Source organism: Mesorhizobium sp. WSM3626, from assembly GCF_000513935.1.
GTDB classification, from domain to species: domain Bacteria; phylum Pseudomonadota; class Alphaproteobacteria; order Rhizobiales; family Rhizobiaceae; genus Mesorhizobium; species Mesorhizobium salmacidum.
Map to the genome: position 1 here is coordinate 1 of NZ_AZUY01000031.1, position 57,292 is coordinate 57,292.

50 protein-coding genes, 1 pseudogene and 1 riboswitch (1 of these 52 cut by a window edge) are annotated in these 57,292 nt (G+C 62.9%); of the genes and pseudogenes, 19 read left to right on the plus strand and 32 right to left on the minus strand.

The window, feature by feature from the left end; all coding sequences use genetic code 11:
* The 10 genes and pseudogenes from M653_RS01000000133120 to M653_RS0120320 form a co-directional block, all read right to left on the minus strand.
* Positions 1-208: pseudogene (locus M653_RS01000000133120) on the minus strand (IS5/IS1182 family transposase); the annotation flags it as partial.
* A gap of 133 nt (positions 209-341) precedes the next feature.
* Positions 342-1,409 (minus strand): sn-glycerol-3-phosphate ABC transporter ATP-binding protein UgpC, encoded by a 1,068-nt coding sequence (gene ugpC, locus M653_RS0120280; RefSeq protein ID WP_027144975.1) that lies wholly within the window; start codon positions 1,407-1,409, stop codon positions 342-344.
* A gap of 4 nt (positions 1,410-1,413) precedes the next feature.
* Positions 1,414-2,262 (minus strand): carbohydrate ABC transporter permease, encoded by an 849-nt coding sequence (locus M653_RS0120285; RefSeq protein ID WP_027144976.1) that lies wholly within the window; start codon positions 2,260-2,262, stop codon positions 1,414-1,416.
* Positions 2,262-3,185: a sugar ABC transporter permease gene (locus tag M653_RS0120290; RefSeq protein ID WP_027144977.1), complete on the minus strand. Its 924-nt coding sequence runs from the start codon at positions 3,183-3,185 to the stop codon at positions 2,262-2,264. Before M653_RS0120290 ends, M653_RS0120285 begins: the two co-directional genes overlap by 1 nt.
* Before the next feature lie 226 nt (positions 3,186-3,411).
* A complete protein-coding gene (locus tag M653_RS0120295; RefSeq protein WP_027144978.1) occupies positions 3,412-4,689 on the minus strand; it encodes a sugar ABC transporter substrate-binding protein in 1,278 nt (425 codons plus the stop codon).
* Between the two features lie 29 nt (positions 4,690-4,718).
* The gene (locus tag M653_RS0120300) at positions 4,719-5,906 is read right to left on the minus strand and encodes a PLP-dependent transferase (protein WP_027144979.1); all 1,188 of its coding nucleotides are present in this window, start codon (positions 5,904-5,906) and stop codon (positions 4,719-4,721) included.
* Between the two features lies 1 nt (position 5,907).
* Positions 5,908-6,636, minus strand: a complete 729-nt coding sequence (locus tag M653_RS0120305) for a FadR/GntR family transcriptional regulator (protein ID WP_027144980.1) — start codon at positions 6,634-6,636, stop codon at positions 5,908-5,910.
* Between the two features lie 100 nt (positions 6,637-6,736).
* Positions 6,737-8,260: an FAD-dependent monooxygenase gene (locus M653_RS0120310; protein ID WP_032935689.1), complete on the minus strand. Its 1,524-nt coding sequence runs from the start codon at positions 8,258-8,260 to the stop codon at positions 6,737-6,739.
* A gap of 553 nt (positions 8,261-8,813) precedes the next feature.
* A complete protein-coding gene (locus M653_RS0120315) occupies positions 8,814-10,187 on the minus strand; it encodes a PleD family two-component system response regulator (protein WP_027144982.1) in 1,374 nt (457 codons plus the stop codon).
* Positions 10,188-10,220: 33 nt separating this feature from the next.
* Positions 10,221-10,592 (minus strand): response regulator, encoded by a 372-nt coding sequence (locus M653_RS0120320; RefSeq protein WP_006334976.1) that lies wholly within the window; start codon positions 10,590-10,592, stop codon positions 10,221-10,223.
* A gap of 246 nt (positions 10,593-10,838) precedes the next feature.
* On the opposite strand from M653_RS0120320, the gene M653_RS0120325 reads away from it, so the two are divergent.
* Complete coding sequence (locus tag M653_RS0120325; protein WP_027144983.1) at positions 10,839-11,138, plus strand: DUF3572 domain-containing protein; 300 nt, start codon at positions 10,839-10,841, stop codon at positions 11,136-11,138.
* Positions 11,135-11,797: a hypothetical protein gene (locus M653_RS0120330; protein WP_027144984.1), complete on the plus strand. Its 663-nt coding sequence runs from the start codon at positions 11,135-11,137 to the stop codon at positions 11,795-11,797. Before M653_RS0120325 ends, M653_RS0120330 begins: the two co-directional genes overlap by 4 nt.
* Before the next feature lie 60 nt (positions 11,798-11,857).
* Here M653_RS0120330 and M653_RS0120335 read toward each other — a convergent pair whose 3' ends face one another.
* A complete protein-coding gene (locus tag M653_RS0120335; protein WP_245262243.1) occupies positions 11,858-13,420 on the minus strand; it encodes a hypothetical protein in 1,563 nt (520 codons plus the stop codon).
* Positions 13,421-13,686: 266 nt separating this feature from the next.
* Positions 13,687-14,262, minus strand: coding sequence for a GNAT family N-acetyltransferase (locus M653_RS0120340; protein ID WP_027144986.1), 576 nt, complete (start codon positions 14,260-14,262; stop codon positions 13,687-13,689).
* Between the two features lie 65 nt (positions 14,263-14,327).
* On the opposite strand from M653_RS0120340, the gene M653_RS0120345 reads away from it, so the two are divergent.
* Complete coding sequence (locus tag M653_RS0120345) at positions 14,328-15,656, plus strand: DNA polymerase IV (RefSeq protein ID WP_027144987.1); 1,329 nt, start codon at positions 14,328-14,330, stop codon at positions 15,654-15,656.
* A 6-nt stretch (positions 15,657-15,662) separates the two neighbouring features.
* Here the strand turns inward: M653_RS0120345 and M653_RS0120350 are convergent, their stop codons facing one another.
* A complete protein-coding gene (locus M653_RS0120350; protein WP_027144988.1) occupies positions 15,663-16,169 on the minus strand; it encodes a hypothetical protein in 507 nt (168 codons plus the stop codon).
* A gap of 185 nt (positions 16,170-16,354) precedes the next feature.
* Here M653_RS0120350 and M653_RS0120355 point away from each other — a divergent pair, with 185 nt between their 5' ends.
* Entirely contained in the window at positions 16,355-17,236 is an 882-nt protein-coding gene (locus M653_RS0120355; RefSeq protein WP_027144989.1) for a DMT family transporter, read from the plus strand.
* Between the two features lie 9 nt (positions 17,237-17,245).
* Here the strand turns inward: M653_RS0120355 and M653_RS0120360 are convergent, their stop codons facing one another.
* The 3 genes from M653_RS0120360 to M653_RS0120370 form a co-directional block, all read right to left on the minus strand.
* On the minus strand, positions 17,246-18,049 hold the full coding sequence (locus tag M653_RS0120360) for a potassium channel family protein (protein WP_027144990.1): 804 nt from the start codon (positions 18,047-18,049) through the stop codon (positions 17,246-17,248).
* A gap of 55 nt (positions 18,050-18,104) precedes the next feature.
* Positions 18,105-21,632 (minus strand): DNA polymerase III subunit alpha, encoded by a 3,528-nt coding sequence (gene dnaE / locus M653_RS0120365; RefSeq protein ID WP_027144991.1) that lies wholly within the window; start codon positions 21,630-21,632, stop codon positions 18,105-18,107.
* A gap of 106 nt (positions 21,633-21,738) precedes the next feature.
* Positions 21,739-23,751, minus strand: coding sequence for an acetyl/propionyl/methylcrotonyl-CoA carboxylase subunit alpha (locus M653_RS0120370; RefSeq protein ID WP_027144992.1), 2,013 nt, complete (start codon positions 23,749-23,751; stop codon positions 21,739-21,741).
* Between the two features lie 247 nt (positions 23,752-23,998).
* On the opposite strand from M653_RS0120370, the gene M653_RS0120375 reads away from it, so the two are divergent.
* From M653_RS0120375 to M653_RS0120405, 7 genes are all read left to right on the plus strand, one after another.
* Positions 23,999-25,126, plus strand: coding sequence for an S-(hydroxymethyl)glutathione dehydrogenase/class III alcohol dehydrogenase (locus tag M653_RS0120375; protein ID WP_027144993.1), 1,128 nt, complete (start codon positions 23,999-24,001; stop codon positions 25,124-25,126).
* A gap of 83 nt (positions 25,127-25,209) precedes the next feature.
* The gene (gene gfa, locus M653_RS0120380; RefSeq protein ID WP_027144994.1) at positions 25,210-25,779 is read left to right on the plus strand and encodes an S-(hydroxymethyl)glutathione synthase; all 570 of its coding nucleotides are present in this window, start codon (positions 25,210-25,212) and stop codon (positions 25,777-25,779) included.
* A gap of 65 nt (positions 25,780-25,844) precedes the next feature.
* Entirely contained in the window at positions 25,845-26,312 is a 468-nt protein-coding gene (locus M653_RS0120385; protein WP_027144995.1) for a YaiI/YqxD family protein, read from the plus strand.
* Between the two features lie 30 nt (positions 26,313-26,342).
* A complete protein-coding gene (locus M653_RS0120390; RefSeq protein WP_027144996.1) occupies positions 26,343-27,035 on the plus strand; it encodes a DUF1345 domain-containing protein in 693 nt (230 codons plus the stop codon).
* Between the two features lie 86 nt (positions 27,036-27,121).
* Positions 27,122-28,003 carry a cytochrome b/b6 domain-containing protein gene (locus tag M653_RS0120395; protein ID WP_032935692.1) on the plus strand — a complete coding sequence of 294 codons (882 nt, stop codon included), beginning with the start codon at positions 27,122-27,124 and terminating at the stop codon, positions 28,001-28,003.
* A gap of 1 nt (position 28,004) precedes the next feature.
* A complete protein-coding gene (locus M653_RS0120400; RefSeq protein ID WP_027144998.1) occupies positions 28,005-28,796 on the plus strand; it encodes a molybdopterin-binding protein in 792 nt (263 codons plus the stop codon).
* On the plus strand, positions 28,768-29,232 hold the full coding sequence (locus tag M653_RS0120405) for a GNAT family N-acetyltransferase (protein WP_245262240.1): 465 nt from the start codon (positions 28,768-28,770) through the stop codon (positions 29,230-29,232). Before M653_RS0120400 ends, M653_RS0120405 begins: the two co-directional genes overlap by 29 nt.
* On the opposite strand, the gene M653_RS0120410 is transcribed toward M653_RS0120405, so the two are convergent.
* Complete coding sequence (locus M653_RS0120410; protein WP_027145000.1) at positions 29,229-30,230, minus strand: hypothetical protein; 1,002 nt, start codon at positions 30,228-30,230, stop codon at positions 29,229-29,231. The two genes, M653_RS0120405 and M653_RS0120410, sit on opposite strands and share 4 nt — an antisense overlap.
* 172 nt (positions 30,231-30,402) lie before the next feature.
* A riboswitch (glycine riboswitch) is annotated at positions 30,403-30,489 on the plus strand.
* 149 nt (positions 30,490-30,638) lie between these two features.
* On the opposite strand from M653_RS0120410, the gene gcvT reads away from it, so the two are divergent.
* Genes gcvT through gcvP form a run of 3 tightly spaced genes read left to right on the plus strand, consistent with a single transcriptional unit; the run spans position 30,639 to position 34,938 of the window.
* The gene (gene gcvT, locus M653_RS0120415) at positions 30,639-31,736 is read left to right on the plus strand and encodes a glycine cleavage system aminomethyltransferase GcvT (protein WP_027145001.1); all 1,098 of its coding nucleotides are present in this window, start codon (positions 30,639-30,641) and stop codon (positions 31,734-31,736) included.
* A gap of 4 nt (positions 31,737-31,740) precedes the next feature.
* Positions 31,741-32,109 (plus strand): glycine cleavage system protein GcvH, encoded by a 369-nt coding sequence (gene gcvH / locus M653_RS0120420; protein ID WP_027145002.1) that lies wholly within the window; start codon positions 31,741-31,743, stop codon positions 32,107-32,109.
* Between the two features lie 18 nt (positions 32,110-32,127).
* On the plus strand, positions 32,128-34,938 hold the full coding sequence (gene gcvP, locus M653_RS0120425) for an aminomethyl-transferring glycine dehydrogenase (RefSeq protein WP_027145003.1): 2,811 nt from the start codon (positions 32,128-32,130) through the stop codon (positions 34,936-34,938).
* Here the strand turns inward: gcvP and M653_RS0120430 are convergent, their stop codons facing one another.
* From M653_RS0120430 to cpaB, 10 genes are all read right to left on the minus strand, one after another.
* Positions 34,939-36,138: a diguanylate cyclase gene (locus tag M653_RS0120430; protein WP_245262241.1), complete on the minus strand. Its 1,200-nt coding sequence runs from the start codon at positions 36,136-36,138 to the stop codon at positions 34,939-34,941.
* Between the two features lie 149 nt (positions 36,139-36,287).
* The gene (locus M653_RS0120435; RefSeq protein WP_032935695.1) at positions 36,288-36,761 is read right to left on the minus strand and encodes a tetratricopeptide repeat protein; all 474 of its coding nucleotides are present in this window, start codon (positions 36,759-36,761) and stop codon (positions 36,288-36,290) included.
* Positions 36,762-36,898: 137 nt separating this feature from the next.
* Positions 36,899-37,729 carry a hypothetical protein gene (locus tag M653_RS0120440; protein ID WP_027145006.1) on the minus strand — a complete coding sequence of 277 codons (831 nt, stop codon included), beginning with the start codon at positions 37,727-37,729 and terminating at the stop codon, positions 36,899-36,901.
* An 88-nt stretch (positions 37,730-37,817) separates the two neighbouring features.
* The gene (locus M653_RS0120445) at positions 37,818-38,780 is read right to left on the minus strand and encodes a type II secretion system F family protein (RefSeq protein WP_027145007.1); all 963 of its coding nucleotides are present in this window, start codon (positions 38,778-38,780) and stop codon (positions 37,818-37,820) included.
* A gap of 1 nt (position 38,781) precedes the next feature.
* Positions 38,782-39,747, minus strand: a complete 966-nt coding sequence (locus tag M653_RS0120450) for a type II secretion system F family protein (protein ID WP_027145008.1) — start codon at positions 39,745-39,747, stop codon at positions 38,782-38,784.
* Between the two features lie 5 nt (positions 39,748-39,752).
* Positions 39,753-41,174 (minus strand): CpaF family protein, encoded by a 1,422-nt coding sequence (locus M653_RS0120455; RefSeq protein WP_027145009.1) that lies wholly within the window; start codon positions 41,172-41,174, stop codon positions 39,753-39,755.
* The gene (locus M653_RS0120460) at positions 41,171-42,379 is read right to left on the minus strand and encodes a response regulator (protein ID WP_027145010.1); all 1,209 of its coding nucleotides are present in this window, start codon (positions 42,377-42,379) and stop codon (positions 41,171-41,173) included. Before M653_RS0120460 ends, M653_RS0120455 begins: the two co-directional genes overlap by 4 nt.
* Before the next feature lie 33 nt (positions 42,380-42,412).
* Entirely contained in the window at positions 42,413-42,682 is a 270-nt protein-coding gene (locus M653_RS0120465) for a hypothetical protein (RefSeq protein WP_027145011.1), read from the minus strand.
* Positions 42,683-42,686: 4 nt separating this feature from the next.
* Positions 42,687-44,072 carry a type II and III secretion system protein family protein gene (locus tag M653_RS0120470; RefSeq protein WP_245262244.1) on the minus strand — a complete coding sequence of 462 codons (1,386 nt, stop codon included), beginning with the start codon at positions 44,070-44,072 and terminating at the stop codon, positions 42,687-42,689.
* Positions 44,073-44,162: 90 nt separating this feature from the next.
* Entirely contained in the window at positions 44,163-45,086 is a 924-nt protein-coding gene (gene cpaB / locus M653_RS0120475) for a Flp pilus assembly protein CpaB (protein ID WP_245262242.1), read from the minus strand.
* Positions 45,087-45,323: 237 nt separating this feature from the next.
* Here cpaB and parE point away from each other — a divergent pair, with 237 nt between their 5' ends.
* The gene (gene parE, locus M653_RS0120480) at positions 45,324-47,381 is read left to right on the plus strand and encodes a DNA topoisomerase IV subunit B (RefSeq protein ID WP_027145014.1); all 2,058 of its coding nucleotides are present in this window, start codon (positions 45,324-45,326) and stop codon (positions 47,379-47,381) included.
* Between the two features lie 44 nt (positions 47,382-47,425).
* Positions 47,426-49,495: an FUSC family protein gene (locus M653_RS0120485; RefSeq protein WP_027145015.1), complete on the plus strand. Its 2,070-nt coding sequence runs from the start codon at positions 47,426-47,428 to the stop codon at positions 49,493-49,495.
* On the opposite strand, the gene M653_RS0120490 is transcribed toward M653_RS0120485, so the two are convergent.
* On the minus strand, positions 49,492-50,613 hold the full coding sequence (locus M653_RS0120490; protein ID WP_027145016.1) for a DUF2336 domain-containing protein: 1,122 nt from the start codon (positions 50,611-50,613) through the stop codon (positions 49,492-49,494). The genes M653_RS0120485 and M653_RS0120490 overlap by 4 nt on opposite strands.
* Before the next feature lie 149 nt (positions 50,614-50,762).
* Here M653_RS0120490 and M653_RS0120495 point away from each other — a divergent pair, with 149 nt between their 5' ends.
* Complete coding sequence (locus tag M653_RS0120495; RefSeq protein WP_027145017.1) at positions 50,763-51,215, plus strand: MaoC family dehydratase; 453 nt, start codon at positions 50,763-50,765, stop codon at positions 51,213-51,215.
* Complete coding sequence (locus tag M653_RS0120500) at positions 51,215-52,096, plus strand: CoA ester lyase (RefSeq protein WP_027145018.1); 882 nt, start codon at positions 51,215-51,217, stop codon at positions 52,094-52,096. Before M653_RS0120495 ends, M653_RS0120500 begins: the two co-directional genes overlap by 1 nt.
* Positions 52,097-52,099: 3 nt before the next feature.
* Here M653_RS0120500 and M653_RS0120505 read toward each other — a convergent pair whose 3' ends face one another.
* Together M653_RS0120505 and M653_RS0120510 are read right to left on the minus strand one after the other, a co-directional pair.
* Entirely contained in the window at positions 52,100-52,708 is a 609-nt protein-coding gene (locus tag M653_RS0120505; protein ID WP_027145019.1) for a flavin reductase family protein, read from the minus strand.
* On the minus strand, positions 52,709-53,293 hold the full coding sequence (locus tag M653_RS0120510; protein WP_027145020.1) for a nitroreductase: 585 nt from the start codon (positions 53,291-53,293) through the stop codon (positions 52,709-52,711).
* A 153-nt stretch (positions 53,294-53,446) separates the two neighbouring features.
* On the opposite strand from M653_RS0120510, the gene M653_RS0120520 reads away from it, so the two are divergent.
* Positions 53,447-54,409, plus strand: a complete 963-nt coding sequence (locus tag M653_RS0120520) for a hypothetical protein (RefSeq protein WP_027145021.1) — start codon at positions 53,447-53,449, stop codon at positions 54,407-54,409.
* 102 nt (positions 54,410-54,511) lie between these two features.
* Here the strand turns inward: M653_RS0120520 and M653_RS0120525 are convergent, their stop codons facing one another.
* Both M653_RS0120525 and thrS read right to left on the minus strand, forming a co-directional pair.
* Positions 54,512-55,450: a GNAT family N-acetyltransferase gene (locus M653_RS0120525; protein ID WP_027145022.1), complete on the minus strand. Its 939-nt coding sequence runs from the start codon at positions 55,448-55,450 to the stop codon at positions 54,512-54,514.
* 85 nt (positions 55,451-55,535) lie between these two features.
* Positions 55,536-57,292, minus strand: the 3' portion of a protein-coding gene (thrS, locus tag M653_RS0120530) for a threonine--tRNA ligase (protein WP_027145023.1). Its footprint extends 220 nt past the window's final position; 1,757 of the gene's 1,977 nt are visible here — the last part of the coding sequence; its start codon lies beyond the right edge, outside the window; its stop codon occupies positions 55,536-55,538.

Below are 57,292 nucleotides of genomic sequence, written 5' to 3' on the forward strand. Positions count from 1 at the left end.
GGTAGCCGATGAACAGCGCCTTGAACATCAAGGTCGGATCGAGCGGCGGCCGGCCATTGTCGGCGCAGTACAGCGGCGCCGTCAGCTCGTGGATAAAGGAAAAGTCGATCACGCGGTCGATCTTGCGCAACAGATGATCAGCCGGAACAAGCTGATCCAACGTCACCATCTCGAGCGCGGTCTGTTCAGGGGCGGGTCGCTTCAACATGACCCAGTGAATCAAAAACCCTAGGCAAAAGCCAGGGGTTTGTCAGCAGTCTGAACGCCGCCCATCGGGCGGCGTTTTTCGTTTACAAGGCGGAAGGCTCCGGGCTGAGTTCCCTCAGCCTGGATGAATTCATTCAGCCGATGCGATCGCCACTTTTCGGATCAAACAGATGCAGCGACGCGGGATCGGCCGCCAGCCGCACCATGTCGTTGGGCTTCACGCCGCTGCGGCCCATGGCAAAGACGCAAAGCTGCTGGCCGGCCAGTTTGACATAGAACTGCGTCGACAGGCCGAGCGGCTCCACCACGCCCACTTCGCCTTGCAGGGGGCCGTCATCGGCCAGCCGGATATGCTCGGGGCGCAGGCCGACGGTGATGACGTCGCCATCCCTGAGCGGCAGGCCGTCCGGCAGCCGAAGCTTCTGGCCATCGGACAACACGGCGTCCACCTTGCCGCCCTTCTTCACCGCCGCCGGCAGGAAATTCATCCCAGGCGAGCCGATGAAGCCGGCGACGAATATATTGGCCGGCCTGTCATAGAGATCGAGCGGCGCGCCGACCTGCTGGATCAGCCCGTCATGCATGACGACGATGCGATCGGCCATGGTCATCGCCTCGATCTGGTCGTGGGTGACGTAGACAGAAGTGGTCTTCAACTGCTGGTGCAGTGCCTTGATCTCGGCGCGCATATGGACGCGCAATTTGGCGTCGAGGTTCGACAGTGGCTCGTCGAAGAGAAAAACCTTGGGATCGCGCACGATGGCACGGCCCATGGCGACGCGCTGGCGCTGGCCGCCGGACAATTGCCTGGGCAAGCGTTGCAGGAACGGGTCGAGCCCCAGCCGCTTGGCCGCACCATCGACGCGAGCATCGATCGCCGGCTTATCGGCCTTTCGCAGCATCAGGCTGAAGCCCATGTTCTTCGATACGTCCATATGCGGATAGAGCGCGTAGGACTGGAACACCATGGCGATGTCGCGGTCCTTGGGCGCCACGTCGTTGACCAGCCGCTCGCCGATGCGGATTTCGCCGCCGGAGGCTTCCTCGAGCCCTGCGATCATGCGCAAAAGCGTGGACTTGCCGCAGCCGGACGGTCCGACCAGCACGACGAACTCGCCATCGGCAATCTCAAGATCGACCGCGTGCAGGACGCGCACGGCGCCGTAGTCCTTACGAACCTTTTCGAGTGTAACAGAGGCCATCGATCTATCCTTTGACGGCGCCGGCGGTCAGGCCGGTGACGAGATAGCGTTGCAGGAAGGCGAAGAAGATGCAGACCGGGATCAGCGCCAGGATCGACGCCGCCATCATCTGCCCCCAATCGACGGCGAACTTGCCGATGAAGGTGAGCAGGCCGACGGCGAAGGTCTTCTGGTCGTCGCTGGAAATCAACATCAGCGCGAACAACAGTTCGCTCCATGCGGCGGTGAAGACGAAGCCCAGCGTCGCGCCCATGCCGGGCAGCGTCAGCGGCACGATCACCCGGCGCATTGCCTGCGCGCGGGTGCAGCCGTCGATCATCGCCGCCTCCTCCAGATCCTTCGGGATGCCATCGAAGAAGGACTGCATCAGGAAGGTGGCGAAGGCGGTGTTGAAGGCGGTGTAGATGATGATCAGCCCGGTCAGGCTGTTGATCAGGCCGATCTGACCCATCACGCGGTAGATCGGCGGAATGACCATCACCAGCGGAAAGGTCTGGGTCAAAAGGAGCAACAGCGCCAGTGCAGCCTTGCCGCGAAAGGTGAAGCGCGACATGGCGTAGCCGGCGAGCGTGGCGATGACCGTGACCAGGGCCGCCGTCGACACCGAGACGATGACGCTGTTGAGGAAATAGCGTGGGAAATCGGTGGCTTCGAGCACGGTGACGAAGTTCTGTAGTGTCATGTGCGACGGCCAGAAGGTGATGCCTTCGGAATAGAGCAGCCGCTCAGGCGTAACCGAAATCTTCAGCGTCCAGTAGATCGGGAACAGAGCGAAGACCACATAGGCGGCGATCGCGGCGTACAGGCCGATGCCGCCGAAGAAGCGCTGCGGGGCTGAGCGTCCAGCGATCATCAGGCGTGTCTCACAAGCGAGCGGCGGATGGCGATCAGCACGATCGCGTAGGCGATGAGCAGGACGAGCAGCAGCACGGCCACAGCCGAGGCATAGCCCTTGTCCAGCGACTTGAAGGCGCTGACATAGATGTAGACCGGAACCGTGTTGGTCGAGCCGGCCGGTCCGCCCTCGGTCATGACGAAGATCAGGTCGGCGAAGGTGGCGATCCAGATCGTGCGCAGCATCACCGTGATGGCGATGGTCGGCGCCAGGAACGGCAGTGTCACCTTGGTGAAGCGTTGCAACGGAGAAGCGCCGTCGATCGCCGCCGCCTCATGCAGTTCCGAGGGGATAGACTTCAGCGCCGCCAGCAGCGTGATGGCGAAGAACGGAATGCCGAACCAGACATTGGCGATGATCGGCCCCCACATGGCGGTGGCCGGATCGGAGAGAACGTTGGTCGGTTCGGCTTTCAGCCCCAGCGCGAAAAGCCAGTGTGGCAGCGGACCGACGATCGGGTTGAACAGCCAGGCCCAGGTCAGGCCCGACAGGAAGGACGGCACCGCCCAGGGCAGGAAGACCAGCGCCTGCACCACCTTGCGGCCCCAGAACGGCTTGTCGAGCAGCAACGCCAGGCCAAGACCGAGGAAGAACTGGAAGAACAGGCTGGTCACCGTCCACCACAACGTGTTGATCAGCGCCTGGCCCAGCACCTGATCCGACAGCATCGCCTGATACTGCCCGAGCCCGACATATTCGGATTTGAAGGCCGAGAATTTGCGGAAGGAGTAGCTGATCCCGATGACCAGCGGCACGAGCAGCACCACGACCAGCAGGATGATCGCCGGGCTGAGATAGAGCCAGGGCTCGATCGTCGCGTGGGAGAGCCGCTTCTTTCGCGGCCTCCCTGCGGATCGAATTTCGGATACGGCATAAGTCATTGGCTGTGGGCGTCCTCTGGGAGCGCGGCGTTGGCGACAAGCGTCCTTCTCCCCGTTTTACGGGGAGAAGATGCCGGTCCACCCTCCGCAGCTGCAGCGCAGCTGCTGCGGGGGACGGGCAGGCGGATGAGGGGCGGCGCCAGCTTCCCAGAACACAGCGCTGCCCCTCATCCGGCCCTATCGGGCCACCTTCTCCCCGTGAACGGAGAGAAGGCAAAAGAGGCGCTTACTTCTTGTTCTTCGCCAACCAGTCCTGCTGTTCCTTGGTCAGGAAGGCAGCCCATTGGTCGGCGACGTCCTTGGCCGTCTTCTGGCCAAGCAGCACTTCCTGGAAGTTCTTGATCGCCACCTGGTCGACGAAATTGCCGAGGTTTTCCAGATGCGTCGGCGGCGTCACCATTTCATATTTGGAACTGTCGCTCAGCTCCGTGAACCAGCCCTTGAACTGCTCGGTCTTGAAATGGGGATCCTGCTCGGCGCCCTTGTGGATCGGCACGACGCCGACTTCCTTAGCCCATTCCAGATTGTCCTTCGGCGAGAGCAGCGTTGCCATCAGCTTCCAGGCGTCGTCCTTGTGCTGCGAATTGGCGAACATCGCCCAACCAGCATAGCCCAGCGTTGGGTAGGATTTGCCGCTCGGTCCGACCGGCAGCGGCGCCACGGCGAAGTCGTCGGCATTCATCTTGTCGGCGATGCCGAGCAACGCGTCCGGATCCTGGTTGAGCATGGCGCAGGTGCCGGAATAGAAACCGGTGACGGTCTCATTGAAGCCCCAGCTCACGGAATCCTTCGGCGCAAGACCGTTCTTGTACATGTCGGCCAGCATCTGCAGGCCCTTGACCGAGCCCTCTTCATTGATGGTCGAAGTGCCGTCCTCGTTGAAATAGCCGCCCTTGCCGGCAGCGATGTTCATGAACATGTGCATACCGTTGAAGGCGCCCGGCCCGCCGCGCAGGCAATAGCCATACTTTCCAGGGATGGCGGAGATCTTCTTGGAATCGGCGACGAAATCGTCGAGCGTTGCCGGCGGGCCGTCGAGACCGGCCTCCTTGAACAGCTTCTTGTTCCAGAACAGCGCGTTCACATAGTAGCCATAGGGGATCATGAACTGGGTGTTGTTCACGGTCGAGCCGAACTGCTTGGCGCGGTCGCCGAGCGTCTTGGCGTCGTCCCATTTGGCCATATAGGGGCCGAGATCCTCGAGTTGGGCGTTGTTGGCATAAAGCCCCATCCAGCGTTCCGGCATCTCGACCACATCGGGCGTATCGCCGGCCTGCACCATGGTGAGGAATTTTTCGAAGGCCTGGCCCCAGGGCAGCGAGACGAGCTCGACCTTGACGCCGGGATTGGCCGTCTCGAACTCGGCGATCTGCTTTTTCAGGAATTCGGTGCGTGGCGGACTGGTGATCACCTCGACCATTTTCAGGGTCGAATCGGCCAGCGCGCCTCCGGCGGAAATCGCCAGCCCCGCGACGGTGGCAAGCATGACGGTCAGTTTTTTCATGTTCAAGACTCCCATTTTGAACCCGCTTGTTATTTTCTGGCTTTTTCGAAGGCCTGGGCGACATCCGCCCAGAGATCCTCGACACTTTCCAATCCGACATTGAAGCGGATGGTTCGGGGGCTGACGCCGAAGCGCGCCATCGAATTCAGTCCCGGCGTCTGTTCCAGCGACGCCTTGGCCGGCACGACCAGACTCTCATGCCCGCCCCAGCTGACGCCGATGCGGAAATATTTCAACGCGTCGACGAAGACGGGAATGTCGATATCCTCGGTAACCTCGAACGAGAACAACCCGCCATAGCCGGCAAGCGTCGCCTTGCCCGGATGGTTCGAATAGACAGGGTGGTTGACCCGCTCGACATTGCCATGCGCCTTCAGCCGCTCGGCGATGGCAAGCCCGCTCTTCATGTGGTGCGGCAGGCGCAGCGGCAGCGTGCGCAGGCCGCGCAGCAGCAGCCAGGCCTCGAACGGCGACAGCTTGCCACCGAGATAGGAATAGGTCTGCTCGTTGATATGCTTGATGTGCGCGGCCGAGCCAGCCACCACGCCGGCAACGGTGTCGCTATGGCCGCCGAGATATTTCGAGGCCGAGTGCAGCACGAGGTCGACGCCGTGCGAGATCGGCTTCTGGAACACCGGCGTCGCCCAGGAATTGTCGATGGTGGTGACGATGCCCTGTTCCTTGGCCAACCGGGTCAGATGCGGCAGGTCCTGGAGTTCGAACACCATCGAGGTTGGGCTTTCCAGGTAAAGCAGCTTGGCGCCGGGCAATGCCCCCGCGACCGCATCCGGGTCGGAGCCGTCGACATAGTCGACCTTGATGTTGAGCCGCGGTAGGAGGCGTTCGAACAGCCGGTAGGCATCGCCGTAACAATTGCGCACCGCAACGATGCGCTCGCCCGCTCCGACGAAGGCAAGCACGGTTGCGCTGATCGCCGCCATGCCGCTGGAGAATCCGCGCGCGGCCTCGGCGCCTTCGAGCGCCGCGACCCGCGACTCGAACTCCATCACCGTCGGATTGTCGCCGCGCGAATAGATCGGCTGCTTTCGTTTGCCGGCAAACGTATCAGCCATTTCGGCATAATTGGCGAAGGTGAACAGTGAGGTCTGGTAGATCGGCGGCACGACGGCGCCGCCTGGGAACGGCTCGTCATGCGCCAAAAGCGTCGCCGCCTCGGCGAGATAGTCTTGATCGAAACCGGCTGGCTGCTCGTTCATCTCAGGTCCGAAGTTTGAGTTTGGCCGCACCGCGCTTCAGGTCGTCCTCGACGGTGGCGATGAGCTTCAGCGCCTCGGCGCGGGCGCCCCGTGGATCGCGTGCCGCGATGCATTCGTAGATGGTGCGGTGATAGGGAAAGCTGGCATGGCCGAAATCGCGCACGCCGAGCGGATGCTCCCAGAAGCGATGGAACAGTTCGTGCATGGCGGCGATGATCTGTTCGAACAGCGGATTGCCGGAGACCCGGTAGATCGCCTGGTGGAATTCCCAGTCCTCTTCCGATGACATGCCGTCAAGGGTGCGAAACGCCTGCTCCATGATATCGAGCTTGCGTTCGATCTCGGCAATGTTGGCCGGGCTTGCCCGCTCGGCGCACAGCGCCGCCGCTTCCGCTTCCAGCGCGCGGCGGATTTCCAGCGTCTGCATCAAGCTGGTGAAGTCATTGCCGCCCGCCAGCGTCAGCGGCAGATGCAGCATGTCGGGCGAGACGGCCGCCTTGAGATAGGTGCCGCTGCCTTGCCGTCGTTCGACCAGGCCCAATCCTTCCCACCGCGTCAGCGCCTCGCGCACCGTGTTGCGGCTGACCTTGAGCCGTTCTGCCAGGATGCGCTCGGTCGGCAGTCGCCCACCAGGCTGCAGGGCCTCGGCGCGGACGAAGCCCACCAATGCCTTCAGCACGGCGTCGTCACGCGCCGTCGTCTGAATGGGTGGCAGGCTGTTCTGGTCCACACTTCCTCCAAATGGTCCAATGGTCCAACCAATTTCTGCACAGATGGGCCCTCCTGTCAATCGCTTGTCAGGAGGCAACCAGTCTTCAGCCTGTGGAAGGTTATGACGCGCTGCGTTCAAAAGGATACCCGGGCGCGGCAGCCGGTCCGAACCATCTTGTCAGCGCATCGGCCAATCCCTGTTGCGTCCCAATTCCGACCCAAGCCACGTATCCATCGGGCCGGATCAAAACCGCGTCGGGTGCAGCGACCGTTCCCAGTACAGGAAGCTCCCAGGCACCGGCATACCCGGCATCGATATGCCGGATCCGGTCGATCCAAGGCGCGGTGTCCAGCCTGCCTGGTTCACCGAAATTGAGGAGCAGCGGCCGCGCGTCGTGAAGCAAGGTAAACAGCCGTAGCGGCCCGTTGGCGGTGGTGAGGTCGAGATCGGGCATGCGCCGCCCAAGCAGCGCGTGCCCTTCCCCGAGGTCGTAGTGGACACCCAGGCCGGACATCTCCGCGGCGATCCGTTTGCGTGGCCCGTCCATGGCGAGCAGCTCGGCAAAGGTATCGCTCAATGCCTTGGTGCGTGCATCCATACGACGAAGCGCGACCTGCGCGAGCGCGTTGCGCAGCACGCGGGCGGCGACCGGATGGCGTTCGGCATGGTAGCTGTCGAGCAGGCTGTCCGGTGATACCAGCTTGATCACCTGTGCCAGTTTCCATCCGAGGTTGACCGCGTCCTGCACGCCGATGTTGAGGCCCTGTCCGCCCATTGGGGGATGGACGTGCGCGGCATCGCCGGCCAGCAGAACACGTCTGTCGCGGTAGGCGGCAGCCTGGCGCGTCATGTCGGTGAACCGCGAAATCCAGGTCGGACTGTGGACCCCGTAATCGGTGCCATACACTGCGACGAGTGCCTCGCTGAGATCGCGCAGTGTCGGTTCGCCACCAATGGTCAGTTGCCTCTCGGTCAGCACGACACCCACCCGGCCACTTTCCTCGATCTTGCCGATCGCATGAATACCGTAGGCGTCGCTGCGAAAGCCCAATGCAGGTTCCTCCGCCATCTCGACCTCGGCGATCATCCAGCTCATCGTTGGATCCCATCCGTCGAACGCGATGCCCGCCGCCTTGCGGATCATGCTGCGTCCGCCGTCGCAGCCGACGAGATACTGCGCCCTCAGGCACTGGCCACCGGACAGATCGACGTCGACGCCACCATCACCCTGTGCGAAACCCGTGACATCCTGTCCGCGATAGATCGGCACCCCCAACTCGCTGATCCAGTCGGCCAATATCCGCTCGATATGGTTTTGCCGCAGCGCCAGCAGATAGTTGTGCCGCGTGGGAAAATCGCTGATGTCCAACCGGATCATGTGAAATCCCACGGACGGCGATGGCTGTCCCTGCGAGAGGAACCGGCCGGCAATTCCGCGCTGGTCGAGCACCTCGATGGTGCGTGCGTGCAGGCCACCCGCCCGCGAACCGATGAGTTCCTGATTTGGCCGCCGCTCGACAATGGCCACATCGACGCCAGCCAAAGCGAGTTCGCCGGCCAACATCAACCCGGTCGGACCGCCTCCGGCGATCACCACCGCATGGTCCCGACGCACTTGACCTCTTGGCAACAATTCCGGCATTTCGCCACTCCCGTTTCCGTTAACCTGGGTCGCGGTTTTACGGGAACAGCCGGGTCTTGCCGCAAGCCCCTTGTGCGCCATATCTATGAAATGGAGGGGGTAGCTTCTCTCCGTCCCCTTTTGTGAACGGCAGCGAAAAGTCACGACCTTGCGAAATGATAGCACGCGAAGTGCAACTGAAGCCGTTACAATCCAGGTTCAGACCCTGCCGCGCACAAAAAAGCCCCGGCACTTCCGGGGCTTGACGCAGATTCCTAATGTCATATCGGAAAAAGGGGGCCGGTCGGCGTTTGGCAGCGGTACGAGGAGGCCACTATGTGCCAGCGCCGGCCGGCCGACCCCACGGACCCAGGAGATGCGGCGGACCTGAGCATCATGGGGTATTCCTGAGGGACCGAGCCGGCGATCTACCCTCGTGCCGGCTCGTCTTGGCCTGCACATTTACGCAAGAGCTTATGAAAATCAACAGTTTCTTAACCAAGGCTCGCGAATCGCTTGGATTAAGGTAAATGGGTAACCCTGTTGGGTTGACCGGATAATCCGGCCCGGACCGTCAGGCCGCCTTGGCAACGACGCGGTTGCGGCCGCCGCTCTTGGCTTCGTAGAGCGCGAGATCGGCGCGCTTCATCAGCGCCGCCACCGTATCCACGCCCTTCAGCACCGATGACACGCCAACGCTGACGGTGACCTCGATCGTCTTGCCGTCGGCACCGATGGCGAACGGCATCTGGGCGATTTCGGCGCGGATGCGCTCGGCCACTTTCTCGGCAACGGTGCCGTCGGTGTCCGGCATCACCACCACGAACTCCTCGCCGCCGAACCGGCAGGCAAGGTCGATACCTCTGACGTTCTTGCGCAGCCGCCGTGCGAATTCGCGCAGCACATCGTCGCCGCCGTCATGGCCGTGCGTGTCATTTATTGACTTGAAGCGGTCGAGATCCGTGATCATCACCGACAGCGGCCGGCGCCGCGCCACGGCGCGGTCGAACAGCGTCTGCAGATGGCTGTCGAGATAGCGGCGGTTGTGCAGACCGGTCAGGCCGTCGGTCACGGCCATTTCGATGGTCTGGGTAACGCTGGCGCGCAATTGGTCGTTGTAGCGCTTGCGGCGCACCTGGGTGCGCAGCCGCGCCGTCAGTTCCTGCTGGTCGATCGGCCGCATCAGATAGTCGTTGATGCCGAGTTCCAGCCCTCGGATGATGCGCTCCTCCTCGCCCTCCTCCGCCAAAAGGATGATCGGCACGAAACGGGTGCGGTCGAGCGAGCGCAATTGCGAGCAGAGCCTGAGCGGATCGAAATCGGCGAAGGCCGTCGAGATCATCACGCATTCATAGGGCGTTTCGGCGGCTTGGAAGAACCCGGCATGCGGATCGCCGGTGACGTCGAGGTCGGCCCGGTCGCGCAACATCTTCTGGATGCGCTCGACCGACGATTTGCGCTCATCGATCAAAAGCACTTTCGGCGTCGTGTCCTCGGACGCGAAATTGCGGCTCAAAAGTTCTTCGATGCCGATGTTGCGTGTGGTCGAGGCGCGCAGCCGAAGCTCGTCGGTCAACGACTTCAGGCGGACCAGGCTCTTGACGCGCGTCATCAGCTGCAGATCGTTGACCGGCTTGGTCAGGAAATCGTCGGCGCCGGCCTCCAGCCCGCGCACGCGATCGGAAACCTGGTCGAGCGCCGTGATCATCACCACCGGAATGTGCGACGTCGCCGGATCGCTCTTCAGCCGCCGGCAGACCTCGAACCCGTCCATATCGGGCATCATCACGTCGAGCAGCACGACGTCGACCTTGCCGTTCTCGCAGGTCTCGATCGCGTCGGGCCCGTTGGTGGCGGTCAGCACCTCGAAATATTCGGCCAGCAGCCGGACCTCCAGCAGCCTGACGTTGGCAGGGATGTCGTCGACGACGAGGATCCGCGCGGTCATTTCACAAGGCTCCGGCTCGGCTGGAAGGGAACATCAGGCATCGCCCAGATAGGATTTGATGGTTTCGATGAAGCGCGGCACCGAGATCGGCTTCGAAATATAGGCCTCGCAGCCGCCCTGGCGGATGCGCTCCTCGTCGCCCTTCATCGCGAAGGCAGTCACGGCAATGACCGGGATGACGTGCAGATCGTCGTCCTCCTTCAGCCATTTGGTCACTTCCAGCCCCGACACTTCTGGCAGTTGGATGTCCATCAGGATGAGGTCCGGCCGGTGTTGGCGCGCCAGGTCGAGCGCTTCCAGACCGTTGCGGGTGCGCACCGTCTCGTAACCGCTTGCTTCGATGAGGTCCCGAAAGAGCTTCATATTGAGCTCATTGTCCTCGACGATCATGACCTTCTTAGGCATCGAAATCCCGTCCCGGCCGTCCTCCGCCCGGAGGTGGCCGTCATGCGCTCTTTCCTTGGACGCACCAAACCCTGCTTCACGATACGGCAATATGATTGACGAAACGGAAACCCGTAGCCTGCAAAGCAGCACGAATTCCGCCGCGCCTCCCGCGCATCCAAAAGGCGCGCCGCGCTCTAATGGCTTGCCGCGGCCAACTCTTGCCATTACTGCGGGAGAGACTCATTCCACACACCGAAGGTAGTGATGGCAAACGCAGCGTCAATGCGCGAAGAGGCCGAAACCATTGCCGTCAAGGCATTGGGCTTCGTTGCCGCCGATCCGGAGCTTTTACCGCGCTTTCTGGCGATCACCGGAATAGAGGCGCATTCGATCCGCCGGGCGGCCGGCGAGCCGGGTTTCCTGGCCGGCGTCCTGCAATTCATTCTCGCCCACGAGCCGACTTTGATGCGCTTCGCCGAGGAGACCGGCACGCCACCGGCGGCTGTCGGCAAGGCGTTGCGCGCCTTGCCGCTTGGCGATGACAATCACGAGCGTTCCACATGAGCGATGATCCCGAAACCGCGCGCCAGATCGAGGAACTGGCGGCTGACGACAGGCCGCTGCTCGTGCTCGACGTCGACGACGTGGTGCTCGAATTCATCCGCCCTTTCCCGCATTTCCTCAAGGCGCGTGGCTATGGCCTGACGCTGGCATCCTTCCGGCTGACCGGTAACATTGCCGAAACGGCCAGCGGCCGGCTGATCGAACAACCCGAAGTCGCGGCACTTTTGGGTGATTTCTTCGACGCGCAAGCCGATTGGCAGAGCATCACCGATGGAGCCGCGAAAGCTTTGACGGGGCTTGGAGACCGCGCGGAAATCATATTGCTGACGGCCATGCCACACAGGCATCGTGCCGTTCGCCGCGCGCATCTCGACGCCCTCGGGCTAAGCTATCCGCTGCTGACCACCGAAATGGCCAAGGGCCCGGCGGTGGCCAGGCTGCGCGGCAAGACCGGGCGGCCGGTGGTCTTCGTCGACGACCAACCGGCCAATCTGGCGTCGGTGCGGGAATCTGTCGCCGACGCAAATCTTTTCCACCTGATGGCCGACAATTCGCTGCGCTCGTTCCTGCCGTCGGTCCCGGACGATGTCATCGTCGTCCAGGATTGGCACCAAGCCGCGCCGAAGATCGCGGCCGCGCTGGGACTTCAGGCGCTTTGACGCACTCCCGCGCGGAAAACCGCTTTACACTTTTCCTGGAATTGGTCGAGGGCTGAAACCTCAAGGATTGAGCTTAGCCCCTGCCCCGCCGTTAGCGCTGCCGCCATTGTCACCGCCGCCATTGTCGCTACCGCCGCTCTCGTCGTCCGAGCCGTCACCATCGTCGACGCTGTCGTCCACCGCTGGGTCAGCGGGCTTCAGCATGACGCCGTTGACGGCGACCGAGCCGTCGGCCTTGGTGTTGATGACCCATTCCAGCTTGCCGTCCGGCAGCGTCTTGGCAAAACCCTTCGCCATGAGAGCGACAGGCACGTACTGCCCAACCTCCGGCTCCGCCTTCGCTGCTTCCTGCAGATGTTCCATGATCTTGTCGAAGCCGGCGACGTCGACAGTGAGATTTGCGTCAGGTTTCTGGCCGAAGCTTGTCATCTCGCCTTCTAGCGCGATTTCCATGTCCTTGTTCTTCACGGTGCTGTGGCCGATGACGACCTTCGGCGTCTTGGCAAGGAAGTCGGCTTTGAGCTGGTCGCCGAACTCGGCCGGCAGCGGCGGATCCTGATTGAGGTCAAAGGCTTCGATCGTCTTCTTCGCCATGTTGTAGAGATCGATGTTGGCGCCGCCGAAGTTCAGGTCGATATCGGTGGGCAGCAGCGCCACGCTCCAGCTCGGCAAGAGCTGCTGCGGCACGGTCAGCCCCGAAGCCTTGATGCCATAGTTGATCTTGCCGTTCTGGGCGACCCCGTCGGAACCGAACGCTACGCCGAACTGGGTTGCCCCGAACGTACCGATCGGGCTGTCGACCGCGAAATCCTTGAAGCCATAGGTTCCGTCGATACGCTCCCACACCGGAAGTGCTGCAAGCAGAAGCGACTTGAGCTGCGCCTGGTTTGCCTTCAGCGTCTTCTCGTCCTCATTGGCCACGGCAAACGCCAGCAGGTCGAGCAGTGGCTTGGTCTGCACACCCTTGCCACCGGCCTCCACAGTAAATTCCGGCGACTTCACGGTAACGGGAAAATTCAGCCCGTTCTCGGGATCATTGAATTTTATCGCTTCGACGAAGTTCGAAATCTTTTGCGACGTCGTGAAATCGACGCCGCCATTGGCCGCCTTGGTCGCGGAAAGCGTCACGGTGCCGGCACCAGCGCTCGCCTCCATCTGCTGCTTGCTATCCTGCGACGACATCGTCATCCCGGCAATCGAGCTCGTGGCGCTGGTGAAGGCCGCCAGCTTGGGGTCATAAACGCCGCTGCCCTTGCCGTCCTTGATCGAAAACCGCGTGCTTTGCTTTCCCTGGGGGCCGTTGAATTCGAAGGACGCGCTCTGCGAAAAATCCATCGAGACATCCCAGGACCCGTCACTGCGCGGCTTGACCAGCAGGGCGTAGGGCGCAAAGTCGAATTTCATCAGCTTCTGGTCGGGAAAGCTGCTGGCAAGCGCCTTGAAATCGAACACGATCTTGTAGGCGTCGCCTTCGGCCGAAACCTTCAGGATACCCTTATCGAGCGCCTGTTTGCCGACATAGCGGGACAGGTCATCGGACAATTGCTTGGCGCCCTGGCTGTCGACGGTCTGGCCGAAAGCAGGCGCACTGAGCAGCAGCGCGGTAAAGGCAATTGGCAACATACGGTTCACGGGAATTCTCCGTTCGGTCGAAGGCAAAATTCGTTTCGTATCTCTGGTAGGGAAATACCATCACGACTGCAAGACGATGACGGCCAGGCATTCGGCTTCAACACCAGCCGCATCAGCGGCGAATGGTTCGTCGCCCAGCCGCGCAATCTGGCACCGCTGCAGAATAAAGGATTCAGTTTCGCCCCGCTCCCCTTATTTCCTGATGAGCAAAATCACTTTGCCGCAAAAATACTATGCAACTGCAAGCTGAAGTTTTCCTACAATATCAGCCGCATCAGCGGCCGGCCGGCCTTGCGCTCCACAAGCCTCTCGAACCCGGCCTTCTCGAAGACCCCGGATGAGCCGACAAACAGGCCGATCGAACGCGAATCGCGGGACAGGTCGATCGGGCAGGCCTCGACAAGCCGCGCCCCGTTCCTGCGGGCGAAATCGATGCCGCCTTCGACGAGGCGGTGCGTGATGCCCCTGCCGCGCGCCTTGGCGCGGATGAAAAAGCACGAGATCGCCCAGACGGCCGGATCGGACGCGTCGGCGGGATCGATCGGCGCCGAGCCCCTGCCCTTGTTGTTCCATTCGGGCACGTCGGCGCGTGGCCCGATCTGCATCCAGCCAACCGCCTTGCCATCCTCGAAAGCCAGCAGGCCGGGCGGCGGGCCGGCCTCGATGCGCGCCTTGATGTGGTCCTTGTTGCGTTCACGGCTGCTCTCGCGCCGCACCGCTGGCGCCAGCCGGAAATGCGTGCACCAGCAACCATAACAGGCGCCCTGCTTGCCAAAAAGGTCCTCGAATTCAGGCCAGAGCTCAGGCGCCAGCGGCACTACCGTCGTGCTCATGCGTTCTCCCCAGGCCAGGCTTGTCGCTGGCCTTGCGCTGTCGTACCATTGCTTCTGTTCTCTTTATGTTCGCAGCGATGGCGGCTCCTGTCAACAATCCCGATCACGGTTTTTGTCGTGACTGCCTGATGTTTCAGCGCGGTGAAACGCGCCGCTGCGAACGCTGCGGCAGCCCTCGCCTTGCCCGCCATCCCGAGCTTTACCGGCTGCACCTCGCCCATATCGATTGCGATGCCTTCTACGCGGCGATCGAAAAGCGCGACAACCCCACGCTCAAGGACAAGCCGTTGATCATCGGCGGCGGCAAGCGCGGCGTCGTCTCCACCGCCTGCTATATCGCGCGCATCCGCGGCGTGCGCTCCGCCATGCCGATGTTCAAGGCACTCGAGGCCTGCCCCGAGGCGGTCGTGATCGCGCCGAACATGGAAAAGTATGTGGCCGTCGGCCGCGAGGTGCGCGCCATGATGCAGGCCTTGACGCCGCTGGTCGAGCCGCTGTCGATCGATGAGGCATTCCTCGATCTCGCCGGCACCGAGCGGCTGCACGGCCTGCCGCCGGCGGTGGTGCTGGCGCGCTTCGCGCTGGCCGTGGAGAAGGAGATCGGCATCACCGTGTCATCAGGCCTGTCCTACTGCAAGTTCCTCGCCAAGATCGCGTCCGACTTCCGCAAGCCGCGCGGCTTCTCCGTCATTGGCGAGGCCGAAGCGGTCGGATTTCTGGCAACGCAGCCGGTGACCATGATCTGGGGTGTCGGCAAGGCGTTCAACGCCACGCTCGAACAGGATGGCATCCGCACCATCGGCCAGCTTCAGAAGATGGAACGCGGCGACCTGATGCGCCGCTATGGGGTGATGGGCGAACGGCTCTACCGGCTTTCGCGCGGTGAGGATGTCCGCCGCGTCGACCCCGACCAGGACGCCAAGAGCGTATCGGCCGAAACCACTTTCGACACCGATATCGGCTCGCTGGAAGAGCTGGTCTCCGTGCTGAGGGGCCTATCGGAAAAAGTCTCGGCGCGGCTGAAGAAGTCAGGCATTGCCGGGCGCACCGTCGTGCTGAAGCTGAAGACCCAGGATTTCAAGCTGCGCACGCGCAACCGCCAACTCGGCGACCCGACCCGGCTCGCCGACCGCATCTTTTCGACCGGCGTGGAACTTCTTCGCAAGGAGACGGACGGAACGAAATTTCGATTGCTCGGCATCGGTGTCAGCGACCTCTCCGACGACGATAAGGCCGACCCGCCGGATCTGGTCGATGTCCAGTCGCGCAAGCGCGCCATGGCCGAAGGCGCCATCGATGCGTTGCGCGACAAGTTCGGGCGCAAGGCTGTGCAAACCGGCTACACCTTCGGCAAGGGCCGCGACGCCCATCCACCGGAGCCGCTTGAAGATTGAACCCGATCAGCTGCGCCGAAGATCGATGCGGCTGGTCACGACGCTCTTGCCGGTTTGGGGATCACGGTCGACCACCGTCAGAACAATGCCGTCCGCCCCGTTTTTTTGTACGGTAAGCTGCGCGGCGCGATCGCCATTGACCTCCTTGGCCCAGCGAATGGCGAGGTTTATCGCATTGCCGGAACGGCTTCCGTTCAGCTGCGCCGGTCCGGTGCGCGATCCCACATAGACGCCGCTGTATTTGCCGCCGCTGACCTTCAGACGAGCGCTGATGGCGCGTGTCACCAGGATCAGGCCGCGGCAGTTGCCGTCGAGCGACAGCGAGGTTGAGGTCGCGTTCGACTTGAAGCTGCAAGAGACACTGACGTTCGGCACATCCGTGGTTACCTGAACAGTGCCCTTGCCAGCGAAATTGCCCTTGAACGACTGGAGAAATTTGGTCTCGTCGGCATGAGCCGCGCCCGCAGCAATCACCAGGCAGCCAGCAAGCGCGACTTGCGCGAATAGTCTCATGAAACCCTCCTTGTCGACACGGGAATGCGCGTTTGCACAGCACGGATACTAGGGGGCTCAACGCCCCTGGCCGTATCGGGTTCCGCCCGCAGCATGACTGCTCTCAAAGCCTTCGCCGCGACTGGCCCAGAAGAATACGTGGACTAGCGATTGCTCCGACAGCCACGGCCTGCGACATAGCGGACATGGCACCCACCCCGTCGATCCCCAAGGCCGCGTTCTGGATGGCGCTGTCGATCACGTCGTTCCTGGCGATGTCGGTCGCCGGCCGCGCCACGACGGCCGAACTCAATGTCTTCCAGGTGCTGGAACTGCGTTCGATCATCGGCTTCTTCATTCTGCTGCCGCTGGTGATGGCGACAGGTGGGCTTGCCGCGATGCGCACGCAGCGGCCGCTGGCCCATATCGCGCGCAATGTCGTCCACTATAGCGGCCAGGCTGCCTGGCTCTACGCGTTGACGCTCATTCCGCTGGCGGTGCTGATCTCGATCGAATTCACCACGCCGATCTGGACGGCGATCCTGGCGGTCACGTTTCTCGGCGAAAGGCTGAGCCGGCCACGGCTCGCGGCGATCGTGCTTGGGCTGATCGGCGTGGTCGTCATCGTGCGTCCAGGCGTCGACTCGGCCGATGTGGGCCATCTGGTCGTGCTGGGCGCGGCGGTCTGTTTCGGCGTTTCGCTGGTGCTGGTCAAGTCGCTGACGCGCACGGACAGCGTCGTGCGGATCATCTTCTGGATGCTGGTCATCCAGTCCGTGGTCGGCCTTGTTCCGGCTCTCTACGAATGGCGCAACCCTTCGCTTGCACTGTGGCCTTGGATCATCCTGATCGGTTTCACCGGCATGTCGTCCCATTTCTGCCTCGCCCGTGCCCTGGCCTATGCCGATGCGACCGTGATCTCGCCGATGGATTTCCTGCGCGTACCGCTATCGGCATTGATCGGCTGGCTGCTCTATCAGGAGCAGATCGACGCCTTCACCGCCGGCGGTGCATTGCTGATCCTGATGGGCAATTTGCTCAACTTGCAGCGCAAAGCTGTAAAGCCGGCCGAGGTCGCGGCGTCATAGCACTGCCGGTCAGTTCCCTTCGTCTGGAATGTTGAGGACATGGCCGCATGCCTTGCAGTGCACGGCGTCAGGCTCATGCCGCCGCAACCCGCATTGCGGACAGGGAGAGAACACCTTGGCCGGCCGAAAGATCGCCTGCGCCAGCCTGACGAACAGCGATATGCCGATGATCATGGTCACGATCGCCGTCAGCTTGCCGGCGATGCCCGGCAGCACGATGTCGCCGAAGCCGGTTGTCGTCACGGTCGCGACGGTGAAGTAGAGCGCGTCGATGTAGTTTTCCAGTCCGGCACCGTTGCGGAAAAAGAACGTGTAAACGAAACCCGTGATGACAAAGAGAAAGGTCAACAGGTTGATGACCGCATGGCTTGCCTCGCGCCAGGGTCGCAGGCCACGCATCTCGAAATGCCGCCAGATCGAACCGCTGCGCGACAGCGACCACAGCCGCAGGATGCGCAGAAAGCCGAGACTTGCGAGCGCCGCCGGCATCAGCAGCGTCAGAAGGATGAAGGCATCCACCCAGAAGGTCGGCTGCTTCATCAGGCGCAGCATGTCATTGGAGGCCAGCAGCCTGGCAATCAGATCGGCGGCGACCAGAGCCGCCACGGCATAGTCCAGCCACAGAAACGAAGCCGACTGCTGGATAACCGGCGTGGCGATGAAAAAGGCGATGATGGCCAGGTCGATGATGACGGCCACCAGCTGGAACCGGAACGCGGCCGGCGAGCGCCCATGATAGAGCCTGCGCAGCATGTCGCGTAGACGCGCCGTCGCGGAAAGATCCTGCGATGCGCGCGTCCCCTTGGCCTTCATGCCGGCATGAGCGGCAGGTGCCGGCCCGCGGATAGCCGCCTGGCAAGCGCGCAGATCACACCAGTTCCACTTCGACCACACCAGGCACGGCGCGCATCGCCGAGGCGATCTGCGGCGAGACGCGGTAGCCGCCATTCAGGGCAATCTCGACCTCGCCCTGCGCCTCTTCCTTGATCACGATAATGCTCACCTGGCTTTCCCCGCGCTGGGTGAGCTGGGATTGGATGATCGAGGCAGGCCCCTCGTTCCTGACGAAAATGCGCAGAGCCTTCTGGATGCGGCTTGCTTCGTCCTCCAGCGATTGGACGGAGTTGATGCGCAGGTTGACACCCTCGGGCCTGTCCTCCGCCGCGACAGTGATGACAACGGAGCGGCCGGCTTCGAGGAGATCGCGATACTGGGCCAATCCTTCTGAAAACAACACGGCCTCGTACTGGCCGGAGGTGTCGGAAAAGGCCACCACGCCCATCTTGTTGCCGGTGCGCGTCTTGCGCTCCTGCTTGCTGGTAACGGTGCCGGCAAGCCGGCCGGCGGAAGCGCCGCGCTTGACGGCAGCGGAAAACTCCCCCCAGTTCTGCACCCGCATCTTCTGCAGCGCCGCCTTGTACTCGTCGAGCGGATGCGCCGAGAGATAGAAGCCGACGACCTGGAATTCGCGGTGCAGGCGGTCGGCGGCGAGCCACGGATCTGTCGCCGGCAGATTGAGCGCCTGCGACTGTGCGCCGAGCGAGGCGCCGAAGATATCGGCCTGACCCGAAACGGCGTTCTGCTGGGCGAGCGACGCCAGTCCCATCATCCGCTCGACGCCAGCCAACATCTGGGCACGATCGTGGCCGAAGCAGTCGAGCGCGCCGGCCATGATCAGGCTTTCGAAAACCCGCTTGCCAACGATCTTCGGGTCGACCCTCTCGCAGAAATCGGCCAGGCTCTTGAACGGCTTTTCGCCGCGAACGGCGACGATGTGCTCCACGGCGGCATCGCCCACGCCCTTGAGCGCGGCCATCGAATAATAGATGCGGTTCTCGCCGACCTCGAAGGCGCGGAAGCTGGTCATAACGGACGGCGCCAGGACTTCGATGCCCAGGCGCAGCGCATCCTGGCGGAAGTCGGCAAGCTTGTCGGTGTTGCCCATGTCGAGTGTCATCGACGCCGCCAGGAACTCGACCGGATAATGCGCCTTGAGATAGGCGGTCTGGTAGGAGACGACGGCGTAGGCGGCGGCGTGCGACTTGTTGAAACCATAGTCGGCGAACTTGGCCAGCAGGTCGAAAATGAAGTCGGCTTGCGGCTTTGCCACGCCGCGCTCGACCGCGCCGGAGACAAAGCGTTCGCGCTGCTTGTCCATCTCGGCGCGGATCTTCTTGCCCATGGCGCGGCGCAGAAGGTCGGCTTCGCCAAGCGAATAGCCGGACAGCTCCTGCGCGATCTGCATCACCTGTTCCTGGTAGACGATGACGCCTTGCGTCTCCTTTACCAGATGGTCGATCTTGGGATGGATCGAGGCCATCTCCTCCTCGCCATGCTTTCTGGCATTGTAGGTCGGGATGTTTTCCATCGGGCCCGGCCGATAGAGCGCGACCAGCGCGATGATGTCCTCGATGCAGTCCGGCCGCATGCCGATCAGCGCCTTGCGCATGCCAGCACTTTCCACCTGGAACACGCCAACAACCTCGCCGCGCGACAGCATGGCGTAGGTCTCGGAATCGTCGAGCGGAATCGTCGCAAGGTCGATGTCGATGCCGCGGCGGCGGATCAGCTTCACCGCCGTCTCCAGCACCGTCAGCGTCTTCAGCCCGAGGAAGTCGAACTTCACCAGCCCGGCCTGCTCGACATATTTCATGTTGAACTGGGTGACCGGCATATCCGAGCGCGGATCACGGTACATCGGCACCAGTTCCGACAAAGGTCGGTCGCCAATAACGATGCCGGCGGCGTGCGTCGAGGCGTGGCGGTAGAGGCCCTCCAGCTTTTGCGCCATGTCGAGGAGCGTCTGGACGATCGGTTCCTTCTCGGCCTCCTCGGCAAAGCGCGGCTCGTTGGCGATGGCGTCGGCGAGTTTGACCGGATTGGCCGGGTTCTGCGGCACCATTTTCGACAGCTTGTCGACCTGGCCATAGGGCATCTGCAGCACGCGGCCGACGTCGCGCAGCACGGCGCGCGCCTGCAGCGTACCGAAGGTGATGATCTGGCCGACCTGGTCGCGGCCATATTTCTGCTGGACGTAGCGGATCACCTCTTCGCGACGATCCTGGCAGAAGTCGATGTCGAAGTCGGGCATCGACACGCGATCCGGGTTGAGGAAGCGTTCGAACAGAAGCGAGAAACGCAGCGGATCGATGTCGGTGATGGTCGTCGAATAGGCGACCAGCGAACCGGCGCCCGAACCACGCCCCGGCCCGACCGGAATGCCTTGCGCCTTGGCCCATTTGATGAAGTCGGCAACGATCAGGAAGTAGCCGGGGAATTTCATCTTCTCGATGATGCCAAGCTCGAATTCGAGCCGCTCACGATATTGCTCGACCGTGTAGCCCGGGGTCGGCCCATGCAGCGCAAGCCGTGCATCGAGCCCTTCGCGCGCCTGGCGGGCCAGTTCCTCGGCCTCGGCCTTTTCGGCCGCGTCTTTGTCGGAGGCATCACCGCCGGTGAAACGCGGCAGGATCGGGCTGCGGGTTTTCGGATAATAGGAGCAGCGCAGCGCGATCTCGATCGTGTTGTCGATCGCTTCCGGCAGGTCGGCGAACAATTTCGCCATGTCGGCCTGGCTGCGCAGGAAATTGTCCGGCGACAGCCGGCGGCGGGTGTCGACGGCGACGACCGAACCCTCGGCGATGGCGATCAACGCATCATGCGCCTCATACTCATCGCGCGAAGAGAAGAAGGCCTCGTTGGTGGCAACCAGCGGCAATTCATGGGAATAGGCGAGATCGATCGAGGATTTCTCGATCATCCGGTCGTAGCCCGAAACCCGGTCCAGCTCGACATAGAGGCGGTCGCCGAACATCGTCTTGAGAGTGACTAGTCGCGCCTCGGCAAGATCGCGGCGATCTTCCTTCAGGGCTATGCCGATCGGGCCGCGCGGCCCGCCACTTAGGCAAATCAGGCCGTCACATTGGCCGTCCATCATTTCGGTGGTCAGGTGCACCGCTTCACCGGGCGGAGTTTCGAGATAAACGCGGCTGACCAGCCGGACGAGATTGGAATAGCCGGCTTCAGTGGCCGCGAGCAGCACCACCGGCCGCATATCGGGGCCTTGCCGACGGCGGTCACGCTGGCCATCGCTGTTCTCGCCCGAGAAGGCGAGCGCGATCTGGCAGCCGATGATCGGCTGGATGCCGTCCTTCACCGCCTTTTGCGCGAATTCCAGCGCACCAAACAGATTGTTGGTGTCGGTGACGGCGATGGCCGGCGCCTCGTCTTTCACCGCGTGGCCAACGATCTTGCCAAGCTGAAGCGCGCCCTCCAGCAGCGAATAGGCCGAGTGCACGCGCAAATGGACGAACGGCCGCGCCGGCACCTCCGGCCGCGCCGCCGCTATCGCGGCTTCGCGCTTCAGGGGATCGCGTGGAAGTCTGTCATCCGCCATGGTTTCTCGCGCTGTCCGTAAAACTTGAGTCGATGGAGATGTATTGTCCGGGACCGGGCGATACCAGTCCAGCACAAACGACTACTGACCACAGGCTTCCAGCCGCTTAGGCGAATTCCATGATTACCGCGTCGACAGCCAGGCTATCGCCAGGCTTGGCGTTGAGTTTCGCCACGACCAGATCGCGCTCGGCGCGCAGCACGTTTTCCATCTTCATCGCCTCGACCACGGCCAAGGTTTCGCCGGCCTTGACCTCCTGGCCTTCGGCAACGGCGATCGACACGACGAGGCCGGGCATCGGGCAGAGCAGCAGTTTCGAGGTGTCCGGCGCCACCTTCTCCGGCATCAGCCTTTCCAATTCGGCGGTGCGCGGCAGCATGGCGCGCGCGGTCACCGACATGCCTTTCCAGGCGATGCGAAGGCCATTGGCGACAGGCCGGATCTGGGCCGCTACCGTGCGCTTGCCGACCGTGCCGCGCCAGATGAGATCACCCGGCCGCCAATCGGACGAAACGGTCAGTGCCTTGCCGCAATCGATGGACAGGTCGATTTCCATCGGGATGGAAATCATGCCTTCAATGATAGAAACCGGCAGATAATCTTCGCCGATCTTCACCACCCAGTCGCGCTTGAGCGCTCCCGAATGCGGCGCCAGCCGCCCGCCCAGCCGGTCGAGACGGTCGCGGCGCAGCAGTTCCACCGCGGTGACGATCGATGCCAGCACGGCCCTTTCCTCGCTGTTCGGCACGACGGGGGCAAAACCGTCGGGATATTCCTCCGCGATGAAGCCGGTCGATATCTCCCCTTTCCGCCAGCGCGGATGCTGCATCAGCGCCGCCAGGAACGGTATGTTGTGCTCGATGCCGTCGACGACAAAGCTGTCCAGCGCCTCCGACATGGCATCTATGGCCTCGAGCCGCGTCGGCGCCCAGGTGCACAGCTTGGCGAGCATCGGATCGTAGAACATCGAGATTTCCGAGCCTTCGGTGACGCCGGTGTCGTTGCGGATGACGATGTCGCCGAAGCGGCCTTCTTCGGGCGGACGATAGCGCGTCAGCCGGCCGATCGACGGCAGGAAATTGCGATAGGGATCCTCTGCGTAGAGCCGGCTTTCCACCGCCCAACCATTCAGCTTCACGTCGCTCTGCTTGATGGCGAGTTTCTCGCCGGCGGCGACGCGGATCATCTGCTCGACCAGATCGATGCCGGTGACGAGCTCGGTCACCGGATGTTCGACCTGCAATCGTGTATTCATTTCAAGGAAATAGAAGTTTTTGTCCTTGTCGACGATGAATTCGACGGTGCCGGCGCTCTGGTAATCGACGGCCTTGGCCAGCGCCACCGACTGCTCGCCCATCGCCTTGCGCGTCTTGGCATCGAGGAATGGCGACGGCGCCTCTTCCGCAACCTTCTGGTTGCGGCGCTGGATCGAGCATTCGCGTTCGCCGAGATAGAGCGCATTGCCATGCGCGTCGGCCAGCACCTGGATCTCGATATGACGTGGGTCGACGACGAACTTTTCGATGAAGACGCGGTCGTCGCCGAACGAACTCTTGGCTTCCGAGCGCGCCCGGTCAAACCCGTCGCGTACTTCCGACTTATCCCAGGCGATGCGCATGCCTTTGCCGCCACCACCGGCCGAGGCCTTGATCATCACGGGATAGCCGATTTCGCCGGCGATCTTTTCGGCATGGTCTGCATTTTCGATGACGCCAAGCCAGCCCGGAACCGTCGAAACCTCAGCGGCGTTGGCGAACTTCTTCGATTCGATCTTGTCGCCCATCGCCTTGATCGCCTTGGGCTTCGGGCCGATAAAGACGATGCCTTCCGCTTCCAGTGCTTCGCAGAAGGCGGCTCGCTCGGACAGGAAGCCATAGCCCGGATGCACGGCCTGGGCCCCCGTCGCCTTGCAGGCGGCGATGATCTTTTCAGGGACGAGATAGCTCTGCGTGGCTGGTGACGGCCCGATATGCATCGCCTCGTCGGCCATTTCGACATGCACGGCATCGCGATCGGCATCGGAATAGACGGCGACCGTGGCGATGCCCATCTTGCGCGCCGTCTTGATGACGCGGCAGGCGATCTCGCCACGGTTGGCGATCAGGATCTTGGTGAACATGCGGGCAGAATTCCCCTCCGGCAGACAGTTCAGTTCTATGGACTATGTCGCCAAGTCTCAAGTGCCGCGGTGGACGACATGACGGGCACCCCTCCCGACGCACCGTCGCGCTCCCTGGCGAGCCGGGCTGGTTGTCGAGCGGTGTGCTATCTGCGCCAACAAAGCCGCGATTTCGTCTCATCTGACTGTTGAAGAGCGGGCCAAAACCTGAAAGCCTGCACAAAAACCGCCTTTGGAGGAATGCCCGATGAAAACCCGCGCCGCTGTTGCTGTCGCCGCCGGAAAGCCGCTGGAGATCATGGAGGTCGACCTCGAGGGACCGCGCGATGGCGAGGTGCTGGTCGAAATCAAGGCGACCGGCATCTGCCACACCGACGAGTTCACGCTGTCAGGCGCCGACCCCGAAGGCATCTTCCCGGCCATTCTCGGCCATGAAGGCGCCGGCGTCGTAGTCGATGTCGGCAAGGGCGTCACCTCGGTCAAGAAGGGTGACCACGTCATCCCGCTCTACACGCCGGAATGCCGGCAGTGTCCGTCCTGCCTGTCGCGCAAGACCAATTTGTGCACCGCTATCCGTGCCACGCAAGGCCAGGGCCTGATGCCGGACGGCTCGTCGCGCTTCTCGATCGGCAAGGACAAGATCTTTCATTACATGGGCTGCTCGACCTTCTCCAACTTCACGGTGCTGCCGGAGATCGCGGTCGCCAAGGTCAATCCGGACGCCCCTTTCGACAAGATCTGCTACATCGGCTGCGGCGTCACCACCGGCATCGGTGCGGTCATCAACACCGCCAAGGTCGAGCAAGGTGCGACAGCAGTGGTCTTCGGCCTCGGCGGTATCGGCCTCAATGTCATCCAGGGCCTAAAGCTTGCCGGCGCCGATATGATCATCGGTGTCGATTTGAACAACGACAAGAAGGCCTGGGGCGAGCGATTCGGAATGACGCATTTCGTCAATCCGAAGGAGATCGACGGCGACATCGTCCCTCACCTCGTCAACATGACCAAGCGCGGTGCCGATCAGATCGGCGGCGCCGACTACACGTTCGACTGCACCGGCAACACCAAGGTGATGCGCCAGGCGCTGGAAGCTTCGCATCGCGGCTGGGGCAAGTCGGTCGTCATCGGCGTCGCCGGCGCCGGCCAGGAGATTTCGACACGGCCGTTCCAGTTGGTCACCGGTCGCAGCTGGATGGGCACCGCCTTCGGCGGCGCACGCGGTCGCACCGACGTGCCGAAGATCGTCGACTGGTACATGGACGGCAAGATCCAGATCGACCCGATGATCACCCACACGCTGAAGCTCGAGGATATCAACGAGGGATTCGACCTCATGCATGAGGGCAAGTCGATCCGGAGTGTCGTGGTTTACTGAAGACGGCCACACGCCGCCGGCCATCCGGCCAGCGACCCCTGTGGTGAAGCATGGCCCATAACTGAAATAGGGAGGAAAGAAAAATGGCGGAAAAACTGCATCCGAAAATCGACAATGGGCTGCCCAGGGAAAGCGCGAGCTTTGCCGGCGGCACGCTGGTCTGCGCCTGCACCAGCAAACCGGTCAAGGTGAAGGTCAAGGGCCAGATCGCCCACAACCACGCCTGCGGCTGCACTAAATGCTGGAAGCCCGAAGGCGCTATATTCTCGGTGGTAGCGGTTGCCGGTACCGGCGATGTCACGGTCACCGAGAACGGCGACAAGCTGAAGGTGGTCGACCCCTCAGCGCTGATCCAGCGTCATGCCTGCACCCAATGCGGCGTCCACATGCATGGACCGGTCGAGCGCGATCATCCGTTCAAGGGCCTGTCCTTCATTCACCCCGAGCGCTTCGAGGAAGACGGCTGGTCGCCTCCGGGCTTCACCGCCTTTGTCTCGTCGATCATCGAATCGGGTGTCGACCCGAGCCGCATGGACGGCATTCGTGGCAGGCTGAAGACAATCGGCCTGGAGCCCTACGATTGCCTCAACCCTGGCCTGATGGATTACATTGCCACCTGGACGGCGAAGAAGTCCGGCGCCTTGCCGGCCTGATCACCATAAGACTTTCAGGCAGGGGCCGGATACATTTCCGGCCCCTGCTCGTTTCTGGAGAGACAATGCCCGCACCCGCCATCTACGTCGACGCCGACGCTTGCCCGGTCAAGGCCGAGGTAGAAAAGGTCGCCGAACGCCTTGGCGTCGTCGTCACTTACGTCTCCAATGGCGGCCTGCGTCCGTCGCGCGACCCGATGATCCGCAATGTCGTGGTGTCCAAGAGCGCCGACGCCGCCGATGACTGGATCGTCGAGAACGCCAAGCCCAACGACATCGTGGTGACGGCGGACATTCCGCTTGCCGCACGTACGGTGGCGCTCGGCGTCCATGTGCTGGGACCGACCGGGCGGCCGTTCACGCCCGAGACGATCGGCATGGCGGTGGCGATGCGCGACCTCAAGCAGCACCTGCGCGAGACCGGCGAGAGCAAGGGCTACAATGCCAGCTTCGCGCCGCAGGACCGCTCCCGGTTTCTCGGCGAACTCGACCGTATCTTGCGGCGGGCGCTGAAATCCGTCACACCGGAGTAGCAACAACGCGCCATCCAGGTGGAGACCGCCATGGCCGCCGAAACCCCGATCGAGAAACCGATGCAGCGCCATATGCTGTTCGCGGTGTCGGCCTGTATCGGTGCGTTTGCGCTGCTTGTGGCGTTGCTGCTGCACGCCCCGCTCGCCTATTCGATCGGCGCCAACGCATTTTTTGCCGCTTACGTCGTTCTTGTCGTCAGTCAGATGCCCAAGTTCACCGGCAAATATCTCAGCAAGAACGCACGCGCCACCGACCAGCCGGTTCTGGTCATCTTCGCGGTGACGCTCATTGTTGTCGGCGTTGCGCTTATCTCGCTGTTCCTGCTGATCAATCGGAAGGATGGGGATCACCCGATCGAACTCGGCTTCGCACTGCTGTCGATCCCGCTCGGCTGGTTCACCATCCATGCCATGGCGGCGCTCCATTATGCCCATGTCTACTGGATGGACGGCGACGCGGTCGACACCGGCACCAATAAGAAGATCCCGGTCGGTGGCCTGCTGTTCCCGGGCGACAGACGCCCGGAGGGCTGGGATTTCCTCTACTTCTCGACCGTCATCGGCATGACGGCGCAGACCGCCGACACCAACATCTCGACGACGCATATGCGTTGTGTCGTGCTTGTCCACTCGATCCTGTCGTTCTTCTTCAACACGGTCATCGTCGCCGCGGCCGTCAATCTCGCCGTCAGCCTGGGCGGTCCGTCCATAATAAATCCGTGATCGGATGAAACATCGGTTTGGATCGCGACGTATCAGGAGGACAATGAACACGTAGGACAAGCCGCAAGGCCGGGAGACCAGACAAGATGGAATCGGTTGCCAGAAGCCAATCCGAAATTGGACCGGGTCTCCCCGCTTCAAAAGAGAAACCATTGATCTACCGGCAGTCGAGCTGGACGCGGCTGACACACTGGCTCTGGGCCGTCTCCTTGTTTTTCATGCTGCTTTCCGGCCTGCAGATTTTCAATGCCCGGCCTCAGCTCTACATCGGCAAGCAATCCGGCTTCGCCTACAACAACACCGTTTTCGCCATAGGCGCCGAAAACACCAATGCCGGGCCGCGCGGTTACACCGAAATCTTCGGGCACCGTTTCGACACGACGGGCGTACTCGGCTGGTCGGGTCCGGCAGGTAACGAGACGGCGCGCGGTTTCCCATCCTGGGCGACGATCCCCTCCTACTATGATCTCGGCACCGCCCGCGTCATCCATTTCTTCTTTGCCTGGATACTGACGACGACATTGATCGTCTGGCTGGTCGCCAGCCTGATCAACGGCCACATCCGCCGCGATCTGGCGCCGCGCCTGGACGACCTCAAGCGCTTGCCACAGGACATCGCCAACCACGCCAGGCTGAAATTCCATCACACGCGCGAATACAACACGCTGCAGAAAATGGCCTATGGCAGCGTTCTGTTCGTGCTCTTGCCGCTGATGATCATCACCGGCCTCGCCATGTCGCCGAGCATGAATTCGGTGCTGCCGTTCCTCAATGAGTTGCTCGGCGGACGGCAGACCGCCCGCACCATCCATTTCACCGTCATGGTTCTGCTGGTCGCCTTCTTCATCATTCACATCCTGATGATTGTGGCCGCCGGGCCAATCAACGAACTGCGTTCGATCATCACCGGCTGGTACCGCACCGATCCTCCCGTGCATGACGACAAAACGCCCGAGAGGAGTGCCTGAAATGACGAAATTTCAGATCAGCCGCCGGAAATTCCTGACCGCAGCCAGCCTCGGCGCTTCCGGCGTCATGCTGTCGGGCTGCGACGCCTTCGACAGTCAGCTCAGCATCGGCAGCGGCCTGCGCAGTTTCCTCGAAAATGCCAACGGCCTGACCCACAGGGCACAGCGGTTGCTCGGCGGCGGCAATTCGCTGGCGCCGGAATTCACCGAGGCAGATATCCGCCAGCCGCAACGGCCGAACGGCGTGACCGCGCCCGATGACGACACCTACAAGAACCTGCTCGCCAACAACTTCTCCGACTGGCGTCTGGAGGTTTCAGGCCTCGTGGAAAAGCCGCTATCGCTTACCCGCGAGCAACTGATGAACATGCCGAGCCGCACCCAGATCACCCGTCACGACTGCGTCGAAGGCTGGAGTTGCATCGCCAAGTGGACCGGCACGCCACTGGCGCTGGTGCTCGACCAGGCGGTGGTCAAGCCGCAGGCGCGCTATGTCATGTTCCATTGCCTCGACACGATCGACCGCAGCCTGTCGGGCGACGTCAAATACTACGGCACCATCGACCTGATCGATGCCCGCCACCCGCAAACGATCCTCGCCTATGGCGTGAACGGCAAGCCGCTGCCGGTCGAGAACGGCGCGCCGCTGCGTGTCCGCGTCGAGCGCCAGCTCGGTTACAAGATGCCGAAATATCTCTACAAGATCGAACTGGTCGACGGCTTCGCCAATATCGGCGGCGGCCGCGGCGGCTATTGGGAGGACAATGGCTACGACTGGTATGGCGGCGTCTGATGGTCCCCGCATACAGGCCGAGCACGACCTGTCGCCCGCCGAATTGAGTTCGCTCGAGGAGCGTCTCCATCGCGACAACCGGCGTGTAACGGACCGCGACGATGACCGAGGGCTGACCTTTGTCATCCGCGATGATGCGGGACACGCGATCGGAGTTGCCGCCGGCTATTCCTGGGCGGGCGCGTCCGAGCTCACATTGATGTGGATTGACGAGGCTCACCGCGGTCGCGGCTACGCAAGGCAACTGCTCGAGGCTTTTGTCGCCGAGGCCGCGGATCGCGGCGTCAAGAAGATCTGGGTCTCCAGCCACGACTTCCAGGCACCAGGCCTCTATGAAAAGGCTGGTTTCAAGCGGATGGCCGAATTGGCGGGATGGCCCGAAGGCCATTTCAATATCATTCTTTGCAGAACGATAGCAGCGGACGGTGCGGCTTAGGCAACCTTGTCGAGCAACGACTTCAGCGCCGGATGGATTTCCGGTGAGGTATGCTTGATCAGGGTCAGCAACGCGCGCTCATTCTCGTACAAAGGCCGGTCCGCCCCGATATGCTCGATTAGCCATCCGGCTTCACCAGCATCGATCGTCTCGGCCCGACGGGCCAGCGCCTCGGCTGCCCTGTTCTTGGTTTCCCATTCGGTCTCTACGTCGTCAGGAGACCGGTAGGCCTCTATGATGCCGGCAAGGCCGCCGGAGACCATGCGGCTGAAAAAACCGCCGATTTCCGGATCGGCATGATCGAGGAAGGTTTCCTGGCGCAACGCCACCTCGCGGGTCGGGGCCTCGTAACCGGCCGAGCACATGACGAAATTGGCGATCGCCTTGACGAACAGGTCGTTCCAGGACGGATCGTTGTTGGCCTGGGCCGTCCGCTCGTTGATCCTGAACAGCACCTCGGCCTCGGCCCGGGTGATGGCGATGTTGCCGTCGCCGCCATGGGCATGGAGGATACGGCGCAGAAGCTCGACTTCGGCCCTGGCGATCAATCCGGGCACCAGCGCACCGCCGAGCATCAGCGGTCCCTTGCCGTCGACGACGGCGTGGGCGACCTGCTCCAGCGCGTAGACGCAAAGCCGGCTCGGCGAGGATTTCGCCTCTTCCAGCACATGGACCAGCAATTCGAGTTCGGTCCGGCTGTCGACCAAGCCGTCGCGCGAAATCGTGCGGACCAGCCAGTCGGCATTCTCCTGCGAAATGTAGCCCGAGGGCTTTTCCTGGTGGACGATGTAGTCGGTGACCGCCTCGACGAAGAACGGTGCCCATTCAGCGCATTTGTCCCGCGCCGTCTGGTCGAGCGCGAACAAGGCCTCGGCTTCGCCCCGGGTCACCACCCCGTCGGCGAACACGTCGCGGCGCAGCATTACGACATCCTCTGAAGCGATACGGTTCTTCGAAGTCAGCCCCGCCACCGCAGCGCTCATGATCAATTCGCCCATCTGTCGTCCCCGTCCGCCCCAACGCGTCACATCGGCCTGCTATATCAGGAGTATCTTGAAAAACCGGCAAACGGCGTGGTTAGTGAAGACTTGTCAGAACAATGTCGCTGGGAGGTGACAAGGTGTCGCCGACGGGCTATGGATGGCGCGTCGAGGCTCAAGGTTTGAGTCCTACCTGTTTGCGGGAGAGAGCAGCGAGAGCTGCCGCCGAAGGGGAAATCGCCCGAAATCTCTCAGGCAAAAGAACCGTAGACGGGAAAGACACTCTGGAAAGTCGGGGCTTGCCCCCGCGCCGAAGGTGTAAGCGCCGCTGACAGAGTTCCGGCTGCGCGAGTCTCTCAGGCTTCAGACAGAGGGGCACGGACTGGTCGCCATTCGCGACCGATTGCGTGCGACTCTGGAGACGACATGACGGGCGACGATAGACACCTTCCCCTCGAAGATATCCATGCAGCCGCCGGTGCGCGCTTCGGCGCCTTTGCCGGCTGGTCGATGCCGCTGACCTATCCGGCCGGCGTCATGAAGGAACATCTTCACACCCGCGAACATGCCGGCCTGTTCGACATCTCGCACATGAAGCTGTTCGAGGTCAGCGGGCCGCAAGCGGTTGCGCTGCTCGACCGTGCCTGCCCGCTAGACGCCGGCGCGCTCGAAATCTCGCAATCCAAGCTGACCTTCTTCCTCAATGAGGCGGGCGGCATTCTGGATGATCTGATCGTCACCCGGCTCGGCGATACGAGGTTCATGGTGGTCGCCAATGCCGGTAACGCCGTCGCCGACGAAAAGCATTTGCGCGCGCTGGCAGCCGATTTCGATGTAAAGGTCGAGCCTCTCGACCGCGTCTTCCTGGCGATTCAGGGTCCGGAAGCCTGGGCGGCACTTTCCCGCGCCGGCCTCGAAACCGGCTCGCTGCTGTTCATGCACGGCATCGAGCCGCGAAAGAACTGGTTCATGAGCCGGTCCGGTTATACCGGCGAGGACGGTTTCGAGATCGGCCTGCCGCAGGCCGATGCAAGAGAACTCCTCGCCAAGCTGCTCGAGGACGAGCGTGTGCTCTGGATCGGGCTTGCCGCGCGCGACAGCCTGCGGCTGGAGGCAGGCCTCTGCCTGCACGGTCAGGACATCACGCCGGAAACCGACCCGGCCGCGGCGGCGCTTATGTGGGCAATCCCGAAAGAGATCCGTGCCTCAGGCACCTTCATCGGCGCCGACGCCCTGCGCGCCGTCGTGGAACGAGGCCCGGCACAAAAGCGCGTCGGGCTGAAACCGCAGGGTCGCCAGCCGGTGCGTGCCGGTGCTTCTCTGTTTGACACCGACGGCAACCCCGTCGGCCATGTCACATCGGGCGGCTTCGGCCCCTCGGCCGGCCATCCGGTCGCCATGGGCTATGTCGCCACCCCGCTGGCCAAGCCCGGAACGCGGGTCTTCGCCGACGTGCGCGGCACGAAGATCCCGATCGATGTCAGTTCCCTGCCCTTCACTCCTCATCGCTACCGCAAAGGATAAACCCATGGCAAAGATCTATTTCACCGCCGATCACGAATGGCTCAGCGTCGAGGGCGGCATCGCCACGGTCGGCATCACCGACTACGCGCAGGAGCAGCTCGGCGATCTTGTCTTCGTGGAACTGCCGGAAACGGGAAAGAAGCTCGCCAAGGGCGATACCGCCGTCGTGGTCGAATCCGTCAAGGCGGCCTCCGACGTCTACGCGCCGGTCGATGGCGAGATCACCGAGGCCAACGGCACGCTGTCGTCCGACCCATCGCTGGTCAACTCGGCGGCAACCGGCGCCGGTTGGCTGTGGAAGATGAAGCTCGCCGACGAAAGCCAGCTCGCCAGCCTCATGGATGAGACCGCCTACAAAGCCCATATCGCCTGACATCAGGAATTTATTGACATGACCGCAGCACCCTACCCCTTCTCGGCCCGCCATATCGGCCCCGGCCTTGCCGACGTCAGAGCCATGCTTGCCGTCCTCGGTGTTCCCTCGGTCGAGACGCTGATCAGCCAGGCCGTGCCGAGATCGATCCGCCTCGACCAGCCGCTGGCCCTGCCGGCGCCGGCCAGCGAAGCCGAAGCGCTCGCCGAATTGTCGACGATCATGGCAAGGAATACCGTGCTGAAGAGTTTTATCGGCGCCGGTTACCACGGCGTCCACGTGCCGCCGGTCATCCAGCGCAATCTGTTCGAGAATCCGGCCTGGTACACCGCCTACACGCCCTACCAGGCCGAGATCAGCCAGGGCCGGCTCGAAATGCTGTTCAATTTCCAGACGCTGGTCACGGAACTGACCGGCCTGCCGGTGGCATCGGCTTCATTGCTCGACGAGGCGACGGCGGTCGCCGAAGCGGTCGGCATCGCGCTGCGCCACCACCGCGACAAGCGCACCAAGGTGGCGCTCGCCGGCACGCCGCACCCGCAGACGCTGGACGTGGTGCGCACCCGCGCCGAGCCGCTCGGCATCGAGATCGACGGCGAGGCGATCGACGACAACACCGCCGCCCTGCTCGTCTCCTGGCCGGACACTTTTGGCGTCTATGGCGACCACAAGGCGGCGATCGAAAAAGCGCGCGCTACCGGCGCCATTATCGTCTTCATCGCCGACCCGCTTGGCCTGACGCTGGCCGACGCGCCGGCGAAACTCGGCGCCGACATTGCCGTCGGCCCGATGCAGCGCTTCGGCGTGCCGATGGGCTTTGGCGGCCCACACGCCGCCTATTGCGCCGTCTCCGACAAGCTGACACGGCTGATGCCCGGCCGCCTGGTCGGTCAGTCGACCGACAGCAAGGGCCGTCCCGGCTACCGCCTCGCCTTGCAGACGCGCGAACAGCACATCCGCCGCGACAAGGCGACCTCCAACATCTGCACCGCGCAGGCGCTGCTTGCCAATATGGCGACCGCATACGCCATCTGGCATGGCCCGGCGGGCCTGCAGGCGATCGCCGGGCGCATCCATGCGCTGGCCAACCGCCTGGCGAGCGGCCTCAAGGCCGCGGGTGTATCGGTGCTCGGCTCCAGCCGTTTCGATACGGTGACGGTGGAGGTCAAAGGCAAGGCCGCCCGGATCGCCGCCGCCGCCGAAAAGACCGGCCGGCTGCTGCGTGTGCTCGACGCCGACCATGTCGGCATCAGTTTCGACGAGACTTCGACCGATGCCGACCTCGATGCGATCGCGGCTCTGTTCGACGCCAAAGCTGCTTCGTCCGCCGACAGCACGGTGCCTGGCGAGCCGCGCGGCAAGGAGTTTTTGACCCAGCCGGTCTTCCATGAGAACAAGTCGGAAACCGAGATGATGCGTTTCCTGCGCCGGCTGGCCGACAAGGACCTGGCGCTCGACCGCGCCATGATCCCGCTGGGCTCCTGCACCATGAAGCTCAACGCCGCGGCGGAAATGATGCCGGTGAGCTGGCCGGAAATCGCCAATTTGCATCCCTTCGCGCCATCAGCGCATTCGGCCGGCTACCGCGCCATGATCGGCGAACTGGAGGGCTGGCTGTCGGAGATCACCGGCTTCGACGCCGTGACCTTGCAGCCCAATGCCGGCAGCCAGGGCGAATATGCCGGGCTGCTGGCCATCCGCGCCTATCACCGCTCGCGTGGTGAGGGTCATCGCACCGTCTGCCTGATCCCCTCCTCCGCGCATGGCACCAATCCGGCGAGTGCCGCGATGGCCGGCATGAGCGTCGTCGTCGTCCGCTGCCTGGAAGACGGCAACATCGACATGGACGATATGCGCGCCAAGGCCAACGAGCATTCCAGGAATCTCGCGGCGCTGATGTTCACCTATCCATCCACGCATGGCGTCTACGAGGAAGGCGCGCGCCACCTCTGCGCGCTCATCCATGAGCATGGCGGCCAGGTCTATTTCGACGGCGCCAACCTCAATGCCCTGGTCGGACTTGCCCGTCCGGGCGACATCGGCGCCGACGTTTGCCACATGAACCTGCACAAGACCTTCTGCATCCCGCATGGCGGCGGCGGACCGGGCGTCGGTCCGATCGGCGTCAAGGCGCATCTGAAACCCTATCTGCCCGGCCATGTCACCGAAGGCTCGGCGCATGCCGTGGCAGCCGCTCCCTTCGGCAGCGCTTCCATCCTGCCGATCACCTGGATGTACATCCGCATGATGGGCGCTTCCGGCCTGAAGCAGGCGACCGAGACGGCGATCGTGTCCGCCAACTACGTGGCGACGCGGCTCGCGCCGCACTTCCCGCTGCTTTACAAGGGCAGGAGCGATCGTGTCGCCCATGAATGCATTCTCGATACCCGCGTGCTCAAGGAGAGCGCCGGCATCAGTGTCGAGGACATCGCCAAGCGCCTGATCGACTATGGTTTCCACGCGCCGACCATGTCGTTTCCGGTCGCCGGCACGCTTATGGTCGAACCGACCGAGTCCGAGCCCAAGCGCGAGTTGGACCGCTTCTGCGAGGCCATGATCGCCATTGCCGGCGAGGCGGCGAAAGTGGCCAAAGGCGAATGGCCTTTGGCCGACAATCCGCTGGTCAACGCCCCGCATACATCGGCTGAGGCGCTGGCCGGTCAATGGAACCACCCTTACTCGCGCCTCGAGGCGGCCTATCCCGCCGGGGACGCCGACACAGCGGCAAAGTACTGGCCGCCGGTATCGCGCATCGACAATGTCGCGGGAGACCGCAACCTGGTCTGCTCCTGCCCGCCGCTGTCGGACTATCTGGGTGCGGCCGAATAGCTACGCGGAGCGCAAGGCCGGTTTGACCGGGTCGGCCTTGTCCATCCCTTTGCAGCTGATGACGCAATTTCGCCCCGCACGCTTGGCGGCATAGAGCATGGAGTCGGCCCTGGCCAGCACCTCGTCGAGGGTGCTGCCGTCGGCTTCGCCGAATCCAATCCCGCCGCTGACCGTGCTGCGCAAGGGACCGAGCGGGGTGGGCACGATTTCCGTGCCGAAAGCGACGCCGATCTTGCTGGCAAGATCATAGGCGCGCTCTTCCGTCATCCTCGACATGACGATCGCGAACTCCTCGCCGCCCAGGCGAAAGGCGTCAACCCCGGTCCTGGCATATTTCCTGATGACGGCGGCGAAGCGGCGCAGGACCTGATCCCCGACCGGGTGTCCATAGATGTCGTTCGTCCGCTTGAAGTGATCTAGGTCAAACATGACGATCGCCATGAACGGGCCGAAGGTGCGCTCGCCATAAAGCGACGTCAGACCGCGACGGTTCATCAGTCCGGTCAACGGGTCGGTCATGGTCTCGGCCTTGAGCTCGATCTGCGCCTGCAAATGATGGAGCGAAAGCGTCAATGCGCCGAGGCCGGTCATACAGGCCACCGCCACGACCGAGTTGAGGCGTTCGGCCCAATTGTCGGGCGCGACGCCGAGCGTCCACTGCCCTTTGGTCATCAGAACCACGCCGCAAAGGGCAAACGACAGCGCACAGGTGCCGCTCAGGAACGACACCACCAGCAGGATGCGGCGATCATGACTGCCGTTGATCCAGAACATGGCTCCGATCGTCGAGAGAAGCGCGGCAACCGTCGCGTAGGTGATCACGAAACCGATACCGTCAAGGCCCATGAAGGTCACGGCCGCACAGATGGCCATGGCGGCAAATGTCGGAGCAATCGCACGCCCGTGGTCCGGCACACCGAGATACTGCATGGCCGAAATGCAGATGATCAGAAAACCCAGGCTGAGCAGCGCCAGCGCGACCTGGCAAAGCAGCGGATCGGGCTCCCTGGTATAATGCCAGAACAGGATCACATGCGCGACGAGCACGAGAATGCCGCATGCCACCGTCAGCACGAATCTGGCCCGCGGCGCGGTGGCCCAGATCGCGAACATGGTGACACTGAGACAGACGCCCGACAGCGCGGCTGCGAGCAGGAGCGAACTGAAATCCAGCATATCGGGCGGGGGCCTCTCGAGCATCGGCGGTTGCGCCGCATTCTAGGTCAGCGGCAGCCCTCGGACATGGTTTTCAGGCGATCTCTCGACCCAACCTGCGGATACGGTTTACAAAGCGTCGATGCCACCTGTCCCGAAACCGCACCCCTGGCCGGCGCGAGGATCAAACGGCATCAGCCCTTGTTGAGCAAGGCGAGATTGGCGTCGACGACGGCGGGGTCGGCCATGCCGGCCTTCGCCTCCAGCAGCAGCGCCCTGGCCTTCTTCTTGTTGCCGCGCAAAAGTTGCGAATAGCCCATGTTGTTGACGATCTGCGGTTTGCGGCCGGCGACCTTCACAAGCTGGCCATAGGCACGGTCGGCGAAGTCGAAGCGGCCGAGTTCGTCATAGGAAGCGGCAAGCCCCATCCAGGCCTCGGCATTGTCGGCCTTCAGTTCGACGGCCTTGCGGAAATGCGCTTCGGCAAGACCATAGTTGGCATCGCGAAACTGTGCCTTGCCTTGCGCCAGGTCGGATGTGTCGACATCCTTCGCTGCCGGCCGGATCGCGGTGGTCTTGGTCGTGTCGACATTATTGTTCGTCGTGCACCCGGTGATCATCAGGACGGCCGCCATCGTGACCACCGCCGCAAAGTTTATCTGACGCATACCCTGCCCCGTCGCCCGATTTGCCGGGTCGTTCTTCAGGGAAAGACACTACAGCACAGCGATTAAGCTTCGGTGCCGAAATGCGCCTAAGTTTTGGTTTCCGGCACACCAGCCATTAACCATCGCCAGCGGCGTTCTCACGGCTCCAGGGCCTTGAGCGTCGCCGGAAGCTGATAGCGGTTGCCGTCATAGCGCAGCCGGTAAGTCCGCTTCACGGACTTGCCGGGGTGGGATTGGCACTCGCCATCCTTGTCGGGAGCGGGTTCGTCGGTATCCATTCGCTCGGTCACGGTGATATCGTGATAGCCCTGATGGCTCGCCCGGCTCATCGCCAGGCTGACCTGGCTAGAATGAAAGGATCCGGCGCAATTGGTATCGCCTTCGCCGCCAGAGCCGGCCACGTCGAGGCCATCGAGCACCATCCGTAGCGTATCGCCGTCAAGGGCATAGAGTCGCAGGTCGGTTTCCCTGAAGGGATTGGCCTGCGAATGAGTTGCCATGTCGATGCGCAGGCCGAAGGCGGTGATTTTGGGCGCCAATTGATAGCGGCCTGTATCGAATCCGATGCCGCGGATGGCGATGGCATCATCGTTCATCAGCCCGGGCTGCAGCAGGCGCTGGCGCACCTGCTGGTTCTTCCTGTCGACGACCAGAAGCTCGATATCGCCGATATGCATGCCGTCGACGGATTGGGCGCTGTCGATCAGCGGTACCGCGACCAACAGCAGTTGGTCATGGGCGGGCCAGATCTTGCAGACCAGCCTTGGCGTGTCGTAGTCCGGAGGCGTCAGGGCGATGCTGGTGTGAGGTTCAAGTGTGAACGAGGCGCCATCGGCGCTCTTGCGGGCCTTGGGATAGGCCTGCTGCACCAAGCCGGCAGCATCACCGCAATCGCCGGCCGCGGCCTGGGCGGGCGGCAAGCTGGCCGCGGCGAGGCCCAGCAAGAGAGCGGGCAACAGTATTCGCATCGACTTCTCGCTTATTACGGGCTTTGCGGGTCCCGATGTATCACTTCAACGGATGTTTGCATGCCTGATTCCGTCGACGTGGCGCCCTTTAGTGACCCGTCATTTTGACGATGATGGGAATGACCGCGATCATCAGCACCACCGGCAGGATGCAGACCACGACCGGCACGGACATCTTTGCTGGCAAGGCATGCGCCTTCTCCTCGGCCAGCGACATGCGCTTGTGGCGCATTTCATCGGAAAACACCCTGAGCGCGCCCGACAGGCTGGTGCCTAGTTCCTTCGACTGCTGCAGGAGCGTGGCGAAGGAGCGTACCTCGTCGAGGCTGAGGCGATCTGCGAGCGCCTTCAGCGCGTCGTCGAGGCTGCGCCCCGCCCGAAGCTCGAGCGATACGAGCTGCAGGTTCTGGCTGAGCGAAGGATAGGTCCTGGCGAGTTCTTTGGAAACGCGCTCGACGCCCGCTTCCATGCTCATGCCGGCATCGGAGCAGACGATCATCAGATCCATGAAATCGGGGAAGCCGTTGCGGTATTCGCGCATCTTTTCCCGCACCTTCTGGGTCAGCACCAGGCCCGGCAGGAAATAGCCGGCAGCGCCCGACAGGATGATGAAGGTCCACCGGCTCGTCATGGTCGCGTCCGGGCTGGCCATCCACCGGTTGAGCACGAAGACGGCGAACGTCGTGCCGATCATTGCCGTGAACCGGATGAGGAAGAACATGCCGACGGCGCGCGGCTCCATGTAGCCGGCCTGGATGAGCTTCAAACGCAGGCGGGCGACATTTTCCGGGTCGCTCTTGGCGTAGAATTCCTGCGCCCTCTTCACCGCTTTCTCGCGCACGACGCCGCTGTTCTTCTTCTGCGCCGGTTCGGGCTTGGCCGCCACCAGACCGTGGTCGACCTTGAGCCGGCGCTTGACCTCGTTGCGGTCGCCCCTCGCCGCCACCATCGGCCAGGCGACCGCCGCGGCCCCCACGGCCAGCAACAGCATGGCGACCGGCATCAGCGAGGTCGGCGCCAAGGAGGCGAGGAGTTCGATGACGCCTCGCATGTCAGAACCTGAAGTTCGACATCTTGAACATGATCAGATTGCCCAGCATCAGCCAGCTAACCGATCCGCCGATCATGTACCATGTCTTCGGAACGCCCCAGACGTCGCTGTAATATCCCGGCATCATGGCCATGATCGCGGTGAACAGCAGCGCCGGCACGGCCGTCAAAATGTAGGCCGACAGGCGGCCTTCGCTCGAAATGGCCCGCACCTTGCGGCGCAGCTTGCCGCGTTCGCGGATCGTCGTCGACAACCCATCGAGGATTTCGCGCAGATTGCCGCCCGAGCTGGTCTGGATCGAGACGGCGGTGACGAACAGCGGCAAATCCTCGTGGCCGACCCGGTCGAAAAGCGAGTTCAGCGCCGAGACAAGGTCGGAACCATAGGTGACTTCGTCGGCAATGACGCCGAATTCCGTGCCGATCGGATCGGGCATCTCGCGCGACACCATGGCAATGGCCACCGGCACCGGGTGACCGGCCTTGAGGCCGCGCGTGATCAGCTCCAGTGCCTCGGGCAGTTGGATGCCGAAACGCTTGAGCCGGCGCTTGCGCATGGAGCGCATCGCCATGACCGGCAGCAGCGGCATCAGCACGACAACCAGGATGAGCCCCATCAACAGCGGCAAGCCGCGCGAGATGGCGAACAGGGCCACGGCCATCGCCACGCCGCAGGTGATCATCAGGAATTTCGAGAGCGGCATGACCATGCCCGACTGCGTGCGCAGGGCACGGAACCGGTCGGGCGAGAACAGCGACGTTCCCGCGTCGAGACCGCGCTCCTTGCGCAGCTGGATCAGCACCTGCTCCTGGCTGATCTTGTTTTCCTGAAGTTTCATGCGCCGGTTGATGGCGGTTCGCTTGTCGCTACGACCGGCATAGAGCAGGTAGACCGCTTCGGCGACCATGATGCCGGTCAATGCGGCCCCGGCATAGACGACATAGATCGCGCTGAACCCATCGAACACCCCGGCTACTCCTGCGGCCGGCCGGGTTCGAAATAACGTCCGGGAAACTCGATGCCCATCGCGCGCAGATCTTCCAGAAAACGCGGTCGTATGCCGGTCGCCTCGTAGTAGCCGAGGATCTTGCCATCAGCCTCCATGCCGGTGCGCACGAAGCGGAAGATCTCCTGCATCTGGATGACATCGCCTTCCATGCCGGTCACCTCGGCGACGCTCGTCACCTTGCGCTTGCCGTCGGAAAGCCGGGTCAGTTGGACGATGATGTCGATGGCGCTTGCGATCTGGCTGCGGATCGACTGCACCGTCATTGGCATGCCGGTCATGCCAAGCATCTGCTCCAGGCGCGAAATACAATCGCGTGGCGTGTTGGCGTGAATGGTCGCCATCGAGCCTTCGTGGCCGGTGTTCATCGCCTGCAGCATGTCGAAGGCTTCCTCGCCGCGGCACTCGCCGAGAATGACCCGGTCGGGACGCATGCGCAGCGCGTTCTTGACCAGGTCGCGCTGTTTGAGCTCGCCATGGCCTTCGATATTGGCGGGGCGCGTTTCCATGCGCGCGACGTGCGGCTGCTGCAATTGAAGCTCCGCCGCGTCCTCGATGGTGATCAGCCGCTCGTCTTCCGGAATGAAGGCCGACAGCGCATTGAGCATCGTCGTCTTGCCGGTGCCGGTGCCGCCCGAAATGATTGTCGTCTTGCGGGCATGCACGGCCGCTGCCAGCACTTCGGCCATGTTCTGTGTGATGGCGCCGAATTCGACCAGCCTGTGCAGGCCAAGTTTGTTCTTGGAGAACTTGCGGATCGACACCAGCGGACCGTCGACGGCCACCGGGCGGATGGCTGCGTTGAAGCGCGAGCCGTCCAGCATGCGAGCGTCGACCATCGGCTGCGATTCGTCGACCCGGCGGCCGACGGCGGCCACGATCTTGTTGACGATTCTGAGCAGATGCGCCTCGTCCTTGAACGGGATATGGACCTGCTGCAGCTTGCCTTTCTTTTCGACGAAACAGTTCTGATGACCGTTGATCAGGATATCGTTGATGTCGGGATCCTTGAGCAGCGGCTCGAGCGGCCCGAGGCCGACCATCTCGTCGACGATATCGTCGACCAGCGCGTCGAGTTCGGCGGTGTTGATCGCCATCCGCTCCTGGCGGGTCTTTTCCGACACGAAATCATGCACTTGCCGGCGCATTTCATCCTTGGGCAAGCGCTCCAGCGCGACCAGATTGATCTCCTCGAGCAGCATCCGGTGGATGCGCACGCGGGCGTCGAGCACCTTGTTGGCATTCTTTGCCGGTGCTGCTTCCGGCTTCGCCGGCAAAGCCTTTCGGCTGGTCGGGATGACAACGGCATGATGGGCGACCGGTGTTGATTCCGGCGGACGCTGCGGGCGCGCGTCGCGGTTCTGCAGGGTTGAGAAACGGCTGGTCATCCAGCTTTCCTTTTCAAGAGGCCCCTGCCAAAACCGAACAGCGACTTCGACTTGCTCGCCGTCGCCACTGCCTCTTCCGGGAGGATGATCTTCTTCAGGTCGTTGACGACGTTGGCATTGGGATCGATCTCGTGCAGCGGCACGCCGCGATCGACCGCCTCGCGCACCAGCCGGTAGTTGTTGGCGATGCCGCCGACAAAATGCTCGCCAAGGATTTCCTGGACATCCGCCTGCTTGATGCCGTTGTCGAACATCTTCTGCTCGAAACGGTTGACGATCACGTTCGGCTTCACTTCCTTGCCGGCGGTCTCGTAGACGGCCTGGATCAGCCGCTGCGTATGGCGCAGGCACGGCACCGTCATTTCGGCGACGATGTAGAGTTTGTTGGAACCGAGCAGCACCGTTTCCGTCCAGGGAAACCAGGTGCGCGGCATGTCGATGACGACATTGTCGAAATAGGCCGAAACGAGGTCCAGCATGCGCACCACGACATCGGTCTTGAACGAGCGCATTTCGGCTGGATGCGTCGGCGCCGCCAGCACGCAAAGTCCGCTGGCGTGCTTGGACAGCATCACATCGAGCAATTGCCGGTCGAGGCGCTCGGGCTGGTTCTCGATCTCGGTGATGTCGAAACGCGGCTCCAGATCGAGATATTCGGCGCAGGCACCTTGCTGGAAATTGAGGTCGACCACGCAGGTCGAGGCGCCGCGCGTCACCGAATGATGCAGCTGGAACGCGGTCTGCAGCGCCAGCGTCGTGGTGCCGACGCCGCCGGCGGCGGGCATGAAGGTATAGATCTGCGATTCGGTGTTTTCCTCGCGCCCCGGCCCCTGCAACGCTCGCACGACCGAACGCACGAGGTCGGCCGTGGTGATCGGCTTGACCAGGAAGTCCGCGACCTTGAGCTGCACCAGGATGCGCACGGCGGCGGCGTTGAACTCCTGGGTGACCACGACCACCGGTGCCTTGCCCTCGAGCCGGCGCATGACGCGCTGCAGGGACTCGATTTCTTCCAGTTTCGCCGCATCCATGTCGACGATAACGACGCCGAACTCGGCCTCCTGGACCTCGCCGCGCAGCTCGGTGACGTTCTTCTCAACCGTCATGAGCTGGATAATCTCGGAGGCGGCAAAGGCCGTCTTCGTGTCCTGCGCGAAGGTCCGGTCTGTCGATACGAGCAGGATCTTCTTGGTGCTGTTTGCCATTCTCGCCGCCTGTGAGCTCGATCGCCGTCTGGATCAGTTGCCGGTGGTGGTTTGCGCTGCCTTGGCGCCGGCCGCCTGATCGGGTGTGACCGGTTCGGCGGTTCCGCGCTTGGCGGGCACGAGAAGCCTCGTGTTCTGGACGCCATACTTCCACGGGTCGACCATCTGCATGACGGTGTTGGCGGCCTGCGCCTCACCGGCGACTGACGTCACGCCTTCGCTGCGCAGATAGTCGTCGCTGGTGCAGCCGCTTGCCAAACCGGCAAGAAGCAGGGCGATGCTCGATCTCAGGACCAGACGCATGATTTCAGTCCTTCGGCAGGTCGAGGAAATGACCGACTTTGGTCGCGGAAGCGCCCCGCACGGCGCTGCCGTCAGCCAGCGCCAGCGCACGGTTGGTGTCCGACGCCTTCACCTCCTCGGTGTTGTTGAGGAAATAGTCGACGTTGCTGGCGGGCTGCGTGCCATCGGTCGGCACAGCCATTTTCTTCGACGGGTCGACCGGCTTGACCAGATAGGGTGTGACGATGATGACCAGGTCGGTCTCGCGCCGCTGATAGGATTTCGACGAGAACAGCGACCCCAGCACCGGCATCTTGCCGAGACCGGGAATGCGCGACGTGGTGATGTCGTTCTGGGATTGCAGCAGCCCGGCGATCATGAAGCTTTGGCCGTTCTTCAGGTCGACCGAGGTCTTGGCGCGGCGCACGATGAACCCCGGCACCGAAATGTTGCCGATATTGTAGGACGCCGAAGCGTCGATCGAGGAGACCTCCGGCGCGATGTCGAGGCTGACCAGCCCGTCCTTCAGCACGGTCGGCGTAAAGTCCAGGCTGACGCCGTATTTCTTGTAGCTGACGGAGATCTTGCCATTGTCCTCGGAAACCGGGATCGGGAATTCGCCGCCGGCAAGAAAGCTCGCCGTTTCGCCGGATCGGGCAATCAGGTTCGGTTCGGCCAGCCTTCGGGCAAGGCCGCGCTCCTCCAACGCCTTGATGGCGATGTCGATCGAGACGCCATTGGACAGCAGCCGGCCAATGATCTCGCCAGTCCCCGCCGCCGGCACCGAGCCCGGATCGAGAGAGACATCGCGACCGCCGAAGCCGTAGGCGAAATTGGCGCTGTATTTCGCGCCCAGGTCCTGCCCGGCCTGGCGGTTGATCTCGACGAAGCGGACATTGAGCTGAACCTGCTGCGACGAGGAGATATTGACCGAATTGATCACCTCCTCATTGCCGGAGAAGCGGGTGGCGATCTTGTTGGCCTTTTCGGCGGCGACCGCGTCATCCGCCTCGCCCGACAGCACCACGCGGCCATTGGCCGAGCCGACCTTGATCTTGGCGTCCGGCACGCTGGCACGGATGGTGCTCGCCAATTGGTCGGTGTCGAGCGTCACTTCGATGTCTACGGTGCCGACGAGCTGCTTCTTCTCGTCGAACAGCGCAATGCCGGTGGTGCCGAGATTGTTGCCCAGCACATAGAAGGATTTGTCGGTCAGCGGGTTGACGTTGGCGATCTCCGGATCGCCGATGACGATCTGATAGAAGGCCGCGCTCGTCATGATCGTCTTGGGCTTGCCCTTCGCGACCTTGATCGAGGCATTCCTGGTCGACGAGACATAGACGATGTCATTGTCCGCCCTGGCCGCGCCAACGAAGGCGAGCATGCCGCTCGCGGCCAGTGAAGCCGCCATGGCCAAGGCGCGCACGAAACGCAACAGATTCGTCATTCGATATAGGGTGTGCATCACCATGATCCCGTCCCGCCCGGTCCCCACCGGTCTTTACTTCTGGTCCCGCGAAGGGACTTGGTATTCCTCGGCCTGCGTGCCGCGCGTCACGATGACCGTCTTGAATTTCGGCTTCTCCGGCTCCTTGGCGATGGCATCGAACAAGGAGCCGGCGGCGGCCTGGGCATTGGAAGCCACGGATCCGCCGAAGGACGAGATGGTGGTGACGCCGTTCTTGCCGTCGCCGCCTTCGCTGGCGGAGCGCAGCGACAGCGACAGCGTGCCTACCGTGCGGGCAAGCGCCACTTTCTGCGCGCCTTCGGTCGTCACCTCGAGGGTCACGGAATTGGCCACCTGCGGCGTCGTCTGGCGCTCGTCGGCGCCCTGCCCGACGCTCAGCACCTTGGCGTCGGCAACGACGATCTCCGAGGTGATGGTCGAGCCGGCCGCGCCTTGCGCGTTCTTGGCGACTTCCTGGATTTCGCCGGCATCGCGGGTGAGCACGACATCGACCCGGTCGCCCGGCGTGACGAAGCCACCGACGCCGGCGATCTCGTCGGTGCGGATGGTGACCGCCCGCATTCCGGGCGTCAGCATATTGGACAGCGTCGCGCGGCCGTTCGGTCCCGACAGCTTGGTGAGCAGCACCGGCTCGTTGATCTCGATCGGCGACAGCACGACCCGGCCGCCTTCGCCAAGCAATCCATCGATGGTGGCAAAGGCGCCCTGCGGCAGGGACTCCTGCGGCCACGGGATTTCGCTGAGCTTGGCGCGGTCGAGCTCCATGCCATAGCGCAACGGCGCATTGGCCACCACGATCGTCTTGAACTCTATTTTGGGTGCTGGAGCGGAGATCGACGCCGTTTTCTCCTGCGCATCGGCCTTGGCCTGGCTCTTGACCCAGAAATCCGCGGCAAAGATCGAGATCGCGCCGAAAACGGCGGCGATGCCGATCATCGTTATGGCCTTGCCCCTCACGCCGAAACCCCTGATGCCCGTCGTTTCTTGTTATGTTGGGCTCACGCTAGTCCGCATTGGTAAAGAATCGGGAATCTTGTGCGGTGGCATTCGACCGATTTCCGCCTGCTTGGTTATCGAATGGTTTTAGGGTAAGAGGGGTTAAATCCCCGAACGTAACAGGAACCTCCGTCGCCTGGCGCCAAAAAGCGTGGCAGTATCGACGTGTGATTCGCAGCACCGGACCCTATGGTTGGCATGGACGACAACAACGATCTCTTCGGCAATCTGGGCAAGCAGCAGCAACCGGTTCGCACGCCGGCGCGCCCGGCCGACCCGCTGGTGCAAGCGGCCGCCAGGCGCCCGGCCGCTGCCAAGGATGGCAGCGAGGGTTACAGCGCCGCCGACATCGAGGTGCTCGAAGGCTTGGAGCCGGTGCGCCGGCGGCCGGGCATGTACATTGGCGGCACAGACGACAAGGCGATGCACCATCTGTTCGCCGAGGTCATCGACAATTCGATGGACGAAGCGGTTGCCGGCCACGCCACCTTCATCGATGTCGAGCTTTCAGCCGATGGTTATCTCACTGTCACCGACAATGGCCGCGGCATCCCGGTTGATCCACATCCGAAATTCAAGAAGCCCGCGCTCGAAGTGATCATGACGACGCTGCATTCGGGCGGCAAGTTCGATTCCAAGGTCTATGAGACATCAGGTGGCCTGCACGGCGTCGGCGTTTCTGTCGTCAACGCCCTGTCGGATCATCTCGAAGTCGAAGTCGCGCGCGGCCGCCAGCTTTATCGCCAACGCTTTTCACGTGGCATTCCGATAAGCGGTCTGGAGCACCTGGGCGAGGTGCACAACCGCCGCGGCACCAGGACGCGTTTCCACCCCGACGAGCAGATTTTCGGCAAGGGCGCGGCATTCGAGCCGGCGCGGCTCTACCGCATGACGCGTTCGAAGGCCTATCTGTTCGGCGGCGTCGAAATCCGCTGGACCTGCGATCCCTCCCTGATCAAGGAAAAGGATCAGACACCGGCCAAGGCGGAATTCCATTTCCCCGGCGGCCTCAAGGATTATCTGAAAGCGTCGCTCGGCGACGAATTCCAGGTGACGCGCGAAATCTTCGCCGGCAAGAGCGACAAGCAAGGCGGCCATGGCTCGCTCGAATGGGCGGTGACCTGGTTTGGCGGCGACGGCTTCATCAATTCCTACTGCAACACCATCCCGACCGGTGAAGGCGGCACCCACGAGGCCGGCTTCCGCAACGTGCTGACGCGCGGCCTGCGCGCCTATGCCGACCTCGTCGGCAACAAACGCGCGTCGATCGTCACCTCGGAAGACGTCATGATCTCGGCCGCCGGCATGCTGTCGGTGTTCATCCGCGAGCCGGAATTCGTCGGCCAGACCAAGGACAGGCTGGCGACGATCGAAGCGATACGCATCGTCGAGACCGCGATCCGTGACCCGTTCGACCATTGGCTGGCCGACAATCCGCAGGAAGCCTCGAAGCTGCTCGACTGGGTGATCGCGCGCGCCGATGAGCGGGTGCGCCGCCGCCAGGAAAAAGAGGTGTCGCGCAAGAGCGCTGTGCGCAAGCTGCGCTTGCCGGGGAAGCTCGCCGATTGCACGCAGAACGCGGCGGCAGGTGCCGAACTCTTCATCGTCGAAGGCGATTCCGCGGGCGGCTCTGCAAAGCAGGCGCGCGATCGCGCCAGCCAGGCCGTCTTGCCGCTGCGTGGAAAAATCCTCAACGTCGCCAGCGCCGGCAATGACAAGCTGGCCGCCAACCAGCAGATATCGGACCTGATCCAGGCGCTCGGCTGCGGCACGCGGTCAAAGTACCGTGACGAGGATTTGCGCTACGACCGCGTGATCATCATGACCGACGCCGACGTCGACGGCGCCCACATCGCTTCGCTGCTGATCACCTTTTTCTACCAGGAGATGCCGGCGCTGGTACGCGGCGGCCATCTCTACCTGGCGGTGCCGCCGCTTTACTCGATCAGGCAAGGCGGCAAGGTCGCCTACGCCCGCGACGACGCGCACAAGGACGAGCTTCTGCGCACCGAATTCACCGGGCGCGGCAAGGTCGAGCTCGGCCGCTTCAAGGGCCTGGGCGAGATGATGGCTGCGCAGCTCAAGGAAACCACCATGGACCCGAGAAAGCGCACGTTGCTCAGGGTCGATGTGAACGAGATCGATTCTGCCACCAAGGACAGGGTCGATGAGCTGATGGGCACCAAGCCCGAAGCTCGCTTCCGCTTCATCCAGGAACGCGCCGAATTCGCCGAGACGGAAGTGCTGGATATCTAGCCGCTGGCGAATTTAGCTTGCGTTCCTGACATGGAGACCAGCATGTGACCTGGGCGCCGCTGAAAACCTATTTCGAGACGAGCCTGGCCGGGCTGACGCAACCGACGCGCTCCGACTGGATTTTCGCCCTGCGCACCGTTTCAGCCGGCATGATCGCGCTTCTCGTCGCCTATGCGCTGAAGCTCGACCATCCGCAATGGGCGATGATGACGGTGTTCATCGTCGCCCAGCCGGTTGCCGGCATGGTGCTGGCGAAAGGCTTTTACCGGCTGCTCGGCACGCTTGCCGGGGGTATCGCGGCAGTCGGCATCACCACGGCGTTCGGCACCGGTCCCTGGATTCTGGTGACGGTGCTTGCCGTCTGGATTGGCATTTGCACCTTCGTCTCGTCCCTGCTGCGCAATCCCGAGGCCTATGGCGCCGCCCTTGCCGGCTACACCGCCATGATCATCGGCCTGCCCGCTTTCGGACAACCGCATCTGGTCGTTGACCTCGCGGTCGCGCGTTGTGCCGAGATCGTGCTCGGCATCGTTTGCGCCGGCCTCACCAGCCGGCTGATCCTGCCAAAACTGGCCAGCGACGCCATTATCTCGCGGCTGAAACGCTGCATTCTCGACCTCGCCACTTACGCTGGCGGTGCGTTCTCCGGCGGAGACCGGGCAAGCCTCATCGGCCTGCACCGGAAGCTTGTCGCCGACACCCAGACGCTTGGCGAAATGCGCGCCTATGCCAGGCTCGAAGCGGTGAGCTTCGCGCCGCGCGCGCATCCGGTGCGACGCACCATCGGACAGCTGCTCTCGGCCCTTTCGGCGGCGCGCGCGCTCTATTCGCATGCCGCTCCGAAAAACGCAGCCCTCATCCCGGTGCGCTCGGAGTTGCAAGCCCTTGTCAGCGAACTGGCAGCCAAGCCGGGAGCGCTGGACGACACCTCGCCCTGGTTGGCACGACTCGACGCGATCTCGATCAGAGCACGGCAAATGCCCGATGCTTCGACCGAACAGGGTGAGGACAGGGTCGGCACCATCACCCGCCTCACCATAGCGGCCGATTTTGCCGAGGCGCTGAAACAGGTGCTTCGTGGCCTCGACGCTTTGCGCGCGCCCGTCAGCCGCCGACGAGGTCCCGGCAGCCGGCAGCCGGCCTTGGTGGTGCATCGCGACTATCCCGGTGCCGCGCGCAACGCCATCCGCGCGGCCCTTGCCACGTTGCTGGTCGCGGCTTTCTGGCTGACGACGAAGTGGTCGGAAGCGGCCGGCACCGTCATCCTCGTTGCCGTCGTGTCGAGCCTGTTTGCCGCTCGCCCCGACCCCGTGCAGGTATCCTGGGGTTTCTTCAAGGGAACGCTGCTCGCTTTGCCATTCGCCTTTCTCGTCGGTCAGATCGCACTTCCCGCTCTGCCCGGCTTCGGCTGGTTCATGCTGTTCGTCGTGCCCATCATGGTGCCGGCGGCACTCGCCATGGCCAATCCGCGCTATGTCGGGGTGGCGACGGCCTTCGCCATCAACTTCCTGGCCTTCCTCAGCCCGCACCAGGCAATGACCTATGATCCCGGCCCCTTCTTCGCCGGCTCGGCATCGATCCTGGTCGGCATCCTGCTGGCAATCGGCGTCTTCATCGTCGTGTTGCCGGCGGACCCATGGCTGGCCGCCGACCGCATCGTGCGAGCCATGCGCGAGGATCTGGCGCGGCTTTGCCTGCATGAGCGCCTGCCGAGGCGTTCGGCCTTCGAGAGCCTCGCTTATGACCGGGTCAATCAGTTGATGCCGCTGGTGCAGAATTCCGGCAGGAAGGGTGAGGCGGTGCTGGGCGGCGGCGTCGCCTCCGTCACGGTCGGCCTGGAAATCCTGCGGCTGCGCACTGCGAGCCAAAACCATGTCATCCCATCGGAAACGACGCTTTCAATCGCTAACTTCCTGAGGGGATTGGCGCGCGAGCTGCTTTTCCGTGCCTCCGGCGATCCGCAAACAGCGACCATTGCCGTCGCCCGGCAGTACGCGGCAGGCATCGCCCAGCGAGACGCCACCGGCGACACGCTGCAAATCGCGGCGTCCCTGCGCATTATCGCCGCGGCAATGGAGGATTTCCCGGATTTCTTCGCGAGGGATAAAACCTAGGCTGCGGCGATCGCCAGCGCATGGCCGCGTGCGTTCTCGCGCAGAGCATCAAGGTGGATCGACTTGACCAGGGCGGCGAGATCGCCTTCGGCGGATTGCCCGCCCAATTCCTTGAGCATCAGCCAGCTGACTTCCTGAACACCGGCGACGCGCTTGCCGTTGGCAACCTCGCGCCAGATCTTCAGCGCACGCAGGATGACCGCATGCGTGGCGGCAGCCAGACCTGCGCTGCGAAACAGCGCCTGCAGGGCCACATCGTGCCCGCCGGCCAGCAGCGCCCTCACCCGTGCTTCGGACTGCTGGCTGAGCGCGACCAGCGCTGAGCCGAAGAAATCGACCTTGCCGTGCGCGATGGTGCGGATCAGGAAGCTCGCGGTGAGATCGCCGCGCAGCCTGAGATGCTCGATCAGCGCCGCGTGCTCTTCCTGGCGCGTGCCTTCGATCAGCGTCACCGAGGCCTTGACGCAGGCGTCCCGCATGACGCGGTCGGCTCGCGCGGCCCCCATCAATGCCATGACCAGCGGCGATGTCTTCAATGTCTCGCCGAGCTTGACGAGCAGCATATGCCGGCAGTCGGCAGGCAGGCGCGCGTCGGATATCAGCGCCTCGCGCACCAGAGGCAGGTGGCCATGGCGTTCAGCCATGCGGCGGAAGCTGAGGGAGGCAATGTCGGCGCCGGTGTTGGCCAAAAGCACGGCGCAGGCTTCCGCCTCGCCAATCTCGGCGATGGCCGCCGACAGCGCCATCGAGACTACAGGTCGGTCGGCGATCAGTTTCTGCGTTGCCCTCTGGCTCCCCGCCACACGGTTGATCAGATCGGCGTCGGTGAGCAGCGGCGAGCGCGCCAGCACGACCCCGGCGACTTCCGGCTGGTCGGAGGCTAGCACGCTGATGATCTGCAGCGGCGCGTGGTGACTCATCGAGAGCGCCTCGGCCATCGCCAGCCGCACCTTTGACGAGGCGTCGTCGAGTAGCAGCGTCAGCGCCGCCTCGGCGGCGCAGCGGTCCTCGAACGGCAATTCGGAATTGACATAGGCCCGGGCCAGCGCACTGGCGGCGGCGGCGCGCTCCGACACCCTGGCCGTGCAAATCCATCTCAAAAAATGCGAAACAACCATGCCGCCTGCTTACGCCCCTTGCCAGAACGTTCCTGGCCCCGTGGTGACGGTAGGCAGAAATGGTTTACGAACGGTTCACCATGTTCATTAACTGGCTTGCGAGCCTGGAAAGCAGCGCCTATCAACCCTTTGCAGCAGAGGAGCAGGACATGGCCGGGCTTTATCTCCAGGAGTTCGTCGTCGGCCACGTCTTCCAGCACACGCTGCGCAAGACCGTCACCGAAAGCGACAACATGCTGTTTTCGGTGATGACGCTGAACCCGCAACCGCTGCATATCGACTTCGACTTCGCCGCCAAGAGCGAATGGGGCAGGCCGCTGGTCAACTCGCTGTTCACGCTCGGCTTGATGATCGGCATCTCGGTCAACGACATCACCGTCGGCACCACTGTCGCCAATCTCGGCATGAAGGAAACCGTGTTTCCGCACCCGGTATTTCATGGCGACACCATCCGCGTCGAAACAACGGTGATTTCGGTGCGCGAATCCAGGTCGAAACCCGATCGCGGCATCGTCGAATTCGAGCATCGCGCCTATAATCAGCATGGCGACCTCGTCGCCAAATGCACGAGACAGGCGATGATGCTGAAGAAGGCGGCCTGATGCGTTCGCTGCTGTTCGTTCCCGGCGATTCCGAACGGAAGCTCGAAAGGGGTTTTGGCGCCGGCGCTGACGTGGTCATCGTCGATCTCGAGGATTCCGTCGCGCCGCAGAACAAGGCGCCGGCGCGCGAGATCGCGGCGCGCTTCATCCTTGAACGCAGGGGGCAAACCAACTCGGCGATCTATGTCAGGGTCAACGATCTATCGACCGGACTGACGGATGACGATCTGGCGGCGCTCGTCGCAGCGAGGCCCGACGGCATCATGCTGCCCAAGTCGAACAGCGGCCAGGATGTGCAGCAGCTCGCGGCCAAGCTCAGGGTCCGGGAGGCCGAGAACGATCTGTCCGACGGTTCGATAAAAATCCTGCCGATCATCACCGAAACGCCGGCGGGTGTGCTGGCGGCGGCGACCTATGCGGGGACAAGCGCGCGGCTTGCTGGTCTCACCTGGGGCGCGGAAGACCTGTCGGCCGCGATCGGCGCGCGTGCGGCCCGCGACGATCACGGCCGCTACACCGATCTCTTCCGTCACGCCCGCCTGACGACCATCCTCGCGGCGGGGGCTGCGGAGGTCGCCGCGATCGACACCGTGTTTCCGAATTTTCGCGATATGGCGGCCTTCGCCGCGGAATGCGCCGAGGCCGAGCGTGACGGCTTCACCGGCAAGATGGCGATCCATCCCGATCAGGTGCCCGTTATCAACGCCGCATTCACGCCCTCGGCCGAGGCGGTGAGACAGTCGGCGGCCATCGTCGCGGCGTTCGAGGCAGCCGGAAATCCTGGCGTCGTCGGCATCGACGGCAAGATGTTCGACCGCCCGCATCTACGCCTGGCCGAACGGCTTCTGGCACGCGCGAGGGCGGCCGGGACATCCGTCTGACAGCTATTTTTTTTCCCAGCGCGGCCGGCGCATCGAAAAGACCTCGTTGACGCTGGCATAGTCCATGTAGCCGAGACGAGCGACATTGCCGGCCTTGGTGATGTCGAACAGGCCGTCTTTCAGGAAAGCATCGTCGATATGCACGCCGATCACCTCACCGGCGACGACGACGGCGCTCGTCGGCGATCCGTCCAGCGCCTTTGGGCGAAACACTTCCGTCACCCGGCATTCGAGCGCCGCGGGTGCCGCCGCCACGCGCGGCGGCCTGACGAGACGCGAGGGCGCCATGGCGAGATCGGCATAGACGAATTCGTTGACGCCACGCGGCGCGTCGACGGACGTGTAATTCATCTTCTCAGCAAGGTCGCGGCCGACCAGATTGGCAACGAACTCGCTGCTTTCCACGGCGAAAGAGGCACTGTCCTTCTCGCCCTCGGAGGAGAACCAGACGATAAAGGGCCGCGTCGAGACCGCGTTGAAGAAAGAGTAGGGTGCGAGGTTGATCTCGCCTGCCCCGTTCAGCGTCGATATCCAGCCGATCGGGCGCGGCGCCACGATGGCCTTCGAAGGATCATGCGGCAGTCCGTGCCCTTTGGATGGCTCGTAGAACATTCAGCCCGCCCAAGGCCCTGAATAGTCAGCATAGAGCTTTGCCGAATCGGGCCGTGGCCGCTCCGGCGCCGGACCGGCAAAGGAACCCATATGGATAAAACCGACAACGCGCTCCTGCGGCGCCAGTCCAAGAATCGCCCTGCCCTCCGGCACGTCGGAATACCAGTTGCTGATCATGTTCGTGCCATAGCCCAGCGCATTGGCCGCGATCATCAGGTTCATCGCTGCCATGCCTCCGGACAGGAACATCTCCCATTGGGGGATTTTTGGGTTCTCCCTGGGAATTGACACGACACCGATCACCAGCGGTGCGCGCGAGAACCGCGCCAGTTCCTGGTTGCGACGGCCCTCGGGCAGCGGACCTTCGCGCTGCTCGGCCAAGGCCGCCAGCTTTTTGCCGATCTCGATGCGGGCTTCGCCGCGATAGAGGATGAAGCGCCAAGGTTCGAGCCGCCCATGGTCGGGCACGCGCGAGGCGGCGGCAATCATTGTCGCGATATCGGCGTCGCTGGGCGCCGGCTCCTTGAGGTCGGGGATAGGCGCTGAATTTCGGGTCAGCAGGAAGTCGATGATCGGCGACGCCATGGGCGCAAGTCTCCTGGCACTCTGTTTTGAGCTGAAGCGCACCATCGGGAATTCGGGCGGCTCGGGCAAAGGCGCGCTAGCGCCGGGCTGAAGAGTCACGCACCGGACTCTTAAGCCTTGAAATTGCCACCGCCATGGGCTTCAACGCAAGGTATGTTTGAGGGGCGACTGCGTCTTTTCCTGATCCGGCTCTGCGCCGCGCTGTTCCTGCTGCCGGTCTCCATGGCTGTCGCGCAGGAAAAGGACGGTGTCAGCGACCTGAAACTTCCCGGAATTTCGAGCTATGCGACGCCGAAGAACGAGACTCCACTGGCGCTTGGCGGCGGTGGCGCCATCACCCTGTCGGCCCAGTTGACCAACAAAGGCACCGACATCACCCGCGGCCTCGTCTGGCGTGTCTTCAAGCCTGAAGCCGTCAACGGCAAATTGCCGATGGTCGCCTCCGCGCATGGCGGCAGCGCCGTCTTCCAGCTCGAACCCGGCAGTTATCTGGTTCACGCCTCCTACGGTCGCGCCGGCGCGACCAAGCGCATCACCGTCGGCAAGGAAGCCAAGCGAGAAAGCCTGGTGCTTGATGCCGGCGGCCTGAAGCTCGACGCGGTTCTGTCCGGCGGCGTGCGCATTCCGCCGAAAAAACTGCGCTTCTCGATCTATGAGGGCACCGCCGACGCCAATGGCGATCGCGCGCTAGTCATTCCCGATGTCGAACCCAACAGCGTCGTGCGGCTCAATGCGGGCATCTACCACGTCGTCTCGACCTATGGCGCGGTCAACGCCGTCATCCGATCCGACATCCGTGTCGAGGCCGGCAAGCTGACCGAAGCCACCGTCGAGCATCACGCCGCCGAAATCACCATGAAGCTGGTGCGCGAGGCGGGTGGCGAAGCGATCGCTGACACCTCCTGGTCGCTGCTCAACGAATCCGGTGATCCGATCAAGGAAACCGTCGGCGCCTTCGCCTCGATGGTGCTGGCCGAAGGCGACTACACCATCATCGCCAAGAATCGCGACCGGATCTACCAGAAGGATTTCACGGTCGTTGGCGGGCAGAACCAGGAGATCGAGGTTCTCGCTACCGAAGCAGCGGCCATGGATCCGGAAGAAGGCGCGGACTAAAGCAATTCCAGCAAAAGTGCGAAGCGGTTTTGCGTCCGGAATTGCGTAAAAGCAAAGAGATAGAGCATTGGAGGCGATCTCGTTTTCGCCGGAGATGCTCCTTCAGGCAGCCAGCTTGGTCCGCGCCGGAAGGAACGGGATGCGACGGCGCGGCAGGGCCGGAGCCAAGTCGAACACACCGCGATAAAGCCGGTCGAGCAACGCCTTGCGATCGCGCAACGGCTCCAGTTCGCTCCAGCTGAGTACATTGCCGACGCGCACCTCGATCGCCTTGCCGGACAGCCGTGCGAATTCACGGATGAGCAGCGAGGTACGCAAGGTCAGCGAGGCCTTGCCGACGAATTTAGCCACACGCCCGTCGCGCTCGGCCATGTTCATCGGACCGCTGACCAAATGGAAAAGCCTGCCGTTCTGGCCGGAGAAATGCATGGGAATGACCGACGCCTTGGCTTCCTGGACGAGACGGGCCGGAAACATCTTCCATGGCAGATCGCGCGCGCGGCCAAAACCCTTGGGCGCGGTGGCGACGCCGCCAGCCGGAAACACAACGATGGTGACGCCCTCCTTCAGCAGCCGCACCGCTTCATGGCGCACCGCCATGTTGTTCTTCACCGCGTCCTTGGTCTCGGAAAAGTCGATCGGCAGCGAATAAGGCTCCATCTCGCGAATCCTGAGCAGATCCTTGTGGATCATCACTCGAAAGGGTCGCCCGAGTTGCTCTGCCAGTGACAGCACCGCGATGCCGTCGCCGATGCCGAAGGGATGGTTGGCAACGATCACCAGCGGCGTGTCGGGCAATTGCGCTGGCGGCCATTGGTCGGGGCTTCGCACGCCCACATCGATGAGGTCCAGCATGCGGCTGAACACACGCTCACCGGTCGGCACAACCTGATGGCGCCAGAATTCATAGAGCGCGGCGAACCGGTCGCGGCCCGAAAGGCCTTCCACCGAATGAATGAACCAGCGCGCCAGAGCCGGCTGGTGCGGATTGGCGTAAGAAAGCTCGGGGAACGGTCGTTCGCGCGATTTCAGCTTGAGCATAAGGACTCGTTACAATGTTGCCGTGACAGGGATATGAAAACGGCGGTGGATCGCTCCACCGCCATTCGATCGAGAACACTTCGAATCAAGCAGCGCGCTTGCGTCGGCGGTCGGGTGTGATCGCTTCTTCGGTCAGCCGTTCGATTGCTTCGGCAAGGCCAAGCGATTCCTGGTCTCGCGAACCGAGCCGGCGGATATTGACCGTCTGCTCCTCCGCCTCGCGTTTGCCGCAGACGAGGATGACCGGCACCTTGGCCAGGCTGTGCTCACGGACCTTGTAGTTGATCTTCTCGTTGCGCAGATCGGCTTCCGCCAACAGCCCTGCGGCCTTCAGCTTCGCGACGACCTCGGTCGCGTAACTGTCGGCGTCCGAAGTGATCGTCGCCACCACCACCTGCAGCGGCGCGAACCACAGCGGGAAATGGCCGGAATAGTTCTCGATCAGGATGCCGAGGAAACGCTCCATCGAACCGCAGATCGCGCGGTGCACCATGACAGGCTGCTTCTTCTCCGAATCCGAGCCGATGTAGAATGCGCCAAAACGTTCCGGCAGGTTGAAGTCGACCTGCGTCGTGCCGCATTGCCATTCGCGGCCGATCGCATCCTTCAGCACATACTCGAACTTCGGCCCGTAGAAGGCGCCCTCGCCCGGGTTGATCGAGGTCTTGATGCGGTTGCCGGAGCGCGTCTTGATGGTCTCCAGCACGCTGCCCATGATCGCCTCGGCATGATCCCAGGCCTCGTCGGTGCCGACACGCTTTTCCGGCCGCGTCGACAATTTGACGCTGATTTCGTCGAAACCGAAATCGGCATAAGTCGACAGGATCAGGTCGTTGATGCGCAAGCACTCGGAAGCCAGCTGTTCCTCGGTGCAGAAGATATGCGCATCGTCCTGCGTGAAGCCGCGCACGCGCATCAGCCCGTGCAGCGCGCCCGACGGTTCATAGCGATGCACATTGCCGAATTCCGCAAGCTTTACGGGCAGGTCGCGATAGGATTTCAGCCCATGCTTGAAAATCTGCACGTGACCGGGGCAGTTCATCGGTTTCAGCGCGAAGACGCGGTCATCGTCGGTTTCATCGCCTGCGACCGTCACCTTGAACATGGCGTCCCGGTACCAGCCCCAGTGGCCCGATGTCTCCCACAGGCTCTTGTCGAGCACCTGGGGTGCATTGACCTCCTGATAGCCCTGTTCGTCGAGCCGGCGGCGCATGTAGTTGACCAGGTTCTGGAACATCTTCCAGCCCTTGGCGTGCCAGAAGACGACGCCCGGCCCCTCTTCCTGGAAATGGAACAGGTCCATTTCGCGGCCAAGCTTGCGGTGGTCGCGCTTCTCGGCCTCCTCCAGCATCATCTGGTAGGCTTCGAGCTGCGCCTGGTCGGCCCAGGCCGTGCCATAGATGCGCGTCAGCATCGGATTGTTCGAGTCGCCGCGCCAATAGGCGCCGGCCACCTTCATCAGCTTGAAGGCGTTGCCGATCTGCCCGGTCGAGGCCATATGCGGACCCCGGCAAAGATCGAACCAGTCGCCCTGCGCATAGATCTTGAGATCCTGATCCTCGGGAATAGCGTCGATCAGTTCGAGCTTGTAGCGTTCGCCCTTGTCGGCGAAGACCTTTTTTGCCCTGTCGCGCGACCAGACCTCTTTGGTGAACGGCTTATTGCGCGCGATGATCTCGCGCATCTTCTTCTCGATCACCGGGAAATCGTCCGGGGTGAACGGCTCGTTGCGGGCAAAGTCGTAATAGAATCCGTTCTCGATCACCGGCCCGATGGTTACCTGCGTTCCCGGCCATATCTCCTGAACGGCTTCCGCCAGCACGTGCGCGGTGTCGTGACGGA

What these genes read in the sequence shown, in the direction of transcription:
- M653_RS0120410 (WP_027145000.1), bottom strand. Translation starts at nt 30,230, where the DNA reads ATGGGCGAATTGATCATGAGCGCTGCGGTGGCGGGGCTGACTTCGAAG.
- M653_RS0120350 (WP_027144988.1), bottom strand. Translation starts at nt 16,169, where the DNA reads ATGAGACTATTCGCGCAAGTCGCGCTTGCTGGCTGCCTGGTGATTGCT.
- ugpC (WP_027144975.1), bottom strand. Translation starts at nt 1,409, where the DNA reads ATGGCCTCTGTTACACTCGAAAAGGTTCGTAAGGACTACGGCGCCGTG.
- gcvT (WP_027145001.1), top strand. Translation starts at nt 30,639, where the DNA reads ATGACGGGCGACGATAGACACCTTCCCCTCGAAGATATCCATGCAGCC.
- M653_RS0120435 (WP_032935695.1), bottom strand. Translation starts at nt 36,761, where the DNA reads ATGCGTCAGATAAACTTTGCGGCGGTGGTCACGATGGCGGCCGTCCTG.
- M653_RS0120290 (WP_027144977.1), bottom strand. Translation starts at nt 3,185, where the DNA reads ATGACTTATGCCGTATCCGAAATTCGATCCGCAGGGAGGCCGCGAAAG.
- gfa (WP_027144994.1), top strand. Translation starts at nt 25,210, where the DNA reads ATGGCGGAAAAACTGCATCCGAAAATCGACAATGGGCTGCCCAGGGAA.
- M653_RS0120375 (WP_027144993.1), top strand. Translation starts at nt 23,999, where the DNA reads ATGAAAACCCGCGCCGCTGTTGCTGTCGCCGCCGGAAAGCCGCTGGAG.
- M653_RS0120520 (WP_027145021.1), top strand. Translation starts at nt 53,447, where the DNA reads ATGTTTGAGGGGCGACTGCGTCTTTTCCTGATCCGGCTCTGCGCCGCG.
- M653_RS0120430 (WP_245262241.1), bottom strand. Translation starts at nt 36,138, where the DNA reads ATGCTCGAGAGGCCCCCGCCCGATATGCTGGATTTCAGTTCGCTCCTG.
- M653_RS0120335 (WP_245262243.1), bottom strand. Translation starts at nt 13,420, where the DNA reads ATGTTGCCAATTGCCTTTACCGCGCTGCTGCTCAGTGCGCCTGCTTTC.
- M653_RS0120390 (WP_027144996.1), top strand. Translation starts at nt 26,343, where the DNA reads ATGGCCGCCGAAACCCCGATCGAGAAACCGATGCAGCGCCATATGCTG.
- parE (WP_027145014.1), top strand. Translation starts at nt 45,324, where the DNA reads ATGGACGACAACAACGATCTCTTCGGCAATCTGGGCAAGCAGCAGCAA.
- M653_RS0120395 (WP_032935692.1), top strand. Translation starts at nt 27,122, where the DNA reads ATGGAATCGGTTGCCAGAAGCCAATCCGAAATTGGACCGGGTCTCCCC.
- M653_RS0120510 (WP_027145020.1), bottom strand. Translation starts at nt 53,293, where the DNA reads ATGGCGTCGCCGATCATCGACTTCCTGCTGACCCGAAATTCAGCGCCT.
- M653_RS0120405 (WP_245262240.1), top strand. Translation starts at nt 28,768, where the DNA reads ATGGCTACGACTGGTATGGCGGCGTCTGATGGTCCCCGCATACAGGCC.
- dnaE (WP_027144991.1), bottom strand. Translation starts at nt 21,632, where the DNA reads ATGGCGGATGACAGACTTCCACGCGATCCCCTGAAGCGCGAAGCCGCG.
- M653_RS0120490 (WP_027145016.1), bottom strand. Translation starts at nt 50,613, where the DNA reads ATGGTTGTTTCGCATTTTTTGAGATGGATTTGCACGGCCAGGGTGTCG.
- M653_RS0120370 (WP_027144992.1), bottom strand. Translation starts at nt 23,751, where the DNA reads ATGTTCACCAAGATCCTGATCGCCAACCGTGGCGAGATCGCCTGCCGC.
- M653_RS0120360 (WP_027144990.1), bottom strand. Translation starts at nt 18,049, where the DNA reads ATGAAGGCCAAGGGGACGCGCGCATCGCAGGATCTTTCCGCGACGGCG.
- M653_RS0120460 (WP_027145010.1), bottom strand. Translation starts at nt 42,379, where the DNA reads ATGGCAAACAGCACCAAGAAGATCCTGCTCGTATCGACAGACCGGACC.
- M653_RS0120440 (WP_027145006.1), bottom strand. Translation starts at nt 37,729, where the DNA reads ATGCGAATACTGTTGCCCGCTCTCTTGCTGGGCCTCGCCGCGGCCAGC.
- M653_RS0120285 (WP_027144976.1), bottom strand. Translation starts at nt 2,262, where the DNA reads ATGATCGCTGGACGCTCAGCCCCGCAGCGCTTCTTCGGCGGCATCGGC.
- gcvH (WP_027145002.1), top strand. Translation starts at nt 31,741, where the DNA reads ATGGCAAAGATCTATTTCACCGCCGATCACGAATGGCTCAGCGTCGAG.
- M653_RS0120310 (WP_032935689.1), bottom strand. Translation starts at nt 8,260, where the DNA reads ATGCCGGAATTGTTGCCAAGAGGTCAAGTGCGTCGGGACCATGCGGTG.
- M653_RS0120325 (WP_027144983.1), top strand. Translation starts at nt 10,839, where the DNA reads ATGGCAAACGCAGCGTCAATGCGCGAAGAGGCCGAAACCATTGCCGTC.
- M653_RS0120400 (WP_027144998.1), top strand. Translation starts at nt 28,005, where the DNA reads ATGACGAAATTTCAGATCAGCCGCCGGAAATTCCTGACCGCAGCCAGC.
- gcvP (WP_027145003.1), top strand. Translation starts at nt 32,128, where the DNA reads ATGACCGCAGCACCCTACCCCTTCTCGGCCCGCCATATCGGCCCCGGC.
- M653_RS0120495 (WP_027145017.1), top strand. Translation starts at nt 50,763, where the DNA reads ATGGCCGGGCTTTATCTCCAGGAGTTCGTCGTCGGCCACGTCTTCCAG.
- M653_RS0120455 (WP_027145009.1), bottom strand. Translation starts at nt 41,174, where the DNA reads ATGACCAGCCGTTTCTCAACCCTGCAGAACCGCGACGCGCGCCCGCAG.
- M653_RS0120315 (WP_027144982.1), bottom strand. Translation starts at nt 10,187, where the DNA reads ATGACCGCGCGGATCCTCGTCGTCGACGACATCCCTGCCAACGTCAGG.
- M653_RS0120465 (WP_027145011.1), bottom strand. Translation starts at nt 42,682, where the DNA reads ATGCGTCTGGTCCTGAGATCGAGCATCGCCCTGCTTCTTGCCGGTTTG.
- M653_RS0120500 (WP_027145018.1), top strand. Translation starts at nt 51,215, where the DNA reads ATGCGTTCGCTGCTGTTCGTTCCCGGCGATTCCGAACGGAAGCTCGAA.
- M653_RS0120330 (WP_027144984.1), top strand. Translation starts at nt 11,135, where the DNA reads ATGAGCGATGATCCCGAAACCGCGCGCCAGATCGAGGAACTGGCGGCT.
- M653_RS0120345 (WP_027144987.1), top strand. Translation starts at nt 14,328, where the DNA reads ATGTTCGCAGCGATGGCGGCTCCTGTCAACAATCCCGATCACGGTTTT.
- M653_RS0120355 (WP_027144989.1), top strand. Translation starts at nt 16,355, where the DNA reads ATGGCACCCACCCCGTCGATCCCCAAGGCCGCGTTCTGGATGGCGCTG.
- M653_RS0120445 (WP_027145007.1), bottom strand. Translation starts at nt 38,780, where the DNA reads ATGCGAGGCGTCATCGAACTCCTCGCCTCCTTGGCGCCGACCTCGCTG.
- M653_RS0120300 (WP_027144979.1), bottom strand. Translation starts at nt 5,906, where the DNA reads ATGAACGAGCAGCCAGCCGGTTTCGATCAAGACTATCTCGCCGAGGCG.
- M653_RS0120295 (WP_027144978.1), bottom strand. Translation starts at nt 4,689, where the DNA reads ATGAAAAAACTGACCGTCATGCTTGCCACCGTCGCGGGGCTGGCGATT.
- M653_RS0120385 (WP_027144995.1), top strand. Translation starts at nt 25,845, where the DNA reads ATGCCCGCACCCGCCATCTACGTCGACGCCGACGCTTGCCCGGTCAAG.
- M653_RS0120505 (WP_027145019.1), bottom strand. Translation starts at nt 52,708, where the DNA reads ATGTTCTACGAGCCATCCAAAGGGCACGGACTGCCGCATGATCCTTCG.
- M653_RS0120470 (WP_245262244.1), bottom strand. Translation starts at nt 44,072, where the DNA reads ATGGCGGCTTCACTGGCCGCGAGCGGCATGCTCGCCTTCGTTGGCGCG.
- M653_RS0120340 (WP_027144986.1), bottom strand. Translation starts at nt 14,262, where the DNA reads ATGAGCACGACGGTAGTGCCGCTGGCGCCTGAGCTCTGGCCTGAATTC.
- M653_RS0120525 (WP_027145022.1), bottom strand. Translation starts at nt 55,450, where the DNA reads ATGCTCAAGCTGAAATCGCGCGAACGACCGTTCCCCGAGCTTTCTTAC.
- M653_RS0120320 (WP_006334976.1), bottom strand. Translation starts at nt 10,592, where the DNA reads ATGCCTAAGAAGGTCATGATCGTCGAGGACAATGAGCTCAATATGAAG.